The sequence below is a fragment of the Ruegeria sp. YKSF57 genome, assembly GCF_059612585.1.
Window position 1 is genome coordinate 108152 of record NZ_JBXWQW010000001.1, and the last position, 54305, is coordinate 162456.

The 54305-nt window shown below is 61.0% G+C and carries 60 protein-coding genes (2 of these 60 running past the window's edge); 29 read left to right on the forward strand and 31 right to left on the reverse strand.

Annotation, left to right across the window (positions count from 1 at the left end; all coding sequences use genetic code 11):
* Positions 1 to 39, reverse strand: the beginning of a protein-coding gene (gene ygfZ, locus AC2FLX_RS00610; protein ID WP_480749595.1) for a CAF17-like 4Fe-4S cluster assembly/insertion protein YgfZ. The gene continues 699 nt to the left of window position 1, outside the view; 39 of the gene's 738 nt are visible here — the first part of the coding sequence; it begins with the start codon at positions 37 to 39; its stop codon lies off the left edge, out of view.
* Between the two features lie 72 nt (positions 40 to 111).
* On the opposite strand from ygfZ, the gene AC2FLX_RS00615 reads away from it, so the two are divergent.
* Positions 112 to 789: a TIGR04283 family arsenosugar biosynthesis glycosyltransferase gene (locus AC2FLX_RS00615; RefSeq protein ID WP_480749596.1), complete on the forward strand. Its 678-nt coding sequence runs from the start codon at positions 112 to 114 to the stop codon at positions 787 to 789.
* Here the strand turns inward: AC2FLX_RS00615 and AC2FLX_RS00620 are convergent.
* The 6 genes from AC2FLX_RS00620 to parE form a co-directional block, all read right to left on the reverse strand.
* Positions 731 to 1552, reverse strand: a complete 822-nt coding sequence (locus AC2FLX_RS00620; protein WP_496748248.1) for a hypothetical protein — start codon at positions 1550 to 1552, stop codon at positions 731 to 733. The two genes, AC2FLX_RS00615 and AC2FLX_RS00620, sit on opposite strands and share 59 nt — an antisense overlap.
* A 197-nt stretch (positions 1553 to 1749) precedes the next feature.
* Positions 1750 to 2394 carry an alpha/beta hydrolase gene (locus tag AC2FLX_RS00625; protein WP_496748249.1) on the reverse strand — a complete coding sequence of 215 codons (645 nt, stop codon included), beginning with the start codon at positions 2392 to 2394 and terminating at the stop codon, positions 1750 to 1752.
* A complete protein-coding gene (locus AC2FLX_RS00630; protein WP_496748250.1) occupies positions 2391 to 2693 on the reverse strand; it encodes a hypothetical protein in 303 nt (100 codons plus the stop codon). The genes AC2FLX_RS00625 and AC2FLX_RS00630 overlap by 4 nt, the downstream gene beginning before the upstream one ends.
* A gap of 324 nt (positions 2694 to 3017) precedes the next feature.
* A complete protein-coding gene (locus AC2FLX_RS00635; protein ID WP_480749600.1) occupies positions 3018 to 3491 on the reverse strand; it encodes a hypothetical protein in 474 nt (157 codons plus the stop codon).
* 243 nt (positions 3492 to 3734) lie between these two features.
* A complete protein-coding gene (locus AC2FLX_RS00640) occupies positions 3735 to 4337 on the reverse strand; it encodes a hypothetical protein (protein WP_496809555.1) in 603 nt (200 codons plus the stop codon).
* 16 nt (positions 4338 to 4353) lie between these two features.
* The gene (parE, locus tag AC2FLX_RS00645) at positions 4354 to 6312 is read right to left on the reverse strand and encodes a DNA topoisomerase IV subunit B (protein ID WP_496748252.1); all 1959 of its coding nucleotides are present in this window, start codon (positions 6310 to 6312) and stop codon (positions 4354 to 4356) included.
* 239 nt (positions 6313 to 6551) lie between these two features.
* Here parE and AC2FLX_RS00650 point away from each other — a divergent pair, with 239 nt between their 5' ends.
* The 4 genes from AC2FLX_RS00650 (at position 6552) to AC2FLX_RS00665 (ending at position 11723) form a co-directional block, all read left to right on the forward strand.
* On the forward strand, positions 6552 to 8351 hold the full coding sequence (locus AC2FLX_RS00650) for an amidohydrolase (RefSeq protein ID WP_496809554.1): 1800 nt from the start codon (positions 6552 to 6554) through the stop codon (positions 8349 to 8351).
* Positions 8352 to 8734: 383 nt separating this feature from the next.
* Positions 8735 to 10258, forward strand: coding sequence for an amidohydrolase family protein (locus AC2FLX_RS00655; RefSeq protein ID WP_496809553.1), 1524 nt, complete (start codon positions 8735 to 8737; stop codon positions 10256 to 10258).
* A 95-nt stretch (positions 10259 to 10353) separates the two neighbouring features.
* Positions 10354 to 10860: a hypothetical protein gene (locus tag AC2FLX_RS00660; RefSeq protein WP_496809552.1), complete on the forward strand. Its 507-nt coding sequence runs from the start codon at positions 10354 to 10356 to the stop codon at positions 10858 to 10860.
* Positions 10861 to 11114: 254 nt separating this feature from the next.
* Positions 11115 to 11723 (forward strand): carboxymuconolactone decarboxylase family protein, encoded by a 609-nt coding sequence (locus tag AC2FLX_RS00665; RefSeq protein WP_496809551.1) that lies wholly within the window; start codon positions 11115 to 11117, stop codon positions 11721 to 11723.
* Between the two features lie 102 nt (positions 11724 to 11825).
* Here AC2FLX_RS00665 and AC2FLX_RS00670 read toward each other — a convergent pair whose 3' ends face one another.
* On the reverse strand, positions 11826 to 12728 hold the full coding sequence (locus AC2FLX_RS00670; RefSeq protein ID WP_496875363.1) for an alpha/beta fold hydrolase: 903 nt from the start codon (positions 12726 to 12728) through the stop codon (positions 11826 to 11828).
* Between the two features lie 123 nt (positions 12729 to 12851).
* Here AC2FLX_RS00670 and ppk2 point away from each other — a divergent pair, with 123 nt between their 5' ends.
* Positions 12852 to 13778 (forward strand): polyphosphate kinase 2, encoded by a 927-nt coding sequence (ppk2, locus tag AC2FLX_RS00675; RefSeq protein ID WP_480749607.1) that lies wholly within the window; start codon positions 12852 to 12854, stop codon positions 13776 to 13778.
* Positions 13779 to 13799: 21 nt separating this feature from the next.
* Here the strand turns inward: ppk2 and AC2FLX_RS00680 are convergent, their stop codons facing one another.
* Positions 13800 to 14438, reverse strand: coding sequence for a TIGR02453 family protein (locus AC2FLX_RS00680; RefSeq protein WP_496809550.1), 639 nt, complete (start codon positions 14436 to 14438; stop codon positions 13800 to 13802).
* A gap of 116 nt (positions 14439 to 14554) precedes the next feature.
* Here AC2FLX_RS00680 and AC2FLX_RS00685 point away from each other — a divergent pair, with 116 nt between their 5' ends.
* Positions 14555 to 15937 (forward strand): MATE family efflux transporter, encoded by a 1383-nt coding sequence (locus tag AC2FLX_RS00685; protein WP_480749609.1) that lies wholly within the window; start codon positions 14555 to 14557, stop codon positions 15935 to 15937.
* Here AC2FLX_RS00685 and AC2FLX_RS00690 read toward each other — a convergent pair.
* The 3 genes from AC2FLX_RS00690 to AC2FLX_RS00700 form a co-directional block, all read right to left on the reverse strand.
* On the reverse strand, positions 15904 to 17274 hold the full coding sequence (locus AC2FLX_RS00690) for a dipeptidase (protein ID WP_480749610.1): 1371 nt from the start codon (positions 17272 to 17274) through the stop codon (positions 15904 to 15906). The genes AC2FLX_RS00685 and AC2FLX_RS00690 overlap by 34 nt on opposite strands.
* A gap of 70 nt (positions 17275 to 17344) precedes the next feature.
* Positions 17345 to 17740: a hypothetical protein gene (locus AC2FLX_RS00695; RefSeq protein WP_480749612.1), complete on the reverse strand. Its 396-nt coding sequence runs from the start codon at positions 17738 to 17740 to the stop codon at positions 17345 to 17347.
* Between the two features lie 16 nt (positions 17741 to 17756).
* A complete protein-coding gene (locus tag AC2FLX_RS00700) occupies positions 17757 to 18959 on the reverse strand; it encodes a pyridoxal phosphate-dependent aminotransferase (protein WP_496748340.1) in 1203 nt (400 codons plus the stop codon).
* 90 nt (positions 18960 to 19049) lie between these two features.
* Here AC2FLX_RS00700 and AC2FLX_RS00705 point away from each other — a divergent pair, with 90 nt between their 5' ends.
* The 3 genes from AC2FLX_RS00705 to AC2FLX_RS00715 all read left to right on the forward strand — a co-directional run bounded on the left by AC2FLX_RS00705 (position 19050) and on the right by AC2FLX_RS00715 (position 20270).
* Positions 19050 to 19442 carry a helix-turn-helix domain-containing protein gene (locus AC2FLX_RS00705; RefSeq protein ID WP_480749614.1) on the forward strand — a complete coding sequence of 131 codons (393 nt, stop codon included), beginning with the start codon at positions 19050 to 19052 and terminating at the stop codon, positions 19440 to 19442.
* Positions 19439 to 19696 carry a succinate dehydrogenase assembly factor 2 gene (locus AC2FLX_RS00710; protein ID WP_480749615.1) on the forward strand — a complete coding sequence of 86 codons (258 nt, stop codon included), beginning with the start codon at positions 19439 to 19441 and terminating at the stop codon, positions 19694 to 19696. The genes AC2FLX_RS00705 and AC2FLX_RS00710 overlap by 4 nt, the downstream gene beginning before the upstream one ends.
* A 76-nt stretch (positions 19697 to 19772) precedes the next feature.
* The gene (locus AC2FLX_RS00715; RefSeq protein WP_480749616.1) at positions 19773 to 20270 is read left to right on the forward strand and encodes a MarR family winged helix-turn-helix transcriptional regulator; all 498 of its coding nucleotides are present in this window, start codon (positions 19773 to 19775) and stop codon (positions 20268 to 20270) included.
* Here the strand turns inward: AC2FLX_RS00715 and AC2FLX_RS00720 are convergent.
* Genes AC2FLX_RS00720 through AC2FLX_RS00730 form a run of 3 tightly spaced genes read right to left on the reverse strand, consistent with a single transcriptional unit; the run spans position 20264 to position 22112 of the window.
* Positions 20264 to 20986, reverse strand: coding sequence for a DUF1194 domain-containing protein (locus AC2FLX_RS00720; RefSeq protein ID WP_496809549.1), 723 nt, complete (start codon positions 20984 to 20986; stop codon positions 20264 to 20266). The two genes, AC2FLX_RS00715 and AC2FLX_RS00720, sit on opposite strands and share 7 nt — an antisense overlap.
* Positions 20983 to 21687 carry a DUF1194 domain-containing protein gene (locus AC2FLX_RS00725; protein WP_496809548.1) on the reverse strand — a complete coding sequence of 235 codons (705 nt, stop codon included), beginning with the start codon at positions 21685 to 21687 and terminating at the stop codon, positions 20983 to 20985. The genes AC2FLX_RS00720 and AC2FLX_RS00725 overlap by 4 nt, the downstream gene beginning before the upstream one ends.
* Entirely contained in the window at positions 21684 to 22112 is a 429-nt protein-coding gene (locus tag AC2FLX_RS00730) for a VOC family protein (RefSeq protein WP_496748343.1), read from the reverse strand. Before AC2FLX_RS00730 ends, AC2FLX_RS00725 begins: the two co-directional genes overlap by 4 nt.
* A gap of 195 nt (positions 22113 to 22307) precedes the next feature.
* Here AC2FLX_RS00730 and thyX point away from each other — a divergent pair, with 195 nt between their 5' ends.
* On the forward strand, positions 22308 to 23234 hold the full coding sequence (gene thyX, locus AC2FLX_RS00735) for an FAD-dependent thymidylate synthase (RefSeq protein ID WP_480749620.1): 927 nt from the start codon (positions 22308 to 22310) through the stop codon (positions 23232 to 23234).
* 115 nt (positions 23235 to 23349) lie between these two features.
* On the opposite strand, the gene AC2FLX_RS00740 is transcribed toward thyX, so the two are convergent.
* Entirely contained in the window at positions 23350 to 23556 is a 207-nt protein-coding gene (locus tag AC2FLX_RS00740) for a cold-shock protein (RefSeq protein ID WP_480749621.1), read from the reverse strand.
* Positions 23557 to 23768: 212 nt separating this feature from the next.
* Between AC2FLX_RS00740 and AC2FLX_RS00745 the strand changes: the two genes are divergently transcribed.
* Both AC2FLX_RS00745 and AC2FLX_RS00750 read left to right on the forward strand, forming a co-directional pair.
* Complete coding sequence (locus AC2FLX_RS00745; RefSeq protein WP_480749622.1) at positions 23769 to 24086, forward strand: ArsC/Spx/MgsR family protein; 318 nt, start codon at positions 23769 to 23771, stop codon at positions 24084 to 24086.
* A gap of 41 nt (positions 24087 to 24127) precedes the next feature.
* Positions 24128 to 24496, forward strand: coding sequence for a hypothetical protein (locus AC2FLX_RS00750; RefSeq protein ID WP_496809547.1), 369 nt, complete (start codon positions 24128 to 24130; stop codon positions 24494 to 24496).
* Between the two features lie 3 nt (positions 24497 to 24499).
* Here the strand turns inward: AC2FLX_RS00750 and AC2FLX_RS00755 are convergent, their stop codons facing one another.
* The 5 genes from AC2FLX_RS00755 to thrS all read right to left on the reverse strand — a co-directional run bounded on the left by AC2FLX_RS00755 (position 24500) and on the right by thrS (position 29177).
* Complete coding sequence (locus AC2FLX_RS00755) at positions 24500 to 25024, reverse strand: DoxX family protein (RefSeq protein ID WP_496875364.1); 525 nt, start codon at positions 25022 to 25024, stop codon at positions 24500 to 24502.
* Positions 25021 to 25779: an HvfC/BufC family peptide modification chaperone gene (locus tag AC2FLX_RS00760; protein WP_480749625.1), complete on the reverse strand. Its 759-nt coding sequence runs from the start codon at positions 25777 to 25779 to the stop codon at positions 25021 to 25023. Before AC2FLX_RS00760 ends, AC2FLX_RS00755 begins: the two co-directional genes overlap by 4 nt.
* Positions 25776 to 26633 (reverse strand): MNIO family bufferin maturase, encoded by an 858-nt coding sequence (gene bufB, locus AC2FLX_RS00765; protein WP_480749626.1) that lies wholly within the window; start codon positions 26631 to 26633, stop codon positions 25776 to 25778. Before bufB ends, AC2FLX_RS00760 begins: the two co-directional genes overlap by 4 nt.
* 71 nt (positions 26634 to 26704) lie before the next feature.
* Entirely contained in the window at positions 26705 to 27007 is a 303-nt protein-coding gene (locus tag AC2FLX_RS00770; protein WP_480599634.1) for a BufA1 family periplasmic bufferin-type metallophore, read from the reverse strand.
* Between the two features lie 211 nt (positions 27008 to 27218).
* Complete coding sequence (gene thrS / locus AC2FLX_RS00775; protein WP_496809546.1) at positions 27219 to 29177, reverse strand: threonine--tRNA ligase; 1959 nt, start codon at positions 29175 to 29177, stop codon at positions 27219 to 27221.
* A 215-nt stretch (positions 29178 to 29392) separates the two neighbouring features.
* Between thrS and AC2FLX_RS00780 the strand changes: the two genes are divergently transcribed.
* From AC2FLX_RS00780 to AC2FLX_RS00805, 6 genes are all read left to right on the forward strand, one after another.
* Positions 29393 to 30142, forward strand: a complete 750-nt coding sequence (locus AC2FLX_RS00780; RefSeq protein ID WP_496809545.1) for an alpha/beta hydrolase — start codon at positions 29393 to 29395, stop codon at positions 30140 to 30142.
* Positions 30142 to 31134: an alpha/beta hydrolase gene (locus AC2FLX_RS00785; protein WP_496809544.1), complete on the forward strand. Its 993-nt coding sequence runs from the start codon at positions 30142 to 30144 to the stop codon at positions 31132 to 31134. Before AC2FLX_RS00780 ends, AC2FLX_RS00785 begins: the two co-directional genes overlap by 1 nt.
* Positions 31134 to 31517 (forward strand): VOC family protein, encoded by a 384-nt coding sequence (locus tag AC2FLX_RS00790; protein ID WP_496809543.1) that lies wholly within the window; start codon positions 31134 to 31136, stop codon positions 31515 to 31517. Before AC2FLX_RS00785 ends, AC2FLX_RS00790 begins: the two co-directional genes overlap by 1 nt.
* On the forward strand, positions 31517 to 32422 hold the full coding sequence (locus AC2FLX_RS00795) for a hypothetical protein (RefSeq protein WP_480749631.1): 906 nt from the start codon (positions 31517 to 31519) through the stop codon (positions 32420 to 32422). The genes AC2FLX_RS00790 and AC2FLX_RS00795 overlap by 1 nt, the downstream gene beginning before the upstream one ends.
* A gap of 17 nt (positions 32423 to 32439) precedes the next feature.
* Positions 32440 to 33054: a hypothetical protein gene (locus tag AC2FLX_RS00800; protein WP_496809583.1), complete on the forward strand. Its 615-nt coding sequence runs from the start codon at positions 32440 to 32442 to the stop codon at positions 33052 to 33054.
* An 83-nt stretch (positions 33055 to 33137) separates the two neighbouring features.
* Positions 33138 to 33845 carry an alpha/beta fold hydrolase gene (locus tag AC2FLX_RS00805; protein ID WP_480749632.1) on the forward strand — a complete coding sequence of 236 codons (708 nt, stop codon included), beginning with the start codon at positions 33138 to 33140 and terminating at the stop codon, positions 33843 to 33845.
* On the opposite strand, the gene AC2FLX_RS00810 is transcribed toward AC2FLX_RS00805, so the two are convergent.
* Both AC2FLX_RS00810 and phaZ read right to left on the reverse strand, forming a co-directional pair.
* The gene (locus AC2FLX_RS00810; protein WP_496809542.1) at positions 33836 to 34420 is read right to left on the reverse strand and encodes a DUF6151 family protein; all 585 of its coding nucleotides are present in this window, start codon (positions 34418 to 34420) and stop codon (positions 33836 to 33838) included. The two genes, AC2FLX_RS00805 and AC2FLX_RS00810, sit on opposite strands and share 10 nt — an antisense overlap.
* Positions 34421 to 34423: 3 nt before the next feature.
* Positions 34424 to 35701: a polyhydroxyalkanoate depolymerase gene (phaZ, locus tag AC2FLX_RS00815; protein WP_480749634.1), complete on the reverse strand. Its 1278-nt coding sequence runs from the start codon at positions 35699 to 35701 to the stop codon at positions 34424 to 34426.
* A 111-nt stretch (positions 35702 to 35812) separates the two neighbouring features.
* On the opposite strand from phaZ, the gene AC2FLX_RS00820 reads away from it, so the two are divergent.
* The 4 genes from AC2FLX_RS00820 to phaR all read left to right on the forward strand — a co-directional run bounded on the left by AC2FLX_RS00820 (position 35813) and on the right by phaR (position 40094).
* On the forward strand, positions 35813 to 37615 hold the full coding sequence (locus AC2FLX_RS00820; protein ID WP_480749635.1) for a PHA/PHB synthase family protein: 1803 nt from the start codon (positions 35813 to 35815) through the stop codon (positions 37613 to 37615).
* Positions 37616 to 37746: 131 nt separating this feature from the next.
* Positions 37747 to 38193: a phasin family protein gene (locus AC2FLX_RS00825; protein WP_480749636.1), complete on the forward strand. Its 447-nt coding sequence runs from the start codon at positions 37747 to 37749 to the stop codon at positions 38191 to 38193.
* A gap of 329 nt (positions 38194 to 38522) precedes the next feature.
* A complete protein-coding gene (locus tag AC2FLX_RS00830) occupies positions 38523 to 39320 on the forward strand; it encodes an FkbM family methyltransferase (protein WP_496807067.1) in 798 nt (265 codons plus the stop codon).
* Between the two features lie 216 nt (positions 39321 to 39536).
* On the forward strand, positions 39537 to 40094 hold the full coding sequence (gene phaR, locus AC2FLX_RS00835) for a polyhydroxyalkanoate synthesis repressor PhaR (protein ID WP_480749638.1): 558 nt from the start codon (positions 39537 to 39539) through the stop codon (positions 40092 to 40094).
* Between the two features lie 4 nt (positions 40095 to 40098).
* Here the strand turns inward: phaR and AC2FLX_RS00840 are convergent, their stop codons facing one another.
* The 8 genes from AC2FLX_RS00840 to AC2FLX_RS00875 all read right to left on the reverse strand — a co-directional run bounded on the left by AC2FLX_RS00840 (position 40099) and on the right by AC2FLX_RS00875 (position 49046).
* On the reverse strand, positions 40099 to 41823 hold the full coding sequence (locus AC2FLX_RS00840) for an adenylate/guanylate cyclase domain-containing protein (protein WP_496809541.1): 1725 nt from the start codon (positions 41821 to 41823) through the stop codon (positions 40099 to 40101).
* An 87-nt stretch (positions 41824 to 41910) separates the two neighbouring features.
* Positions 41911 to 43125, reverse strand: coding sequence for a DegT/DnrJ/EryC1/StrS family aminotransferase (locus AC2FLX_RS00845; RefSeq protein ID WP_480749640.1), 1215 nt, complete (start codon positions 43123 to 43125; stop codon positions 41911 to 41913).
* A gap of 110 nt (positions 43126 to 43235) precedes the next feature.
* A complete protein-coding gene (locus AC2FLX_RS00850; protein WP_496809540.1) occupies positions 43236 to 44540 on the reverse strand; it encodes an NAD(P)/FAD-dependent oxidoreductase in 1305 nt (434 codons plus the stop codon).
* Positions 44541 to 44598: 58 nt separating this feature from the next.
* On the reverse strand, positions 44599 to 45957 hold the full coding sequence (locus tag AC2FLX_RS00855; protein WP_496745920.1) for a glutamine synthetase family protein: 1359 nt from the start codon (positions 45955 to 45957) through the stop codon (positions 44599 to 44601).
* A complete protein-coding gene (locus AC2FLX_RS00860; RefSeq protein WP_496809539.1) occupies positions 45957 to 46637 on the reverse strand; it encodes a type 1 glutamine amidotransferase in 681 nt (226 codons plus the stop codon). Before AC2FLX_RS00860 ends, AC2FLX_RS00855 begins: the two co-directional genes overlap by 1 nt.
* A gap of 59 nt (positions 46638 to 46696) precedes the next feature.
* Positions 46697 to 48016, reverse strand: a complete 1320-nt coding sequence (locus AC2FLX_RS00865; protein ID WP_480749644.1) for a glutamine synthetase family protein — start codon at positions 48014 to 48016, stop codon at positions 46697 to 46699.
* 116 nt (positions 48017 to 48132) lie between these two features.
* Positions 48133 to 48348 carry a GDCCVxC domain-containing (seleno)protein gene (locus AC2FLX_RS00870; protein WP_496809538.1) on the reverse strand — a complete coding sequence of 72 codons (216 nt, stop codon included), beginning with the start codon at positions 48346 to 48348 and terminating at the stop codon, positions 48133 to 48135.
* Between the two features lie 194 nt (positions 48349 to 48542).
* Positions 48543 to 49046, reverse strand: coding sequence for a hypothetical protein (locus tag AC2FLX_RS00875; RefSeq protein ID WP_496745925.1), 504 nt, complete (start codon positions 49044 to 49046; stop codon positions 48543 to 48545).
* Positions 49047 to 49257: 211 nt separating this feature from the next.
* Between AC2FLX_RS00875 and AC2FLX_RS00880 the strand changes: the two genes are divergently transcribed.
* From AC2FLX_RS00880 to AC2FLX_RS00905, 6 genes are all read left to right on the forward strand, one after another.
* Positions 49258 to 49809 carry a YeeE/YedE thiosulfate transporter family protein gene (locus AC2FLX_RS00880; RefSeq protein WP_496809537.1) on the forward strand — a complete coding sequence of 184 codons (552 nt, stop codon included), beginning with the start codon at positions 49258 to 49260 and terminating at the stop codon, positions 49807 to 49809.
* Positions 49810 to 49811: 2 nt separating this feature from the next.
* Positions 49812 to 50402, forward strand: a complete 591-nt coding sequence (locus tag AC2FLX_RS00885; protein ID WP_496745927.1) for a DUF6691 family protein — start codon at positions 49812 to 49814, stop codon at positions 50400 to 50402.
* 139 nt (positions 50403 to 50541) lie between these two features.
* A complete protein-coding gene (locus tag AC2FLX_RS00890; protein ID WP_496809536.1) occupies positions 50542 to 51510 on the forward strand; it encodes an XdhC family protein in 969 nt (322 codons plus the stop codon).
* The gene (locus tag AC2FLX_RS00895; RefSeq protein ID WP_496807071.1) at positions 51507 to 52508 is read left to right on the forward strand and encodes a molybdopterin-binding protein; all 1002 of its coding nucleotides are present in this window, start codon (positions 51507 to 51509) and stop codon (positions 52506 to 52508) included. Before AC2FLX_RS00890 ends, AC2FLX_RS00895 begins: the two co-directional genes overlap by 4 nt.
* 155 nt (positions 52509 to 52663) lie before the next feature.
* The gene (locus AC2FLX_RS00900; RefSeq protein WP_496745933.1) at positions 52664 to 53149 is read left to right on the forward strand and encodes a (2Fe-2S)-binding protein; all 486 of its coding nucleotides are present in this window, start codon (positions 52664 to 52666) and stop codon (positions 53147 to 53149) included.
* Between the two features lie 81 nt (positions 53150 to 53230).
* On the forward strand, positions 53231 to 54305 hold the start of the coding sequence (locus tag AC2FLX_RS00905; protein WP_480749652.1) for a xanthine dehydrogenase family protein molybdopterin-binding subunit. Its footprint extends 1289 nt past the window's final position; 1075 of the gene's 2364 nt are visible here — the first part of the coding sequence; the start codon lies at positions 53231 to 53233; its stop codon lies beyond the right edge, outside the window.

The following is a 54305-nucleotide window of genomic DNA, read 5'->3' on the forward strand; positions in this document are numbered from 1 at the left end:
ATCTTTTCCGGTGAGGCGCAGGATTCGGCGGGTGGGCATGGTGCAAGTCCTCGTCAATCGTCTGGGCCGTTGATATAGGAGAACCCGTGACCATGACCAGAGGTGACGGACGTGCCAGCCCCGATCAGCATCGTGATCCCGACTCTGAACGCGGCGGCCAGCCTGCCGGATACGTTGGCGGCGTTGTTCGAAGGGTTGCAGGCCGGGTTGATCCGCGAACTGATCGTCAGCGACGGAGGCTCGGAAGATGCCACGCTGCAGATCGCCGAAGCGGCCGGAGCGGTGATCGTAACCGGGCCGCCGTCGCGCGGTGGCCAGCTGCGGCGCGGGTGTGACATGGCGCAGGGGGACCGGCTGTTGGTGCTGCATGCCGATACGGTTCTGGAACCGGGGTGGAGCGAGGCCGTGGCCGCACATATGCACATGTCGCGGGCGCCTGCGACATTCTTTTTATCATTTCATGCCAAAGGGTTACGCCCGAATTGGGTGGCCGGATGGGCCAACCTGCGCAGCCGCGTTTTCGGGTTGCCCTATGGTGATCAGGGCCTGCTGGTGACGCGCGTGGACTACACCAAGGCGGGCGGGTTTCCCGACCAGCCGCTGATGGAGGATGTGGCGATGATCCGGGCCTTGCCGCGTGTCAGAATGCTGCCGGTGCGGGCGACGACCAGTGCGGAAAAGTACCAGCGGGCCGGATGGTTCCGGCGGGGCGCGCGCAACCTGTGGACGTTCACGCGCTATTGTCTGGGGGCGGATCCTGAACGGCTGGCGCGGGAGTATCGGCGCTGAGACTGCGGCGCAGTTCGACCAGCGATTTGCCAAGTCGAAACGGTGCGGCGAAGCTGACGAGGCAGAGCGCGACGATCTGCAGGATCAGGATATGGGCGTTGTCCTGCAGGTATTGCCATTCGTCCCGCAGCTTGCCGACCTGTTCGATCAGGTCGTCATAACTTTGTGCCAGTATCGTGTAATCCCCTGCAATTGCAGGGACTTTTCGGCGCAGATTGTCAATCGCCGTCTGGGTCGGTTCGTCCAGTGTGGTGAAGACGAGAAACTGATCGATGTTGAACGCATCGGCCTGCGCCACCATGTCGTGCATCTCGTCCATCTCATCCTTGGCCTTGCCGCCAAAGAGGAAATGCAGACCCTGCAGGGGGGCGACCTCGTTGGTGACTTCGATGAACAGGGGCAGTTCGGCATTGCTGGCGGTGGAGGCCGAGAGGAACTCGACCTTGTCGCATAATGTAGCAATATCAACATCATAGGCCGGATCGCAAAAGCGCAGCCGGAACCGGGCGGCGTCGCGGTCAAAGGCTTGCGTGGCGGCAAAGGCCACGTCGATCTGACGGTCCAGGCGCGAGCTGTCGGTGGTATAAAGCCCTGCCAGAACAGCAACCAGGGCACCGATGCCGCCCAGAACGACCCAGACCAGATCGGCCAGTTTCCACGCCCTGTGACCGGCGGGTTTGCGAAAGAAGAACGCGGTGCCGACCGATCCGATCAGAAAGAACAGGATCAGCAGGGGCAACTGGTTGTCGGTTATGAACATAATGCGGCGGAGTTTACGACCTGCGCGGGTTTTCGCAACGGTCCTCACGAAGATGTAGGAGCGGCGCGAATTGAGCGAATTGTACAGGTTTTCAGGGGGGTGTTGTGCGAAATGTACAGGTTATTTCGGTGATCTCCGGGCGGACCCAAGCCCGGCCCGGAGGGGGTGCCAGCAGACGGGCACCGGCATTCGGCGCTTGATCAGGGCAGGCGGTTGAAACACCGTTCCGCCCGTTGGGCCGGGCTTTCCGGGCTGGCAGGAACGGGAACATCGCTCAGTCTGAAGCGGTTGATTTCTTCGGGCGACATCCAGTGGACATTGTCGGGTCCCGCCACTGTCAGAGTGTACCAGTAGAACGATTCAGGAATGCCGATCTTGCGATAGAAGTTCAGATAGAGCTGATGTTCGGGGGCGTCGCGTGGCAGGTCCGCGCCGGTGTCGACAGCCAGGCCAAAAAAACCCGCAGCCCAGGAGTGCACCCCGACACAGGCGCCGGATTCGATCACCCGGTGTCGGCCCATCAGCGCCATGTCGGTGCCGCCCGAGGCGACCAGACCATTCGCCGGTACCACCGTCTTGAAGCCCTCGGACCGGACGTAGCTGGTGAGCTGATTCAGCGAGTTCTCGTCATCGGCCGACCCGGGAACAAAAAGCAGCGATATGGTATCTGCCTGCGGGCTGCCCGCGCGGGCCTGACGCAGGCTGTCAACGGTGGTGTCGTCAATGACCCCGGTCATGACAAGCTGATGGTCGCGGGCGGTGAATTCGGTTTGCGGATATCCGCAACCGGCAAGAAGCAGGCTGGCCGCGGCCAGCGCCGGTTTGATGTATCTCAGGTTGATCATGCACAGCCTTTCTCGGCCTGAACCCGTCGGAGGATATCCAGACGCTCTTCGATCTCGTCGACCGTTATGGCGTCGATATCGCTGTCGAGAAGAATATCGTCGTCGCCTGTCAGGATCGCGGCGGTTGTGCTGATCGCCAGATCCGTTTCTGCGCCGCGCAGCTGGGATTGCAGAACCGCGCGTTCCTGCCCGAGCGATATACAGTCTCGTGCCCGGTAGTCGGCGGCGATTTCTTCGGGGGTGGTGCAGGCTGCGAGACCGGCAAGGGCCAGCCCGATCAAAATGTGTTTGTTTTTCATTGTCCTGAGTGTCGTTGATGAAAATGTATCATGCCCGGATGGGCCAACCCGTCATTATCCCTGCAGGGCGGGATGTCACGCGCGATTGGGGTCAAAATCCATCTCGTCGGATAACGTTTTCGGGAGGCTGCGCCGTCAGCCGGACGGGGAATGGCGGATCGCGGCGGCGGGTTTCAACGCGTGAGTATAGTTGGATTGCGGCGCGCGGGCAGGAGGGGTGTTTGCATCCATTTTCGGATCGTGAGGTGATTGAGGGGATGGGGCATCCATCCTATAGCTTGCTTCGGTTTCTCTGGTGACACGGTTTCCGAATTGGCAGCGCCCTTAGCCGTCAATTTTCGGAAGTCTTCTTGTTTTCTGTAACCTCGGCAATGCTTGTTCTCTTGGAACAAGTTCAAAGCGAACTTTCAGAGCCCCGGTATTCTCGACAAAGTAAATCTGATTGGGTTGTATGTTTACGCTAATTTTAATGTCAGGCTCCAATCCCAGCAGTACCGGCAGCAGCTCTCCTATTCTTGCTTTTTTGACACCAACAATTTGAGTTTTCCCCGGGTCGGCAACGTGGATGTAATGCGTGTTTCGTCGCAACTTGGTGACCAATTCTCCGTCAATATAAATTCCATATATGCTTTTTCCATAAGTCTTTGGTTTATATATGTAAACAAGGCCTTTGCCGCTTGGGGGATGGGAAATGGAGGTGAATTCTTCACTTTCTGCCGCTGAGGCGAGAAACAAAGCCATAGTGGCGAATACCAATGCTATTATTGGAGCAGGCGCGAATCTGCGGTCGGTTGCCATTTTTCCCCCTTTGCAGTGCTCTGATCCCCAACCAAAAAATCTGCTGAGTTTTGGAAACATCCGAATTTGATCACGACGACGGGAATGTGACGTCTTCGGAAAAAATGTGGCACTGGTGATGCAGTATCCGACCGCACCTTGGGGATTGTCAACGTTGTGGGGGGTAGGATGGGTGCCTACACCCATCTTTCGATAGCGAGGTGATTGAGGTGATGGGCGTGAGTACTCATCCTACTCTTGCCGTTAGAGCATTTTTCGAAATATCCGATATTCCTCTTCACTTTTTAGATAGATCTTCAAGAAAAAGTCTTTTTCGAGCGCGAAATTCGAAAGGCCAATATCTTTCCTCATTTCCCTCTGTAGTTTCTCTATGATCATCATATTTTCTTTCGGATTGGGGTGTTTCCCGATTGATCCCATCGCCTTAATCACTCCGGGTGATGCCCAAAGGATGGCCTGCGTACGTATCTTTACTAATTCGAGTGCTAAGTTCTTTTGAATTTTTTGTTCATCATCGTTCTCTGAAGTTGATAAATCAGGATTATTCGAAATCATTAGTTTTTCGATCAATTCGAGAAATTGGAGGTAGATTTTAATCTTTCGTTCGCGGTGAGCTGCTTCAATTTCTCTTTTCCGAGCAATATTTTGCGAGTAAAGAGTTACTACGAGGCCTAGAAACGCAGTGAATAGTGTTACTGATAGTGGGACATATATCGTAGGTTCAAGCGTCTTCGCACCCTGAAAGACCGCCTGCGCAATTACAACTAATTGATAAATAATATACCCGGCTAGCGCCAATATGGCAAAAATCAATACTGCAACAATAATCTGTCCCAGAGTTTTCATTTTTGATTAAATACCCTCAAACATCCAATTCCTCCACGAACCGGGCGTTCTCCTGGATGTACTGGAACCGCAGTTCGGGTTTTTTGCCCATCAGGCGTTCGACCAGGTCGCCGGTTTCGCCGGGTTCGTCCTCGTCGATGGTGACCCGGATCAGTTTGCGCGATTTCGGGTCCATCGTGGTCTCTTTGAGGTCCTTGGCGTCCATCTCGCCCAGACCCTTGAAGCGGCTGACGTCGATCTTGCCCCTGCCGCCCAGACCTTTTTCCAGCCATGCGTCGCGTTCGGGTTCGTCCAGGCAATAGACCCGGTGGGCGCCTTGCGTCAGGCGGTAGAGCGGCGGGCAGGCGAGGTAGAGGTGGCCCGCGTCGATCATCGGGCGCATCTGGGTGAAGAAGAAGGTCATCAGGAGCGCGGCGATATGCGCGCCGTCGACATCGGCGTCGGTCATGATGATGATCTTGTCATAACGCAGGTCGTCGATGTTGAACTTGCTGCCAAGCCCGACGCCCAGCGCCTGTGTCAGGTCGCTGATTTCGGCATTGGTGCCCAGTTTCGAGGAGGCCGCGCCCAACACGTTGAGGATCTTGCCGCGCAGGGGTAGCAGGGCCTGGGTTTTGCGGTCGCGGGCCATCTTGGCCGAGCCGCCCGCCGAATCGCCCTCGACGATGAACAGCTCGGTGCCGTCGCGGCTGGTGGCGGAGCAATCGACCAGCTTGCCGGGCAGGCGCAGTTTCTTGGTGGCCGACTTGCGGGCGGTTTCCTTTTCCTGACGGCGGCGCAGGCGTTCCTCGGCGCGCAGGATCAGGAAGTCGAGGATGGCGCCGGCGGATTTGGTGTCGGCGGCGAGCCAGTTGTCGAAATGGTCGCGGACCGAGTTTTCGACCAGCCGCTGTGCCTCGACCGTGGCGAGGCGGTCCTTGGTCTGGCCGACGAATTCGGGTTCGCGGATGAAACACGAGACCAGCGCGCAGCCGCCGGTGGTCAGGTCATCGCGGGTGATCTGGCCCGCTTTCTTGTTGTTGATCAGCTCGCCATAGGCCTTGATGCCCTTGACGATCGCGGCCCAGAAGCCGGATTCGTGGGTGCCGCCCTCGGGGGTGGGGACGGTGTTGCAGTAGGACTGAATGAAGCCGTCGCGCGAGGGCGTCCAGTTGATCGCCCATTCGACCTTGCCGGGGGTGCCGAATTTCTCGTTGAAATCGACGGTGCCGGCAAAGGGCTGATCGGCATAGGTGGAGGAACCGTTCATCGTCTCCTTGAGGTAATCGCTGAGGCCGCCGGGGAAGTGGAACGTGGCTTCGAGCGGGGTTTCGCCGTCGTCGATGGCGGATTTCCAGCGAATTTCGACGCCCGAGAAGAGATAGGCCTTGGAGCGGATCGACTTGAACAGGCGGGCCGGTTTGAAGCGGTGGTGGCCAAAGATTTCCTCGTCGGCATGGAAGGTGACGGTGGTGCCGCGCCGGTTGGGGGCGGCGCCGATCTTTTCCACCGGGCCGAGCGGCAGGCCGCGCGAGAATCGCTGTTCGTAAAGTTGCTTGTCGCGGGCCACCTGCACGACCATGGAATCGGAGAGCGCGTTGACCACGGATGCGCCGACGCCATGCAGGCCGCCCGAGGTCTGGTAGGCCTTGCCCGAGAACTTGCCGCCCGCGTGCAGGGTGCACAGGATCACTTCGAGCGCGGATTTGCCGGGGAACTTGGGGTGCGGGTCGATGGGGATGCCGCGGCCGTTGTCGCGCACGGTGAGCGCGAAATCGGCGTGCAGTTCGACCTCGATCCGGTTGGCGTGGCCGGCCACGGCCTCGTCCATCGAGTTGTCGAGGATCTCGGCCAGCATGTGATGCAGCGCGCGCTCGTCGGTGCCGCCGATATACATGCCGGGGCGTTTGCGGACGGGTTCCAGACCTTCGAGCACCTCGATGGAGGAGGCGTCGTAAGTGGTGGAGGCGGGTGCGCTCAACAGATCTTCGGGCATGGGGCTGCTCTTGTTATCAGGTTTGGCCCATTATGGCAGGTGATGTGGTCGGTTGGAAGAGGGGCGCGAGGTGTTGTGGGCAATTGGCCCGATTTGCGCGGTGCGACCTGTGCCGGTCCGGCTGCTGGCAATCGGAATTTGCCAAATGAATTGCGCACCCTAGAGTAGTTTCAAAGTGATACAAGGATTTGACATCCGGCTGCAGTCATGTGGCCGAAACCGGAAAGGGAATTGGTGGAATGAATTTTCAACTGATTGCAGCGGCCTGCATCGCGGTTTGTGCGGCGGGCAAGGGTATCGCGCAGCAGAATGCGGACACGATTTATACCGGCGGGCCGATCCTGACCATCAACGACGCGCAACCGGTGGCCGAAGCCGTGGCGGTAAAGGACGGCCGCATTCTGGCCGTCGGCGATCTGGCGGATCTTCTGGCGCTTCAGGGCGATCAGACCGCTGTCTTTGACCTGGAGGGGCGCACGATGCTGCCCGGCTTTGTCGACAGTCACGGGCATGCGGTGATGGGGGGGCTGCAGGCGCTGTCGGCCAACCTGTTGCCGCCGCCAGATGGGCCGAATGCGGATATCGCGTCGATACAGAAATCACTGTCCGATTGGCTGGCGGAGAACCGGGACATCGTCGACCGGGTCAACCTGATTGTCGGGTTCGGTTACGACGAAAGCCAGCTTGTCGAAAAACGCCCGCCCACGCGATACGAGCTGGACGAGGTATCAACCGAGCATCCGATCATCATCGTGCATCAGTCGGGTCATTTTGGCGTTGCCAATTCGAAGGCGCTGGAGGTGGCCGGAATAGGCGTGGGTGCAACGCCGCCGCCCGGCGGCGTGATCCGGTTTGACGAGAATGGCGAACCCAACGGCGTGCTGGAGGAAAACGCGTTCTTTGGCGTTCTCATGCCCTTGATCGGCGGTCTTGGCGCCGAGGGCATGCAGGAATTCGCCCGGGCCGGGGCGAAATTGTGGGCGAGCTTTGGCTATACGACCGGGCAGGAAGGACGTTCGACGCCGGAGGTGGTGGAAACGTTGAAGCTGGTGGCGGCGGCGGGGGAAATTCCCATCGATGTCGTAGCCTATCCGGATGTTCTGGTGGACCGGGATTATATCGCGGCCAACGCGTCGAAAACTTACGTCGATGGCGTTCGCGTCGGGGGCGCCAAACTGACCATCGACGGTTCGCCACAGGGGTTCACGGCGCTGCGCGACAGGCCATATCATGATCCGGTCGGGGACTATCCGCCGGGATATGCCGGTTATGCCGCCGCAACCATGGAGCAGACCCTGGACGCCGTTCACTGGGCTTATGAGAACGGCATCCAGATCTTGACGCACTCAAACGGTGAAGGGGCGTCTGACATGCTTCTTGCCGCCATCGCGGCGGCGCAGGAAGAATTCGGCGTCATCGAAACGCGCCCGGTGCTTGTTCACGGCCAGTTCCTGCGGGAAGATCAGGTCGACACCATCAAGGCGCTTGGGGTGTTCCCGTCACTGTTTCCCATGCACACGTTCTATTGGGGGGACTGGCACCGGGATCACACGGTCGGGCCGGTCAATGCGGACAATATCTCGCCCACGGGCTGGGTGGTTGATCGGGGGATGATGTTCGGCTCGCACCATGATGCGCCGGTGGCGTTCCCCGACAGCATGCGCATCCTTTCGGCCACGGTCACGCGGCGGACCCGGTCGGGAGACATTCTGGGGCCGCACCAGCGCGTCGACGTTCCGACGGCGCTGAAGGCGATGACGATCTGGCCCGCCTGGCAGCATTTCGAGGAAGACGACAAGGGTTCGATCGAGATTGGCAAACTGGCGGATTTCGTCCTGCTGTCGGACAATCCCCTGTCGGTCGAACCGGAGGCGTTGGCGGCAATCGATGTGCTGGCGACCATCAAGGAGGACAGGGTTGTCTATCAGGCCGAAGACGGGGTCAGGAAGGGGGATTTGAACAGCGGAGCCCTGTTCGGGGATCCGCATGCGTCGCATGGTTTTCTTGAAGCGATGCAGCGCGCGTTTGGGGCCCTTTGAGTGTGTCCGAGCAATCGGGGTCAAGAAATACGGCGGGGGGCGAGGGGCCGGCCCCTCGCGCTCTCCGGGGTATTGGAGACCAGAAAGAAGCGGCTGAGGGTGGCGGAAACGGATGAGTTTGCATGCGTTGGAAGGTCGGCAGCAATGCGGTCGCGGACATGGTGCGGTTGCCGTCGCCGCGTCCGGCCTATCGGGGTCGGGGTATCGTTCGCGAACTGAGCGGAACATGGAATTGGATTGGCGTGGATCCGCACGGGTCTGCGAAGAGGCGGCGCAGAAATCATGTCGCGTTGAAGATTTGGCCGGGACTTGGGAGAGTGGCAAGGCAACATGACCGAACTTTGGGCGAGATTGTCTGAGGTCTTCATAAACAGGAGAACAAAATGCTGCGTATGGCGATCATGGCTGTTGTCGTTGGGATGGTGTCCGGCGCTGCCACGGGGCAGGAGAGATACGATCTGGTGATAACGGGTGCCCGAGTGGTCGATCCCGAGACAATGCTGGATCAGGTGCGCAATATCGGCATCAGGGGCAATGAAATCGCCATCGTCACGCCCGACCTGATCACCGGGACCGACCGGATCGATGCTGGCGGTCTGATTGCCGCGCCCGGTTTCATCGACTTTCACGCGCATGGGCAGGACCCGTACAGTGAAAAGGTTTCGATTTTTGACGGCCGCACGACGCAGATGGATCTTGAGGCCGGGGCCCTGCCGGTGTCGGTCTATTACGATGCCAAGTCCGGGGTATCCCTGGCCAATTACGGTGTGTCCGTGGGCCACGCCTCGGCGCGGCTGCTGTTGATGGACGGGGTGGAGTCGCATGGCAGCCCGATGATGACCCACGCCCTTGAAAAGGCCGGAGAGACAGGAAACCGCTGGTCTGTCGACAAGGCCACCGATACGCAGCTTGACGAGATCGACGCGCTTGTGAGGAACGGCATTCATGATGGCGGTCTCGGTATCGGGGTCATGGTTGGCTATTATCCATCGGCGCGCAGCGAAGGCATTTTGCGAATGGCCGACGTGGCTGCGGATGAGGGCAGTTTTTTGACCACCCACCCCCGATATCTGAGCAACATCGCCCCGAGCGGTTTGCTGGGGCAGGAAGAATTCATCGCGTTGTCAATGGCCTATGATGTGCCACTGGTGTTGCATCATGTGCCCACCAATGCGCTGTCCGACACGCCCGCCGCGCTGGCGATGATCGATCGGGCAAATGCGAACGGAGGCGAAATCCTTGCCGAGGCGTTTCCCTATGTCAAAGGGTCGAGTTTCATTGCCGCCGAGATCCTGTCGCCCGGTTGGCAGGAACGGACGGGGATGGATTATTCAGACCTGACATGGGTCGAAACCGGGGAAACGCTGACCGAGGAGACGTTCAACAGGTACCGCGCTGAAAGGCCCGACGGGTTTTTCGTGATGGAGCATATCAAGGAGAAAGACATGCTGGCCGCGGTCCTGCATCCCGACGTGATCATCGGCAGCGACGGCATGCCCCTTGTCGATGCTGACGGGCATTCGCTGCCATTCGATGCACCATTCGGGGCGGGCAATGGTCATCCGCGCAGCGCCGGAACATTCGGCACCTACCTTCGGCTCGCCATTGACGATGGCGGCCTCACCATGCCGCAGATCATCGCCAAGACCTCGTTCCTGCAGGCGGAGTTCCTTGAGCAATTTGCCCCGTCGATGGCCAGACGCGGCCGGATTCAGGCCGGGACCTTTGCCGACATCACCATCTTTGACCCGGATGAGGTCAATGGAATGGCGGGTTATGAAGCCGGCACGAACAGCCTCGCCTCGGTAGGGTTCCGGCATGTGATCGTGAACGGGCAGCCGGTGATCCGCGATGGCGCGTTGGTACCCGGTGTTCATCCCGGACAAGCGATACGGGCTGGTGAATGAGGGCTGCCCGGGGTTCAGAGCGACTTTGGAGGCGACTGCGACAACGGTCGGCCATGCATGTGCTGATAAGTTCGTTCGGATAACGGGAGGAGCAGGTGCCGTCACAGCGAAGAATTGACGTCAACGACAAGATGCAGACGGGGTACAGCTATGTGCTGGAGGCCCCGATGGGCGCGGATTTCGCGCCGGGGTTCGAGCCGTATTATTCACCCAGGCAGATGCTGGAAATGGGCGTGTTCGAAGGCAAATACTGTACCGATTGCGGCGATGAGTTTCCGCCCGACTGGTTCGAGAACGCGAAGTTCAGCGACATACCGGACCCCAAGGTCAATTATTTCGGGGTGAAAAGTCGCCAGCCCCTGAGCCATTGGCGGGACAAGGGCTGGATCGTGGGGCCGGACCCGCGCGGGTGGTTTCAATGGTATTGCCGTTACTATCTGGGTCGGCGTCTGCCTGAGGTGGATGCGGTTCAGATCAAGCGGTGGCGGGCGTTTGCGCGGCACCGGGGCCAGATCCTTGCCAATTGCTATCCCGGCGATTTGTTCTGCCGTCCGCGCCAGCGTCAGGCGCTGTTGCAGTGGGCTCATGATCCGATGATCTGAAGGGGAAAGCCCCGGCACTTATCAGCATGTTTATCGAAATAGTGGCCGTTTCCAAATGGTGGGCGATGCCGCCGGCGGCTTTCTGGCAGGTTGGAGCTTCCCGATGCGTTATGCAATTGTTGCGCCCGCGCTATACGTGATTGCCGGGACAGGCAGGATATGTTGCTTTTGCAGCCAAATTTTAGGTCTCGAAGCGTATGCGGATCCTCTCTAGGCTGTGGGAGATTTGACGAGCAAGAGGGAAGTGAAACCAGATGAGTTGGATCAGGACGGTGCCGTTCGAGCAGGCCACGGGCAAGTTGCGCAAGCTGTATGAGCGGGTGACGGGGCCGGGGAACAACGTGGACAACATCATGATGGCGCATTCACTGAGGCCGCATTCGATGGAAGGGCATATGGTGCTGTACAAGAACGTACTGCATCACACCGGCAACCGGGTGCCCAAGTGGTTTCTGGAAACGCTGGGGGTCTGGGTCAGTTCGCTCAACGGCTGCGGCTATTGCGTGGAGCATCATTTCCAGGGATTGCAGCGCCTGTTGGGGGATGCGACGCGGGGCGATGCGATCCGGGCGGCAATCGAGGTGCGGCGGCTGGAAGAGGCGCCTTTGGATGCGGCGCAGGTTGCGGCGATGGGATATGCGCGCAAGCTGACCGAGACACCCGAAGCGATGATCGAGGCGGACGTGGCGGCGCTGCGGCGGGCCGGGTGGGAGGATGGCGAGATCCTGGAGATCAATCAGGTCTGTGCCTATTTTTCTTACGCGAACCGGACGGTGCTGGGGCTGGGCTGTTCGACCGAGGGCGACATTCTGGGGCTGTCGCCGAACAACTCGGATGATCCCGACGATTGGGGACACCGGTAGAGGGCGGGAGCGAGAGGCGCTGCCCCACCGCCATTGACGCTTGAACCAATGGCGCACCAATGGTGGCTCGCCGGGGTATTTGAGACCGGAAAGAAGCAGGGGTCAGTTTCGGGCGGTCCAGTCGAGGATGGCGCGGGCGACCGCCTGGGGATTTTGGTGGTGCAGCCAGTGGTCCGCGCCGGGAATGTCGACGCGGGTGAGACCGGGGGCGAAATCTTCGAGCCCGTGGGTGGCTTCGGGCAGCAGCGCCTTGTCGTCGGGACCCCAGATCAGCAGGTGCGGGCAGTTGACACGCAGCCGTTCGGTGGGCAGATCCGGCAGGTCGGTCAGTGGCTGGCCGGGATCGGCGACGCGCAGGGGCGAGGCGCGGTACCAGTTCAGCATGGCGTTCAGCCGACCCGGGCGCGCCCATTCGGTGCGGCAGGCGGCCATCCGGTCATCTGTCAGCCAATCGAGCCCCATGCCGTGACGGAAGAACTGTTCGAGTTTGGCGTAATTGTCGGCGGCGAGCCAATCGGCGGCATCGGGCGCGCGCAGTCGGTTGATATATTGCGAGGCCTCTGATTGCGCGCCGCCCGAGGCCATGGCGCGCTGGAACGGTACCGGGTGGACGCCGTTGGCGACGATCAGCCGCGAAACGAGGTCGGGGCGGAACATGGCCAGCCCATAGGCTACTGAGGCACCCCAATCGTGGCCGAGAACGGTGAGGGGCTGGCCCACCAGGCCGATCAGGGCGGCCATGTCGGAAACCAGTTTCGAGAGGGCATAGTTCTCGACCCCGTCGGGCGTCCAGCTTTGGCCATAGCCGCGCTGGTCGGGGGCGATGCAGAAGAAGCGGTGCGCGAGATGGGGAGCGAGATCGGACCACGCGCCGCCATATTCGGGAAACCCGTGCAGCATCAGCAGCCGGGGCAGCGCTGGGTCGCCCCATTTGCGCAGAAAGAAGGGATGGCCGTTCAGGGTGACGGTTTCGCTTTGCATCGCGGTTCCTTTCGCGGGCAGCATGCATCCGATGCGTTGTGGGGTCCAGTTTTGGATAAAGATGCATGTGTTTGACACCGATCAACGCGGGTTTTTGGCGTTTGTGCTAGTCTTTCATAAGTCAGAGGAGACAAGGAGAACGAGCGGATGGTGACAGCGCCCCGGCCCGAAGAAAATGCAGTGCGCCCGAATGGCGCGGACCCCGACGCGATCAAGGCGGAACCCAGCGCGGAGCGGGTGCGGCAGGCGTTCGAGAGCGGCAAGTACCCGTATTCGAAGAAGATGATCCGGCGCGAATACGAGGCCGAAAAGGCCAAGCTGCAGGCCGAATTGCTAAAGGTCCAGCATTGGGCTCAGGAGACCGGCGAGCGGTTCGTGTTGCTGTTCGAGGGCCGGGATGCGGCGGGCAAGGGCGGCACCATCAAGCGTTTCATGGAGCACCTGAACCCGCGCCAGGCCCGCGTGGTGGCGCTGAACAAGCCCACCTGGGAGGAGAAGGGGCAGTGGTATTACCAGCGCTATGTGCAGGAGATGCCGACGGTTGGCGAAATGGTGTTCTATGACCGGTCCTGGTACAACCGCGCGGGCGTCGAGCGGGTCATGGGATTCTGCACGCCCAACGAATACCTGGAATTCATGCGGCAGACGCCCGAGCTGGAGCGGATGCTGGTGCGCTCGGGCATCCGGTTCTACAAATACTGGTTCTCGGTCACCCGCGACGAGCAGATGCGCCGGTTCAAGTCGCGCGAGACCGACCCTTTGAAACAGTGGAAGCTGTCGCCCATCGACAAGGCGAGCCTCGACAAGTGGGACGACTACACCGAGGCGAAGGAGGCGATGTTCTTTTATACCGACACGGCGGACGCGCCCTGGACCATCGTCAAGTCGAACGACAAGAAACGCGCGCGCCTGAACTGCATGCGGCATTTCCTGTCGACGCTGGATTATCCGGGCAAGGATCACGCGCTGGTGGGAGTACCCGATCCGCTGATCGTGGGGCAGGCGCATCACGTGATCCACAAGTCCGATCACATTCTGGGCTCCGCGATACACCCGGAGGCGCGCGTGAAGTGATCTGATCCGGAAGGGCGGGGTTCAGAACGCCCCTTGCAGCGCAATCAGCAGGGGGCGGAGCTCTGAATAGGTGTCCTGCAGCGCGTCCAGCGGGCGGTTGTACGCCGCGGGCGGCAGGTCGTTCCAGACGGTCAGGGATTTGCGACGCAGCACGTCCGCGTTGGGATGGCCCTGATCGAAAGGGGCGGGGACGCGTCTGAGTTCGGGCTCGCTGATGCGGTAGCCCCTGGCCCGGTAGCCTTCCAGAAGTCGTGACATCTCATCCCCCATGGGGCCGCTCATCTGCTCGCGCCAGGTGGCGAGCGCCGGTTTGTCGAATGTCATGACGCCGCCGCCGATGCTGACATATTCAGGCGAGATGCCAAAGAAGACGCCCGGCGCGGGCGAGGTTCCCGGCAGGGTCCACAGCATGTGCAGGTGGGTGTGATAGGGGGTCTTGTCCTTGGAGAAGCGGATATCGCGTTGCGGGCGGAACAGCTTGCTGTGCGTGCCCGGCCCGATGGTTTGCGCGAAATGATCCAGCAGCAGGGTTGCGGGCGATTTCAGATCGGCCTCGAACCAGAGTTTGTTGTCGTTGAACCAGTCGCGGGAGTTGTTGCGCGCCAGTTCGCCAAGAAAGGCGCGGGCCTTGGGAATCAGGTCTGCGAAAGGGTCGGGCATGGGGCGGTTCCTCCATCCTGCACAGTTTAGCAGGTGGGACGGATCAGGGGTATGGCGTTCGTCGGCTCTTGTAAGTGGCGACCGCCGGTCATAAGCCTGACCGGATGAGCACGACCATGACATTTGGGGCGCATGCCCGCGCTATTGCCGTTCTGGGGCTGCCGCTGATCGGCGGGCATCTGGCGCAGTTCGCCATCGGGTTGACCGATACCGTCATGCTGGGCTGGTACAGTGTCGAGGCGCTGGCGGCGGTGACGCTGGCCGGAAGCTACTTTTTTGTCCTGTTCCTGATGGGGGCCGGATTCGGCTGGGCGGTGATGCCGATGGTTGCGGCGGCAGCGGCGGAAGAGGACGAAACCAGCATCCGGCGTGCGACTCGCATGGGGTTGTGGCTGTCGATCTTGTTCACCGTGCTGGCGATGCCGCTGTTGTGGTGGTCCTATCCGATCCTGCTGGCGCTGGGTCAGGAAGAGGGCGTGGCGGCGCTGGCGGCGGAGTATCTGCGGGTGGCGGGCTGGGGCCTGATGCCGATGCTTCTGGTCATGGCGCTGAAATCCTATCTGGCGGCGCTGGAGCGAACCCAGATCGTGCTGTGGATCGCGGTGGGCGCGGCGGTGGTGAATGCGTTCACCAACTATGCGCTGATTTTCGGCAACTGGGGCGCGCCGGAGCTGGGCATCATCGGGGCGGCGGTCGCGTCGGTCACGACCCAGCTTGTGTCGCTGGTTGCGGTGATCGTCTATGCCGTGCACGAGTTGCCCGAACATCGCCTGTTCCAGCGGTTCTGGCGGCCCGACTGGGAGATGTTCGCGCGGGTTTTTCGGCTGGGTGTGCCGATCGGGCTGACCAACCTGAGCGAGGTCAGCCTGTTTGCGGCCTCGGCCATGATGATGGGCTGGCTGGGCGCGGTGCCGCTGGCGGCGCATGGAATCGCCATTCAGCTGGCTTCGGCCACCTTCATGGTGCATCTGGGGCTGAGCAATGCGGCGACGATCCGGGCAGGCAATGCCTTTGGCCGCCGGGATCGCAAGCGTATGGCGCGCGGGGCGGTAGTGGTGATCGTCATGTCGCTGGCCGTATCGCTGATCGCGATCGTCCTGTTCCTGACCTGCGCCAAGCCCCTGATTTCGCTGTTTCTGGAAACGGACGACCCGTTGCGGCCCGAGATCCTGGCCATCGGTGTCGGGCTGCTGGCGATGGCGGCGCTGTTCCAACTGGTCGACGGGGCGCAGGTGATGGCGCTGGGGCTGTTGCGCGGGGCGCAGGACACGGCGGTGCCGATGGTGATGGCAGCGCTGAGCTATTGGGTGATCGGCATTCCGGCATCATACCTGCTGGGCTTTGTCTATGGCTATGAGGGGATCGGTGTCTGGGCCGGGCTGGTGGTGGGGCTGGCCTTTGCAGGCGTGATGCTGATGACCCGGTTCTGGGGCCGGGTGATCCGCAAGGTGGGTCCGCGACCGGATCAGCCGCCAAGTCGTTCCAGCAACCGGCAATAGGCGGTCTGGCCACGGCGGAAATTGGCGAGGCGGAAGAACTCGTTCGGGGCGTGCAGCTTCTCGTCGCCGATGGAAAAGCCGAACATGACCCCGTGCACCCCCAATTCGCGCAGGAACAACGTCATGATCGGGATCGAGCCGCCGACCCGGGTGATGAACGGTTTGTCGCCATAGACCTCTTCGAGGACCTGTCCGGCCACCTGCGTTGCGTTATGGCCGCGCGGCACGAGAAAAGGATCGGCGTCGCCTGCCAGATGTTCGATGCGCGTGGTGACGCCCGGAGGCGTGTGGCGGGCGACATGGGCGCGGATCAGTTCGGCGATCTGTTCCGGTGTCTGATTGGCGACCAGTCGGCAGGTGATCTTGGCACTGGCGCGGGCGGGCAGGACGGTTTTGCTGCCATCGCCCTGATAGCCGCCGGTCAGGCCGTTGAGTTCAAGCGTGGGTCTGGCCCAAAGCCGCTCGCGAACGGAGTATCCGGTTTCCCCGAACGGCGCGGGCGCGCCGGTTTCGGCGAGGTATTCGGCTTCGTCAAAAGGCACGCGGGCGATCTGGGCGCGGTCTTCGGCCGTCAGATCCACGACGTCGTCGTAGAAGCCGTCGATGGTGATACGGCCGGTTTCGGCGTCCTTCATCGACGCAAGGATCTGGCTGAGCGCCATCAGCGGGTTGTTGACGCCGCCGCCATGCAGGCCGGAATGCAGATCGGCGGAGGGGCCGTCGACGATCACCTCGACCCCCACCAGCCCCTTGAGGCCCATGACAAGCTGTGCCTCGTCCGCCGTCCATTGCAGCCCGTCGGCGGAAAAGATCATGTCGCAGGACAGGCGGCGCGCCTCGGCCCTGATGAAGTCGGGCATGTCGGGCGAGCCGATCTCCTCCTGCCCTTCAAAGAGGAATTTCACGTTGACCGGCAGGCGTTTTTGGGTGGCCAGCAATGCTTCGATGGCGAGGATGGGGATGAACATGCCGCCCTTGTCGTCCGAGGCGCCGCGACCAAAGACACAGCCCTGCCGGATCTGGGGGTCAAACGGCGGGCTGTCCCACAGTTCGAACGGGTCGGCGGGCTGGACGTCGAAATGCCCATAGATCAACACCGTGGGCCGGTCGGCCCCGGCATGCATCCAGTCGCCATAGACCGCCGGGTGGCCGGTGGTTGGCAGGACCGCGACATGTTCGATCCCTGCTTTGCCCAGCCTGTCCGCGACCCAATTGGCGGCGCGTTCCACATCCGGCATATGCGCGGGCATTGCCGAGACGGAGGGGATGCGCACGAAGTCCAGAAGTTCCTGTTCGAACCGGTTTTGATGCGTGTCGAGATAATCCTGCCAGTGCATTTTCGCGACTCCCGTTTTCCTGCGCGGAAGAGTGGCGGCATTGCAGGCGCGAGGCAATCGAAACCGGGCGTCAGTCTTTGCTGAGACGGTCGGCCTTTTTGCGCACCAGAACCGTGCGCAGGTCGTGCATCGCCAGCAGCAGGGCGTCGGTGACCTGATCGAGCTGTTCGGGCGTTGCCTTGGATTGCGCCCAATGTGTCGTGAGGTTCAAGTAATCCACGGCTCGGTGGATGTCGTCGATGTCGCGCTGGGCGAGCAGCGCCTTGCGCTCGGCCATCCAGCGTTCGATTTCGGCCATGTCCTCGGGCGTCAGGGTGCGCTGGCCGTGTGGCTTGATCTCGCCATTGCGGATATTGACGACGGCGATCTGGTCCATCTCGATCCGCTGGTGGCGGTTGTTGGTGTCCAGACGAAAGACGAAGGCGCCGTTTTCGCGGACACGGAAGTAGTATTCGGGCAGGTCCATCGCCGTTGCCTTTCGGTCAGGTCAGGGATGCGCAAAAGCGCTGGATGCGGGTGCAGGCTTCGGTCAGGGCGGTGTCCGAGGTGGCGTAGCTGACGCGGAAATTCGGCGACAGGCCAAAGGCCGCGCCGAAGACGACAGCGACGTCGGCCTCTTCCAGCAGGGCGGTGGCGAAGGCCTCGTCACTGTCAATGCGGGTGCCCTTGGGCGTGGTCTTGCCGATCAGACCGGCGATGGAGGGGTAGACATAGAATGCGCCTTCGGGTGTGGGGCAGGTGATGCCGTCGATTTCGCCGAGCATCGAGACCACCAGATCGCGGCGGCGTTTGAAGGTCTGGTTATTGGGGGCGAGAAATTCCTGGGTGCCGTTCAACGCCTCGACCGCCGCCCACTGGCTGACCGAGCAGGGGTTCGAGGTGGACTGCGACTGGACCTTGCGCATGGCGGCGATCAGTTCGTCCGGGCCGGCGGCATAGCCGATGCGCCAGCCGGTCATGGCATAGGCCTTGGAAACCCCGTTGCAGGTGAGCGTGCGGCCGTATAGCCCCGGTTCGACCTGTACCGGAGTGCAGAATTCGAACCCGTCATAGGCGAGGTGTTCGTACATGTCGTCGCTCATCACCCAGACATGCGGGTGGCGCATCAGCACATCCGTGAGTGCCTTGAGTTCGTCATGGGAATAGCCCGCGCCGGTCGGGTTCGAGGGCGAGTTGAAGATGAACCACTTGGTGCGCGGCGTGATCGCTGCCTCAAGCTGTTCGGCGGTCAGCTTGAAGCGGTTTTCCAGCGTGGTCCTGACCACCACCGGCGTGCCGCCCGCCAGCAGCACCATATCGGGATAGCTGACCCAGTAGGGCGCGGGGATGATCACCTCGTCGCCGTCGTTCAGAGTTGCCATGAGGGCGTTGTAAAGCGTCTGTTTGCCGCCGGTTCCGACCGAGACCTGCGCGGGCGTGTAATCGAGCCCGTGGTCGCGTTTCATCTTGGCGCAGACCGCCTGTTTCAGCTCGATGATCCCGTCGGGGGCGGTGTATTTGGTCTTGCCTGCGGCAATAGCGGCGACGGCGGCGTCCTTGATGTTCTGCGGTGTGTCGAAGTCCGGCTCTCCCGCGCTGAGGCCGATCACGTCGCGTCCGGCGGCCTTGAGTTCGGCCGCCTTGGCCGTCATCGCGATGGTGGGCGAGGGTTTGACGCGAGACAATGTCGCAGACAGGAAACTCATGGGCGGCCTCGGTTTGTATCTTGTGCGCGACTGTCATAGGGTGCGCCCGAATTGGGATCAAGCGATATGGAAACGGCAAAGGAGCATGCAATGAGCGATGACAACAACTGGTTCGGACCGGATGCAGCTACCTTTGGGGACCGCGTTGCAGGCGCGCGTGAAGCCGCGGGCATGACGCAAACGCAGCTGGCGCGTCGGCTGGGGGTCAAGAAGGCGACGATCATGGGGTGGGAGGACGATGTGTCAGAACCCCGTGCCAACAAGCTGTCAATGCTGGCGGGCATGTTGAATGTGTCGATCAAGTGGCTTTTGACCGGTGAAGGCGAGGGCGCGGATGTGCCGGGCGAACCGGTCGATGCCTCGTCTGATCTGGCGGAAGTTCTGGCGGATCTGCGCGCGTTGCGCGGCTCGATGCGGGAAAACGCCGAGCGCGCCGCGCGCCTGGAAAAACGCCTGCGTCAGTTGGCGGGGTCCGTTGAATGACCGAAACGCGCGAGAACCGCATCAGGCGGATGAAAATGCGCTCGATGCGGCGCGGGATCAAGGAGATGGACCTGATCCTGTCGGCCTATGCGGATCGCAACCTGCCCGGGATGGACGGTGTGGCGCTGGATCTGTACGACGCGCTGTTGCATGAGAACGATCAGGACCTGTATCAATGGGTCACGGGGCAGGTGCCCGCGCCCGAGAAATATGGCGCATTGATCGGCGATATCGCGCAAACCTTTCAAAAATAGCGAAATTTTACCTTAACCGATTCTTCGGCTTTGCCGGTGCATCCTGTTTGCGCAGTTTGGCGAGTCGGAGAACGGGATGAGTATCGAAAGAAAGTTTACGGTATCGGAACACAAAAGCTTCATGGGCATCTATCTGGAGGCGCTGGCGCTGGTCGAGCGGCTTCACCGGTTGCTTCTGGACGTGATCAAGGACGAATTCGAGCGGGTCGGGATTCTGGAGATCAACGCGGTACAGGCGCTGCTTCTGTTCAATATCGGCGATCACGAGGTGACGGCGGGCGAATTGAAAAGCCGCGGCTACTATCAGGGCAGCAATGTCAGCTATAACCTGAAGAAGCTGGTCGAAATGGGATACATGCACCACCAGCGGTGCGAGATCGACCGGCGCTCGGTCCGGGTCAGGCTGACACAGAAGGGGCGCAACATCCGTGATATCGTGTCGGAGCTTTTTGCAAGGCATGCCGAGGGGTTGCAATCCAAAGGCGTTCTGGGGGCGGATGGTGTGGAAAACATCACCTCGTCCCTGCGCCGGGTCGAGCGGTACTGGACGGATCAGATCCGGTACATTTATTGATCATCGGGCCGGAGCGACGACAGGGTCAGACCTTGGAGTTCGCGCATGAGCTTGCGGGCCATGGTGGCCTCGAAATCCTCGAACCCCAGGGCGGATTCGACAAAGGCATCCGGGCCCAGAATGACCCAGGCCTCGTAATAGGCGATCAGTTCACCGACCTGCAACAGCCGCTTGTCGTCGATACCGGGGTCGTCGGCGCCGATGACCAGACCATTGATGGTCAGATTAGCATCGGCAAGGCCGTCTTTCACCTCGCGCGGGTGGGGGCCGATATTGTGTTTGCCATCGCCGGACAGATCCAGCGTTCGTTTCCAGCATGTTTCCTGCTGTGCCAGCAGGTCGGCGCCGAACAGCATGGCCGCGCCGACCGCCGTGCCGCTGGGGGCGGGTGCGCGGCGGGTTGCGGCAAGGGTTGCAGTGATGCGCGCCAGATCATCGGCGCTGATGATATCGGTCCAGCTCAGCAGCAGGCGTTGATGGCCGGCTTCGCTCCATTCATAGATGGCCAGGCGCACCGGGGCCGACGGGTGTGACAGCAGGGCTTGCGTCACGCGGGGATGCTGCAACGCCCGGGCCAGCCCGTCGAGTTGCAGCCGGTATTCGCGGCTGTCGACCGAACCGGACACGTCGAGGCCGAGCGCCAGCGCCTGCCGGCATTGCGCGGTGGCCTGCGAGGTCAGCAACATGAAAAGGCAGGCGGCGGCGCGCAGGATCACTCGGCAACCCCTAAGTTTGCCTGGCTGACGATCAGGCCGGACACTTCGCGCTCGAGCTTGCGCCGCATGGCCCTTTCGAAATCGTCGAACCCGTTGGCGATTTCCAGAAAGGCGGAAGGCCCCTTGAGCACGTTTTCACGATAGAAGGGGATCAGTTCGGTTGCCGCCTCGTAAGCGCCGCTCATGATGACGAGGCCGTTGACCACGACATTCTGGAACGGGAAATGCCGATAGGCTTCGGTCGGGCCGTAGCCGTCATTGTTGATCCCGTCGCCTGACACGTCGATGGTCTGGCGCTGGCATTTCGGCGCCCGCTGCAACAGGACCGCGCCGAAGCTGAGGGCATGACCCATCGCGGTCGGGAAGATGCCCCCGGTCCTTTCCGACGCGGCAAGTATGGACGAGGCGGCATAAAGGTCTTCGGCGCCTCGGATGATCCGCCAGTCCAGCAATACGCGCTGGTTGAACCGCCCGTTCCATTCAAAGACGGCAAGCGCTACCGGCAGCGGGGCAGAGAGAAACGCATGTTCGACCTCGGGCGCGAGCAGGGCGGCGGCCAGCCCGTTGCGTTGCAGGGCATATTCGGCCTCGTCAACCGAGGAGGACACGTCAATCGCCAGCACCAGCGCAAGGCGACAATCCTGCGCCCTGAGAGGGCTTGCCAGCAAGGCAACCCCCAGTATCGCCAGCCAGCGGATCACCAGTGTCCCGTGTTTTCCATGCTGGCCCACGGCTCGGCCGGGTCAAGAGCCGTACCGTTCTGCAGCAGTTCGACCGAGATATTGTCCGGCGAGCGGACAAAGGCCATGCGCCCGTCGCGGGGCGGGCGGTTGATGGTCACGCCGTTATCCTGCAGGTGCTGGCAGGCGGCATAGATGTCATCGACGCCATAGGCCAGATGCCCGAAATGGCGGCTGTCGCTGGGCAGGGCGTCGTCGCCATCCCAGTTGTAGGTCAGCTCGATCGGGGCGTCTTCCTGGCCCGGCGGCGCCATGAAGACCAGCGTGAAACGCCCGTTCTCGTTTTCATATCTCCGGGTCTCCTTCAGGCCGAGCAATTCGTAGAAGGCCATGGATTTTTCCAGATCCTTCACGCGCACCATGGTGTGTAGATAGGTCAGCGCCATCGCGGTCATCCTTTGTCAGAAAGTCATCGCGTCCAAGCTTAGCGCGTCACGCCCGTTAGTCGAGGGTTCGGGCGCGGGAAACTCAAAAAGATCGCGCGGTAAATTTCCCGGGCGATTGTACCTTATGTCGCCTTTCCGGGGGGTGGGGTATCGATATATAGTGGTGGACGACTCATTTCACGAAAGGACGTGTCGATGCCGCTTTCCCCAGATCAACTGTCCGAGATCGAGGCGCAGCGCGCGCAGACGCAGCCGACCCGCCGGGTGGTCGCGCCGGGAATGGAAGAGCGGTTGTATTCCGCGCATCCGGTTCTTGATCACGGTTTTGTCCGGGTTATCGACTATATGGGCGATGATGCCGCGATCTGTCAGGCCGCACGGGTGTCGTACGGCAAGGGCACCAAGTCGGTGCAGAATGACGAAGGGCTGATCCGGTACCTGATGCGGCACTGGCACTCGACGCCGTTCGAGATGTGCGAGATCAAGTTGCATGTCAAACTGCCCGTCTTTGTTGCGCGGCAGTGGATCCGCCACCGCACCGCCAACGTGAACGAGTATTCAGCGCGCTATTCGATTCTGGACCGCGAGTTCTATATCCCCGCGCCCGAGCATGTTGCGGCGCAGTCCGAGGTTAACAACCAGGGCCGGGGCGACACGTTGCAGGGCGAAGAGGCGGCGCGTGTGCTGGAGATTCTCAAGGCCGACAGCGCCCGCTGCTATGACAATTACGAGGCGATGATCGGGCAGGACGGCCAGCAGGGGCTGGCGCGCGAACTGGCGCGGATGAACCTGCCTGCCAACGTCTATACCCAGTGGTACTGGAAGGTGGACCTGCACAACCTGTTCCATTTCCTGCGTTTGCGGGCGGATGCTCATGCGCAGTATGAAATCCGGGTCTATGCCGAAACCATGTGCCAGATCGTGGCCGACTGGGTGCCGTTCGCTTATAGGGCGTTCGAGGATTACCGTCTGGGCGCGGTCAACCTGTCGGCGCAGATGGTCGACAGCCTGCGCCGGATGCTGAAGGGCGAGGACGTCACGCAGGAAAACTCGGGCCTGTCGGCCCGCGAATGGCGCGAGTTCGAGGCCGTCATCCGGGGCGACCAGGTCAACCCGACCTGACCAGAGGCAGGGCGTTGCCTGTCCGGAGGATCGAGGTGTTTTTGGGGAATGGTCAACGGCCGTCAATTCAGCCGTTGTCCTTTTCTGTTCGCGCCGCGCGATGCGCGGAAGGTCGTTACAACGCTTTCAAATCAGAAGCCATCTGACGGCCGTCGCGTCCGTCCTGAAGCTCGTACGAAACTTTCTGATTGTCAGCGAGCCCTGTCAGGCCCGATCGTTCTACGGCCGAGATATGAACAAACACATCTTTGCCCCCTTCATCGGGCGCAATAAATCCATAGCCTTTGGTTGTATTAAACCACTTCACGGTGCCAGTTGGCATTTCCCGTGTCTCCTTCTCCTTGGTCGTTGCCCCGGAATTTGGGGCGAGTTCGGTCCACCCACCGTCAACTTACCGGAATGCAAAGACAAACCGGCAAAAAAGGCGGGTTTCACCTTTCTCACAATTGCATCTCATTGTAAAAAATCAAGAACAACACTCCGGTCAAAACCGGATTGTCTATTTTTTCAGCAAACCCGGTTTTTGGGGGAAAAATGCGGCTATATGGCCTCAAAACCTGTGACACGTGCCGTAAGGCATTGAAATCAATTCCGGAAATGGAATTTATTGACGTGCGCTCCGGCGGCGTGCCAGCGGAAGTCATGGCGCGGGCGTTGGCGGAGTTCGGCGATGTTTTGCTCAACACCCGGTCGACGACCTGGCGCGGGCTGGACGAAAACGAACGCGCGAAACCGCCTGCAGAATTGCTGGCGGCGCATCCGACGCTGATGAAACGGCCGCTGATCGAGAGTGACGGCGCGTTATATCTGGGCTGGACGGATAAAACCCGCGCCGCCCTTGGCGTTTCCTGAGCGGCTGATTATCTGCGGGTCCAGGCAACCGGAGGAAAGATATGCGAAACGCCGCCATGGTGCTGGGTGTCGTCGCCGGACTGATCGGCATGATTGTCGGGTTTTTCGGCTATGGCTATGTCACGCTGATCGAGCAGTTCGGCGAGATCGAGGGCGTGGCCGAGCAGGTGCAGAACGTCACCCTGATCCAGACCGTTTCGATCCTGTCGCCGATGCTGGCCACCGCGGGCGGGGCCATGGCGCGGGCGCGGGCGTTATGGGGTGGGGTGTTGTTGTTGCTGTCGGCGGGCGGGATGTATCACGCCTTTGGCTTCAACGCCTTCACGATGTTTCCCATCGCTTTTGCCGGTCTGGCCGGGGTGCTTGGGCTCGCCGCTGGAAAGCCGGACGAACCCAAGGCGCATTTCTAGACGTCAGGAGAGGCGCAGCACACGGTCAAGCGAGAGCGGACCGGCGCCCTTGATCACAAGAACCAGCAACAGGAAAGTCCACATCACGCGCTGGTCGATCAGCGTCACCGTGTTGTCGAACAGGCTGCCGAGCTTGACGCCGTGGCCGGTGACGTCGACGATGGTCTGCACCCAGATAAAGCCGATCATGCCGATGGCCGACAGGCGGGTCAGCAGGCCGAGTACGACCAGTGCAGGCAGGACGAATTCGGCAACCGTACCGGCAAAGATGACGAGACGCTGAAAGATGTTCATCTGGGTGACGTCATAAAGAACCGCCTCGGCGGCTTTGGGGAAGATCTGGCCGAAGGCGCCCGCCGAGGGCGAAAAGATCGATCCGTCGATCTTGAGCATGGCCGAATTCCAGTAATAGAACAGCAGGACTGCGGCGAAAACGATCCGCGCCAGTGTCGGTGTCAGCATGTCCGACGCGCGGTCGAGCTTGCCAGAGACACTGTTGTGAAGGGTAATCAGTGCAGCAGTCATCATGTCAGCCTTTCGGTAGTCAAAGAAGCGATGGCGTTGCCCTGCAGGAGCAGGGTCAATGTGGCGCCCAGATCAAAGTCATCTGCCTTTGACAGGGCGTATTCATGGGCCTGGCCGATGGAGTGTCCGGCCATAAGCATCTCGATCCAGTCCGCGCCACCTGGCGGCAGCAAGTGAGGGGCCGGGTCGAACTCGGTGCGGGTGATCAGGATGTCCTGCGCGCCGGGTTGCGGTTTCGGGGCGCCGTCTTGGGTGTTGAAGCGCCAGATATCGTGCACCGGCCAGGGAGAGCGGAGCAGGACCATCGACGGGGCGAAGGTCAGCCGTGCGGACAGCAGTTTCTCGGTGTCGATGGCAAGCGCCTCGGGCGGGATGGGTGTGCTGTCGGCGGCGTGGTAGGAGCGGCGCAACGCCAGTTCCAGCCGCGCCACATCGGGGAGGTAGCCCAGATGCGACAGTTGCTCCATCCCTGCAAGGAAATCCGGGAAGGCCTTGCCATAATGCATCATCAGCGGCGAGCTGGGGGGATGTCTGCGCAGGAAGATACCCGCCAGCCCATCCATGTTCTGTGCGCCCAGAAGCTTGGCGATGACGGGAAAGGCCTGGTGCATCGCCTCGGTCAGAGACACGGCCACGTTGTTGCGATAAACGCTGAACCGGCGGCCCGCAGGCTGGTTGTGCGCATCGCTGAGGCCCTCGGGAACCGGTTGGGCGGCATCAAGGATCGCGTCGTGGAAAGTGGTTTGCGAGACACTCATGCCGGTATCCGTTCGAGCGCGGCTTGTGCGCGTTCGGCCTCGGCCCGCAGAACCGGCCAGTCGGGTACGTCGGTGTCCCATTCGATCAGGACGGGTTTGGGCCCGGACCGATCCAGCACATAGTCCAGCAGCGCCCAGACCGGGTCGACCACCTCGCGCCCGTGGCTGTCGATCAGCAGGGGTCTGCCGTGGTCGTCGTGATCCTCGTCATGGCCGCCGAGGTGGATTTCGCCCACCTGTTCAAGCGGGTAGGCTTCAATGTAACCCTGCGGCGAGAAGTCGAGATTGGTGGCCGAGACAAAGACGTTGTTGACGTCCAGCAACAGGCCACAACCGGTGCGCCGGCTGATCTCGCGCAGGAAATCCGGTTCGGTCCAGGTGCTTTCATCAAAGGCCAGATAACTGGAAGGGTTTTCCAGCAGCATCTTGCGCCCGACCGTCTCTTGCAGCTGATCGATATGTTCGCAGACCCGCGCCAGCGTCGCATCTGTATAGGGCAAGGGCAGTAGATCGTTTAGGAAATGGCTGTCATGGGTGGACCAGGCCAGATGCTCGGAAAAGCTGGCAGGGTTGAGCCAGCCGACGAGGTGTTTCAGGCGGGCCAGGTGATCTGGGTCCAGGGGGCCTTCACCGCCGATGGAAAGGCCGACACCATGGACCGAAATCGGGAATTGTTCGGACAGGTGACGCAGTTGCGCCAAAGGGCGGCCACCGTCGCCCATGTAGTTCTCGGCATGAATTTCCAGCCACGCCACGGGGGCGGCCGCATCAAGGATCTGGGCAAAATGCTGGGGCTTGTACCCGACGCCCGGCGCCGCCGGCAGGCGGTTCGATCTGAGCGCATCATCCAACATCAGCCCGTCTCCTGTCTGATTGGAAAAGGGCGAGCATTGTCCATACCCGCCCTTTGGTGTTCGGCGTAGATTTATGCCGGCAGGTCGCGGTCCAGCGCTTCGAGCGAGCCTTTGCGGGCGCTGCCGTCGGCCTGTGCGGGCAGGTCGATGCCTTCGCAGGTGCCGGCGTCGACCAGAGTCCAGGCGTTGCCCTGATAGTCAACGGTCGAAGTTCCGGCGCAGGTGGTGCCGGGGCCCGCGGCGCAGTCGTTCTGACCCGCCAGAGAAACGCCATAGCACTTTTCCTTGGCTTGCGCGCTTGCGGTGGTGGCTGCACCGGAGATTGCGGCGGCAACGGCGCTTGCGATGACCAGGGTTTTTGCGGTGTTCGACATCTCGATTTTCCTCTTGATGACTTGGTTGGTTTGTTCGTGACACTGACAAAGGTAGGGGCTGGGTGCGCACAGTTAAATTCACGACCCCGTGTCTCACAGCCCCGTCAGCGAGTGTAACGCCGGCTTTAAGTCTAGTACATTGTTTTTTAAGGGTAATATGAATTATTTTGCCCTTCCGGCCCGAAAAAAAAGACCGGAAGGGCGGGGAATGTTACAGAAGATCGGGGGGCGTTGCGGCCCGCGACAGGTCTTTTGTTACATCTTCAAGTGACTGAACACTTGTCTGTTTTTCGCCAAGGCGGCGGACCGAGACCGTGCGCTCTTCGACTTCGCGGTGTCCGACGGCCAGAATGACCGGGACCTTGCCGACCGAATGTTCGCGAACCTTGTAGTTGATCTTTTCGTTGCGGATGTCGGCCTCGGCGCGCACGCCAGCCTTTTGCAGCCCGGCCACGACCTCGTTCACGTAATCATCGGCCTCGGAGGTGATCGAGGCGACGACGACCTGGCGCGGGGCCAGCCAGAAGGGCAGCTTGCCGGCGTGTTCCTCGATCAGGATGCCGATGAAACGCTCGAACGAGCCCAGCGTCGCGCGGTGCAGCATGACGGGGCGATGCTTGGCGCCATCGGCGCCGATATAGGTTGCATCCAGCCGTTCGGGCAACACGAAATCCACCTGGAATGTGCCGCATTGCCAGTCGCGCCCGATGGCATCCGTCAGCACGAATTCCAGCTTGGGGCCATAAAACGCGCCTTCGCCGGGGTTCAGTTCGGGTTCGATTCCGGCAGCGCGGGTGGCGGACAGAAGCGCCGCCTCGGCCTTGTCCCAGACCTCGTCCGATCCGGCGCGGGTTTCGGGGCGGTCGGAGAATTTCACCGAGAAATCTTCGAACCCCAGATCCTTGTAGATCACGCTGAGGAAGCGAATGAACTCGGCGGTTTCCGCCTCGATCTGCTCTTCGGTCGAGAAGATATGGGCGTCATCCTGCGTGAATCCGCGCACCCGCATGATGCCGTGCAGCGCGCCTGAAGGTTCGTAGCGGTTGCACGAGCCGAACTCGGCCATGCGCAGCGGCAGGTCGCGATAGGATTTCAGGCCCTGCTTGAAGATCTCGACATGGCAGGGGCAGTTCATCGGCTTGAGGGCATTCACGGCCTTTTCGCGGGCGTGTTCCTCGTCGACTTCGACGATGAACATGTTTTCCTGATACTTGTCCCAGTGGCCCGAGCGTTCCCACAGCTTGCGGTCGACGACCTGCGGCGTGTTCACCTCGACATAGCCGCCGCGGCGCTGCTGGCGGCGCATGTAGTCCTGCAACTGGGTGTAGATGGTCCAGCCGTTGGGGTGCCAGAAGATCTGGCCCGGCGCCTCTTCCTGCATGTGAAACAGGTCCATCTCGCGGCCCAGTTTGCGATGGTCGCGCTTTGCGGCCTCTTCCAGCATGTGCAGATGCGCCTTGAGCTTTTCCTTGCCGGTGAAGGCCACGCCATAGATGCGCTGCAGCATGGCGCGGCTGGAGTCGCCCCGCCAATAGGCGCCCGCAATGGACATCAGCTTGAAGGCGTCGCCCGGCAACTGACCGGTATGCTGCAGGTGCGGACCACGGCAGAGATCCTGCCAATGGCCGTGCCAGTACATGCGCAGCGGCTCGGTGCCGGGAATGGCCTCGATCAGCTCGACCTTGTAGGGTTCGTTATTGGCCTTGTAGAACTCGATCGCACGCTCACGGTCCCAGATCTCGGTGGTGACCGGGTCGCGCTTGTTGATGATTTCCTTCATCTTTTTTTCGATCAGGCCGAGGTCTTCGGGAGTGAAGGGCTCAGCCCGGTCGAAATCGTAATACCAGCCGTTCTCGATCACGGGGCCAATGGTGACCTTGGTTGCGGGCCAGATTTCCTGCACCGCACGCGCCATGACATGGGCGAGGTCGTGGCGGATCAGCTCGTTGGCCTGCGCCTCGTCCTTGAGGGTGTGGATGGCGATGTCGGCGTCGGTCTCGATGGGCCATTGCAGGTCCCAGTGCCGGCCGTTCACCGTGGCCGAGATGGCCTTTTTCGCGAGCGAAGTCGAAATGTCGGAGGCGACCTGCGCGGGCGTGACGCCTGCGTCATAGGATCTTGCATTGCCATCGGGAAAGGTTAGGGAGACTGACTGTGAGTCCAGGGCCATATCGGCTCTCCTCGTCGGTTTGGCGCCCACTGAACGCCCGGTTGCGGGTTATTTGCGTTCGGGTCGTTTGGCAGGTGCCGGTGCCTGTGTCAAGGGCGGGAGCGAGGGGCGCTGCCCCTCGCGCTCCCCGGGGTATTTTGGACCAGAAAGAAGGCAGGGGCGATTGCGCTTGCGGGACCTGCGTGCATGATGCGGGCGATGAAGGAGACTGTTTGATGACGGCAACGAATTTTCTGGAGACGGAGCAGGGACGGCGGCTGGCCTATCACAAGACTGAGGGCGCGGGGCCGGTGATCGTTTTCCTGGGGGGCCTCAAGTCGGATATGGAGGGCACCAAGGCAGTGCATCTGGAGGCCTGGGCGAAGGCGCGCGGGCAGGCCTATCTGCGGTTCGACTATTCCGGTCACGGGGAAAGCTCGGGTCACTTCGAGGAAGGCTGTATCGGCGATTGGCACGAGGATACGGTGGCGGCGGTTTCGGCGCTGACCGATGGGCCGCTGATCGTGGTCGGCTCGTCCATGGGAGGGTGGCAGGCATTGTTGCTGGCGCGGGCATGCCCCGGTCGGATTGCCGGGATGGTCACCATCGCGGCGGCGCCGGATTTCACCGAGGATGGCTGGTGGGCGTCGTTTACCAACGATCAGAAAGCGGCCCTGGCTGCGTCGGGTCGGGTGGAGTTGCCGTCGGATTACATGGAGCCTTACGTGGTCACCCGGCGAATGATCGAGGATGGGCGCAACCGGCTGGTGCTGCGCACGCGGCTGGATCTGCCTTTTCCGGTACGGTGCCTGCAGGGTACGGCGGACACGGCGGTGTCGACGGATACGGCAGTCCGCCTGCTGGACCATGCGACCTGCGGGGACATGCGCCTGCTGCTGGTCAAGGATGCCGATCACCGGTTTTCGGACGGCCCATGCCTGGGTCTGATCGAGGCGGCGGTGCTGGATGTGATGGGAGCGGAGTGATGCGGGCGTTCGGGAAGTTTCTGGGACGCCTTTTGCTGGTTCTGTTGGCCGCTGCGGGGGTGCTGTGGTGGTTCGGGCCGTATGAAGAGGTCGATCTGTCCCCCCGGTTTGATCCGCGCAAGTTCGGCGAGGGGGTGCAGGTCTATTTCGAGAGTGTCGAGGCACAGTTTGACGACATCACTCCGGGCGTTGAAAAGCGGGTGATCTGGCAACCGGGCGCGGAAGAGCAGCGTACGCCCTATTCGGTTCTGTACATTCACGGGTTTTCGGCCACTTCCGAGGAAATCCGCCCGGTGCCCGATCGGGTGGCAGAGTCGTTGGGGGCGAACCTGGTTTATACGCGTCTGCAAGGGCATGGGCGCGGCGGCGACGCCATGGCCGAAGGCACCGCATCGGGGTGGTTGCGCGACACCGCCGAGGCGCTGGCCGCGGCGCGGGCGGTGGGGGAGAAGGTGGTGGTGATCTCAACCTCGACCGGGGGCGCGCTGGTGGCGGCTGCGGCGGTGGATGCGGAGATGAGCGAGGGCATTGCCGCGCTGGTTTTCGTATCGCCGAATTTCGGGGTGAATGACCGCGCGGCCTGGGTGCCGACCCTGCCGGGCGCGCGCCTGTGGCTGCCGCTGGTGATGGGAGGGGAGCGGGGCGCGCCGGACCCTGATCCCGACATCAACACCTTTTGGGCCACGCATTATTCCTGGGAGGCGGTGGTGCCGATGTCGGCGCTGGTCAGGGCGGTCGTGGCGCTGGATTTCTCGGGGGTAACGATCCCGGCCTTGTTCTTGTATTCGCCCGACGATCAGGTGGTGCGGCCCGACATGACGCATCAGATCGCAGGGCGCTGGGGCGGGGCGGTGACCGAGCATCTGGTGACGATGGGGGACGGGGATGACCCGTCATCGCATGTGATTGCCGGTGATCTGGTTTCACCCGGCCAGACCGAGGCGGCGGTCAGCGGCATTCTGGACTGGCTGACGCAGCAGGGGATCGAGTGATGGAGCGGCGGGTCGGCCTGACCACGATCGAGGTGGAGGATCCGGAAACCGCCGACAAATTTAATGAGCAATTGGGCTGGCATCGGTCCGACGTTCCGGATGGTGTCATAGTCTTAGATCTGATCGGACAGAGGCTGGGGTTCTATCCTTTGTCCACGCTGGCTGATGGGATCGGCGTTGATAAAGCCGAACTGGGACAGGGGGCGATGACGCTCAGCAAAGCCTTTGGGACGGGCGCGGACATTCTGAAATTCGCCTCGGATGTGTTCTGGGCCGGACATCATGACTTTTTGCACATCCCCGACGGCACGATATGGGAGGTTGCGTTCAACCCGTTCTTGGCGCTTGGGCCGAAGCGTGAGTTCCGATGGAAAGAGTTTTGATGAGCGATATCATATGGATGAAGAAGGTCTGTGACTATGTGACCGCGCGCGTGCCACGGGACGAGCGCGGCCTGAATGATCACGCCATGACGGCTTGGCAGTTCGGTTGCATGTTGATTTGTGCTCTTGGGCAAGCGGATGAGCAACCTTGGGGCGCATCCTTGCGGGAAACGCCGAGACCCCCTGCTGTCTTGCCGCCGGTGGAGGATATTGCGGTTGCAGTGTTGGCTGCGGCAGATCAGCGAAAAGAGGTCACTTGGCTTCGTTGGGATGGCACACCTTTGCCGCCCAAACCAATGAGAGCGGGGAGAATCGTCTGGACAAGAGTTGGAGAGACCTGCCCATGGCCGCCAGCGCCGCCGACTGTGCAGGCGGCGCATGGGTTGGGTCCGGCGCGTTTGTCGGCGGAGGCGCAGGAAATTTTGGACTTGCTGGGGTTGATCCGTGATGGCCGCTGGACAGATGCAGCGCGACCAGTGTTGTGGAGAAGGCAACCGCGTGCGTGGGATATGGATGTGCCTGCTGATCCGGAGTTCCAGGCAGGTGTCGAGCGGTGTCTGGAAACAATGCCAGTGGACGTGCGCGATGCGATACATCGGATTGCGTCCCCGCCGCAGGAAGCGGAGATTGCGGCGGAACTGAACCGTTTTCTTGCTGTTCAGGCCAAGCAGGACGCAAGGGCTCGGGAATATGGTCACACCCCGCCGCCACCGGACAAAGATGCGTTGCGACAGGAGATCATTAGGGGATGGGCGATGCGGAAGGTGCATGAGGCGGAACACTTGTTCCATGCCCGATGGCGGCTGAACACGGGATGGCATCCCGAGGAAAATGTACTGTTGCCGCTTTTTCATGACCCTTTGGTCCACCAGATGCTGGCCAGGGTACGGGAAAGGATCGGCTGATGCGCAAACCCGGCAGCATGTGGAGTCTTGAAACGCTGGGCCGGGTGCGTTTGTCGCGGCATTTTTTCATGCGGGATTTTCTGTATTCGGAAATCGGGAATTTTCACGAGCGGCAGAACATTCCCGACAATCCTGATCTGGCGATCGAGACGGGGCGGGCGTTTTGTGAGGCGCTGATGGACCCGCTGGAGGAAACCTTTGGCCGGGTGGCGGTGCGGTCGGGCTATCGCTCGGCGGCGCTCAACCGGTTCGGCAACGAGAATCGGCTGAACTGCGCGCGCAACGATCATCCGCTGGAATGCCATATCTGGGACCGGGGCGAAGGAGATGACCGCATCGCCGGAGCTTCGGTGGTGATCCCGTGGTTTGCCGACCGTTTTGCGCAGGGACGGGACTGGCGCGATCTGGCATGGTGGATGCATGACCATCTGGATTATTCCGAGATCTGGTTCTTTCCCAAGCTCTGTGCCTTCAATCTGGTGTGGCGGCCCAAACCGCTCAGGCGCATCGACAGCTATATCGCGCCGCGCGGGCGGTTGCTGGCGCCAGGGGCGGAACCGGAGGAGCCACGTGAATCGCGCCGCGCGCGATACGCGGATTTCCCCGAGTTTCGCGGCGTTCGCTATCCGTAACGTTCCGCTTGCCTGATCGCGGCCAAGGTCTCATTCTGGGACCGAATGCGCCAGGTGAAGCGCTGTTTGCAAGGACGGTTCAGATGGTCGAGCCTTTGGTTCTCCTGCCCGGAATGATGTGCGATGCGCGCCTTTTCGAGGAACAGTTGCGGTGTTTCTCGCGCGAGCGGGCGGTGACGGTCGGGGCGATCACGCAAGGGGAAAGGGTTGAGGAGATCGCCTCGGGGTTGCTGGACCAGTTGCCGCGCCGGTTCGCCCTGGCGGGTCTCAGCATGGGTGGGATTGTCGCGATGGAAATCATTCGGCGCGCGCCGGACAGGGTGTCGCGGTTGTGCCTGATGGATACCGATGCCCTGTCGGATACACCGCAGATCGCGGCATCGCGCGAGCCGCTGATGGTTCGGGCCAAGGCCGGGCGGCTGGAAGACGTGATGCACGAGACCTTCCGGGCCGAGTTTCTGGCGCCGGGGCCGCGCAGGATGGATGTGCTGAACCGGTTCTACAGGATGGCGATGGATCTGGGGTCAGAGGTATTCGTGCGCCAGATGCGGGCCTTGCAGCGGCGACCGGACCAGCAGGGCACGTTGTGCAAGATCAAGGTGCCGACGCTGGTTCTGTGCGGAGCGCATGACGGGCTGACGCCGGTCAGGCGCCATACGTTCATGTCGGAACTGATTCCGCATGCGGAACTGGCGATCATCGAAGAGGCGGGCCACTTGCCAACAATGGAGGCGCCGGACAAGGTGACGGGCGCCCTGAAACGCTGGCTGGGCAGGCCGCATCAGGGGTAGAGGGCAGCGCGTTCTTCTTTGCTCAGCACCGTGGGCCGGGCCGAGGGATGTCCGGTGGCGATGTCGAAGAACGGGGTCTTGCGCCATCGGCCTGACAGCCGGGCCGAGAGCGCTCTGCGCAAGACCGCCATAAGGGCGGGGCGCAGGTTTTCGTGCCGCCGAACGCCGTCGTTACCCAGAACATAGCCTTTGGAGATGACAGGCCCCAGACGCTCGGGCTCGCTCAGGCGCTTGACGCATATCCCGGCAAACGGGATTTTGGGCGACTTCATCGTGTTGCCAATGGGGCTGTTGCAGCAGCGCGCGTACCAGCGATACAACCCTTTCGGTCCCAGCTGCATAAGCGCGAGGTGTTCCTTGCCGCTGTCGATCACGACGGTATCCGGGCTGAGCTGGAAAATGTCGACCGGCCCGGGGGCCGGGTCGGGTTGCCCGAAATAAAGTTCCGCCGCGCGACAATCCGGGCAGAAGCAGGCGACGCGGGTGCCGGATGCCACACCCGCAGCGGTGATATGGCCGGTCAGCTCCCCGCAAGTACAGGCGAAAGACAGCGGCGTGCCGCCATGGACCGGCACGGATCAGGCCGCGGAGTTCTTGTTCGCCGCTTTTTTGGCGCTGGCCGGGCGGCGGACGTTTTTCGTCATGAAGTCAATCACCAGCGGGCGAATGTTGTCACGCCAGCTGCGGCCGGCGAAGATGCCGTAATGGCCCGCGCCGGGTTCGACATGGCTGGCCTTTTTGCTGGCGGGTACACCAGTGCTGAGGTCGAGCGCGGCGATGCATTGGCCCGGGGCCGAAATGTCATCATCGGCCCCTTCGACAGACATGATGGCCACGTCGGTGATCTTGCCGAGATCCACCTTGTGCCCATCGACGATGAATTCGTTGCGCGCAATCTCGCGGTTCTTGAACACCCGTTCGACCGTCGACAGGTAGAATTCGGCAGTCATGTCCATCACGGCGAGATATTCGTCATAGAACCGGTTGTGCGCGTCGTGATCCGACGCCTCGTCACGCATCACGCGGTGGATCTGGTCCGAAAAGGCCTTGGAGTGACGCTCGGCGTTCATCGACATGAATGACGCGAGTTGCAGCAGGCCTGGATAAACCATGCGCCCGACGCCCTTGTACTTGAAGCCGACGCGCTGAATCATTGACTGTTCCAGCTGGCCCATGGTCACGCGTCGACCGAAGTCGGTGACTTCGGTCGGGGTTGCGTCTGGGTCCACCGGGCCGCCGATCAGGGTTAGCGTGCTGGGCTGCGCTTTTGGGTCAAGCTCGGCCAGATAGGCAGTGGCGGCCAGCGTCAGCGGCGCGGGCTGACAGACCGCGATGACATGGGTGTCGGCTCCAAGTGCGCGCATGAAATCAACGAGGTAGAGCGTGTAATCTTCGACATCGAACTTGCCCGCGGAAACTGGAATGTCACGCGCATTGTGCCAATCGGTGATGTAGACTTCGCAATTGACCAGAAGGCTTTTCACCGTCGAGCGCAACAGCGTGGCATAGTGGCCTGACATGGGCGCGACCAGCAACACCTTGTGCGGCTGTTCCTCGCGCCCGTTGACCTTGAAGTGGATCAGGTCGCCAAAGGGACGTTCGACGACCGTGTCGATTTCGACAAGGTGATCCTTGCCGTCTTCACAGGTGAAGGTGCGAATGCCCCAATCGGGCTTGGCAACCATGCGCTGAAAGGTGCGTTCCGTGACTTCGCCCCAGGCCGCCATCCAGTTGAAGGCGGGGTTGGGGAACATGCTGAACAGTGGGTAGGAGGCCATGGAATTGGCGGTGGCGCCAAGCCATTGGTTCGTGTTGCGGGCCGTTTCCATCAGGTCGTAGGTCATCATGTAGCGCATGAAACGGGCCTCCAGAGTCCCATTTTGAGAGTTCGGACCAATCGTCGCTTTGCCCCCAGCAACCTACGACGTTATTCTGCATAGCAGCGAGGTTAGGGGGATTTCCTTAAAATGACAACTACAGACGACAAGACGCCGGAACTGAGTGGCGAACATATTGAACAGCTTAAAGAAAACATGGCCAAGGTCGAAGAGCTGTCCAAGCGCCTTGTCGAGATCATGGCCGGGAAAAAACCGCATACCCCGGCGCTGGACGCCCCGAATCAAGAGCTTTTTGCAAAGGCAGCAACGGCTTATTGGGCCGAGGCTTGGCAGAATCCCGCCAAGTTGCTGGAACAACAGATCGAATATTGGGGTAAATCGGTGATGAATTTCGCCGCAGCGCAGCAGGCGATGGCAAAGGGCGCTGGGGTGTCAGAGGACGAGGGCCCGAAAGATCGGCGCTTTTCCAACCCTTTGTGGGACACGAACCCCTATTTCCGGCTGATCCGCCAGCAATACCAGACAAACGCCGAAGCGATTGCGCAGGCGGTCGCGTCGGTGGAGGATATCGACGACAAGGATCGCCGGCGTCTGAATTACTTCTCGAAGCAGATCATCGACATGATGGCGCCAACGAATTTCCTGGCAACCAACCCGGATGCGCTGGAAAAGGCCGTCGAGACCGAAGGGAAATCCCTGATCAAGGGGCTTGAAAACCTGGTCTCGGATCTTGAGGCCAACAATGGCGAGCTTGTTGTGCGGCTGGCGGATGAGAACGCGTTCGAGATCGGCGGCAATATTGCCACGACGCCGGGCGATGTCGTTTATCGCAACCGGATGATGGAACTGATCCAGTACAAGCCGGTCACCGAGACAGTGCACGAAACCCCCATCGTTCTGTTCCCACCCTGGATCAACAAGTTCTATATTCTTGACCTCAAGGCGCAGAACAGCCTGATCAAGTGGATCACCGAGCAGGGCTATACCCTGTTCGTGGTCAGCTGGGTCAACCCCGATTCCTCTTACGCCGACGTCGGGATGGAGGACTATATCCAGGACGGGTTCCTGACCGCCATCGAAGAGGTCAAGAAAATCTGCAATGTCAAGCAGGTCAATGCCGTGGGCTATTGCATCGCCGGCACGACGCTGAGCCTGACGCTGTCGCTGCTCAAGCAGCGCGGCGACAAGTCGGTGAAGTCGGCCACCTTCTTTACCGCGCTGACCGATTTCTCGGATCAGGGCGAGTTCACGCCGTTTCTGCAGGACGATTTCATCGACGGGATCGAGGATCAGGTGGCCAAGGACGGCGTTCTGCGGTCGTGGATCATGGCGCGCACCTTTTCCTATCTGCGCTCGAACGACCTGATCTATTCTCCGGCGATCCGCAGCTACATGATGGGGGAAACACCGCCCGCCTTCGACCTGCTGTACTGGAACGGCGACGGGGCCAACCTGCCGGGCAAGATGGCGATGCAATACCTGCGCGGGCTGTGCCAGCGCAACGAGTTCGTCACCGACGGGTTCGAACTGATGGGGCACAAGCTGCATGTGCGGGATGTGGATGTTCCGCTGATGGCGATCACGTGCGAGACCGACCACATTGCGGCGTGGAAGGATTGCTATCGCGGGGTGCAGCAGATGGGGTCACGGTCAAAGACCTTCGTGGTTTCGGAGTCGGGCCATATCGCGGGCATCGTCAACCCGCCCAGCAAGAAGAAATACGGCCATTACACCAATCCCGACATGAAAGCTGATGCCGACACCTGGATGAAAGAAGCGGATTTCAATGAAGGCTCCTGGTGGCCAATGTGGGAAGCCTGGCTGAAGACGCGGTCGGGCAAGCAGGTTCCCGCGCGCGATACTGGCGATTCGGATCACCCGCGCCTGACCTCCGCCCCGGGAACCTACGTCGCGGTCAAGGCAAGCGACTGATTTCATTTTGAAACTAAATTTTTTCTGCATCGCAGCGAGAAAAAACTTGAAATGCTGCGATGCAGAAAGCATATTCCTCTCAAGCTGATGAACACCGGGGTGGGCCCGGACAGCAAAAGAGGATTAGGACAATGGCAAAGACCCAAGACTTTACCGCGATCATGAAAGACATGATGGGCGCATTCCCGGTTGACACCAAAGCCATGGAAGACGCGTTCAAATCGACCGCAAGCCTGAACGAAAAGCTGTCGGGCGTTGCCCTGGAAGCTGCCGGGAAGTCGGCTGAAATCTCGAACAAGTGGACCAAGGAAACCCTGGCCAAGCTGACCGAGATGTCGAAAGCCAAGGCAGAGCCGGCCGATTACGCAAAAGCCGCAACCGATTTCGCAAGCGCCTCGGCCGAAGTTGCCGCCGAGAACATGGCCGCTTTCGCTGAAATCGCCAAGAAAGTTCAGACCGAAACCGTCGAGCTGCTGATGGCCGCTGGCAAGGACATCACCGAAGATGCAACCGCCGCTGTCAAGAAGGCCACCAACGAGGTGACCGCTGCTGCCAAGAAAGCTTCGGCAGCCAAGTAAGCACGACCGCGAAATTGCACCCTCTCCTCCCAAATCGGTGCAATCGCTGAGGGCAGATCGCAAGATCTGCCCTTTCTTTTTGGGCATGTTGGCAAAGAGTGTTTGTCAGTTTCCAGTCCGAAACGGAGATGACAACATTGAACTGGGGCTGGTCCGGAACCACCGGACAAGAAGGCAATAGGATACTGTTGCCAGTCACCAGGTCTAAGTTGACGAATTTGCGAAAGTACTTGATTTCCAAGTCAAGGCCCTAGATTTTCCGACCGGAAATTCGCTGCGTAGGATTTGCCGTTTTCCGCAGAAAGAAAGCCCTCTGGATCTAGAAAGAAATGAACAGTCCATTGCACAAGACAACTGAAGAAATTCGCAACCACACCCTTCAACTATTTGCGGGTGTGTGTGGGGAACGAGACCGCCGTGGGAACGCAAAATTCTACAGAAAGGGAAGTGCACGAATTCTCGATGACTTTTTCTTTAGTTTTCTCGAGAAAGCGCGCATTCAGAATTTCATGGAATGTGGAGCGCATGAGGCGACGGCCTCACGCAAATTTCTGAATAATGGCGGGGCAAGAGCCATTACTATTGAAGCGAACCCTGATATTTTTGAACGCAAAACGCGAAACGTGAGCGAGCTTGGCGCAGAGGTTCTGAACGTAGGGCTTGCGGAAAAGGCTGGAACACTTGATTTTCATATCCCCGACAAGAATCTGGGGGCTGCATCATTTCGATCAAAGACGGATGGTGAAACAACAATCAAGGTTCAGACGACTACGATAGATGATTTGCGATTGAACCATGGGCTGAAAGGCAGTTTGGCGCTTTGGGTGGATGTTGAAGGATTTGCTTTCGAGGTTCTGAAGGGCGCAGAGAAAACGCTTGGAGATCCAGAAACCTTAATTCTCAAGGTTGAGATGGAACACCGTCCACGTTGGCGGGATCAGAGAACGTATCTTGAAGTTGCCTCTTTGCTCGAGGGGGAGGGCTTCGTCCCTATCGTTGGCGACATCGAATATGTTGACCAGTTCAATATCGTGTATGCCAGAAAAGATGTGGTCGCAGAGCACAGGGAATTGGTGGACTCTGTGCATAGTCGGATGCGTGATCTTGTCGAGCAGGCGCCAACCTGATCAATGGATTAGAATTCGGATCGGTATCGGCCGGTTGTGCTGATTGCCACCGATGGAATGCCAAAGACCGTAGCCTGCCGCACGGAGGCTCCCTCGTTCACAACGTGGGGCTGCGGTTCTGGATCATCCAGTCTCCACCCGGTTTCGTCGGTCTTTCTTTTTCTTCTGCACTCGCATAACCTCTGCTGCATTGCATCATCCTTGGGAGGGAACGGGGTGGCTGAACAGGAAAAACCGCTGCTGATCAAACGCTATGCCAGCCGACGGCTTTATAACACGGAAACCAGCGACTACGTGACGCTGGAAGATATCGCCGGTTTCATCCGGAGCGGGCGCGAGGTTCAGATCGTCGATCTGAAAAGCGGTGATGACCTGACCCGTCAATATCTGCTTCAAATCATTGCCGAACATGAAAGCCGGGGCGAAAACGTTCTGCCGGTGGGGGTGCTCAACGATCTGGTGCGCAGCTACATGCTGCCCGGTGGGGGCATGATGCCGCAATTCCTGCAAAGCTCGTTCGAGATGCTGCGCGAAAGCCAGACCAAGATGATGGAGAACATGAACGCAATGAACCCGATGAGCAAGATTCCCGGGTTCGAGGCGATGCAGGCGCAGCAACAGGCGTTTCTGAAGGCGATGACGGGCGGTTTGTCGGGAAACTGGTCGGCGCCGGGAAAACCCGACGAGGAAGAGAAATCGGAAAAGGGCGAGGATCTGGACGAGATCAAGAAGCAGCTGGCCGAGTTGCAGAACAAGCTGTCAAAGCTGAGCTGATGGTCTATTCGGGAAGGCCCGCGCGGCGCAGGCCTTCCAACCATCTTTCCCAATCTTCTTGGTAGCGAACGGGAACGATCTGGCGCACTTGGGAAATCGTCAGACCTGGCATTTTTTCCAGCAACCGGACGACGGATGCCTTTGCCTCGTCTGTCAGACCCAGCATGCCCAGCGCGGCCGCCTCCTGCCGCATCAGAGAGGCATAGGCGGGCGTGTCCTTCAATCCGGTGCGGGCGTTTTCGACGCAAATCTCGTATTGACCCGAGACATAGGCCGCAATCCCGTATCCTCCGCGCCAGAATGCGCGCAAGGGATCACGGGGCGAAAGAGCGATGGCACGTTCAAAGGCTGCACGCGACTCCTCGAATTGACCGCTCACACCATACAATGCGGCAAAGTTGCCGTAGCCGGTCGCAAGATTGGGGTTCAGCGTGACGGCGCGACCCAGATGGGTTTCGGCGTCTTCAAATTCGCGGGCGAATTGGTTGGCCATCCCGAGCAGCGCATGGGCATGCGCGTTGTTGCTGTCCAAATCGACGGCGATTTCCGCAGCGGACCTGGCGGATTGGATGGCGGCATTGGTGTCCCTGCGCCAGATATGCAGCATGGCGACCAGATCACAAACAGCGATACCCGCATGCGCATCGCCGAGATTGGGATCGGATGCGATGGCCTCGGTCAGCAGCTTGCGGGCAGTGTTGTTGTCGGATTGTGTGAACTTTCCCAGGTGCCAGCGGGCCTGAAGCACCTTGTCCCATGACGAGAGCTTGTCGGGCCGCTTGGCGCGAGCGCGCTGGGTTTCGGCCCCCAGCGTCTCGGGTGCGACCGCGGACACGATGGCCTGCGTGATCTCATCCTGAACCGCAAAGATGTCGTCGATGGCGCGGTCATAGCGATCGGCCCAGATATGCGCGCCGGTGGCGCCGTCGATCAACTGCGCCGTGACCCGCACGCGGTTGCCGGCCTTGCGCACACTGCCTTCGAGAAGGTAACGCACGCCAAGTTCGCGGCAGACCTGATCGACACGGATGGCCTGACCCTTGTAGGTAAAGGTGGTGTTGCGGGCGATGACGAAAAACTCGCGGAAATGCGACAGGGCGGTGATGATGTCTTCGGCAATGCCGTCCGAGAAATATTCCTGCTCGGGATCGGTCGACATGTTATCGAAGGCGAGAACCGCAATGCCGGGATTGTCCGGTACCGCGGCTTGTGGGCTGGGCGCTTTTGGCCGATCCGCAATCCAATGATGCACGCGCACCGGGTGGTCGATGTTTTTCAGGCTTTGCGGTCCGGCGTCCTGGAACGCGGCCTCGATGCGTTGGCCGATTCCCTGCCGGACGATGTCCGATATGCAGATGCCGCCGGGTTCGGCCAAGGTTTCAAGCCGGGCGGCAAGGTTGACGCCGTCGCCATAGATGTCGCCCGCCTCGTTGATGATGTCGCCAAGATTGACGCCGATGCGCAGGCGCAGGTCCTGCGCCGCATCTTCGCGCAACCGGGTCTGAACGGCGATGGCACAGGAAACGGCATCGGCGACACTGGCGAACTCGACCAGTGCGCCGTCTCCCATCAACTTGACGATCCGGCCCGAATGCTGCGTGACCAGAGGGTCGAACACGGTCTGGCGCAGTTTGATGAGCCGGGACAGGGTGCCTTGTTCGTCCCGCGCCATCAGCGCGGAAAAGCCAACCACATCGGCGGCGAGAATGGCGGCCAGTCGGCGCGGCATCAGATTCCTCCGGTTGGCGGGCAGGTTTGCCCACTACCGGGTATTCCAACAGAAAAACGGTAACTTGCCTACAACAAAGGTGGCGTGTCAGGTGCCGTAGACGGGAACGGGGTGCGTCGCCTCTGTCATCGCGGCCAGCAGGATGTCGGCAATTGCGTCCAGTTCGTCACGCGTCAGGCGCACCGGCAGGCGTACGTCGCAGGCCTGCATCAACATGGCGCGGGTCCGGGGCAACTCGACCTGTTCGGGCAGGAACTGCCAGTTCCAGAAGGCGCGGGCGTTGTCCTCGCTCAGGCCGAAAACCTGAACCTTGACACCGCGGGCCTCTGCCGCAGCCGCAAAAGCGCGAATTTCGTCTTCGGTCAGGCCGACAAGATTGAACTGGATCGAATCCGGGGCGCGGCGTTCGGGGGCCAGCGGTGCGGGGACGCGGATATGGGGCGAGGCCTGCAGGCGATCGGCCACATAATCATGGTTGATCAGCCCGTGGAAGACGCGGCGCGCAAGTTCCGGCAGTTGCGGGCGGATCACCGCGGCGCTGAGATTGCTCATGCGCAGATTGTAGAGTGGCAGCTTGTTCTGCCAGCGGGCAAAGGCCTGTTCCAGCTCGGGCGAGTTGTCGCCACGCGGGCCTTTGTGCTTTTTCCAGTTGTGTTCATAGGCGCCCGACATGATGACGGCCTGTGCGATCAGATCGGCATCATCGGTGATCAGGATGCCGCCTTCGCCGGCGTTGATCATCTTGTAGGACTGAAACGAGAAACAGCCGACCTTGCCGATGGTGCCGACATTGCGATCCGCCCAGGTGGTGCCAAGCGAATGCGCCGCATCTTCGATCACCGGGATGCCGCGCGCGTCGCACAGCTCCATGATCCTGTCCATGTCCGAGGTATGGCCGCGCATGTGGCTGATGATGACCGCCTGCACGTTGTCCAGTTTGGCGGTGAAATCATTGATATCAATTCGATAATTACCGCCCACTTCACAGAGCACCGGAATGCAGTCGGCATGCACGACAGAGGACGGCACAGCGGCAAAGGTAAAGCCGGGGATCAGCACGCGAGCGTCGCGCGGCAGACCCAGCGCCTTGAGAGACAGGAACAGAGCGGCAGAGCAGGAAGATACCGCCAGCGCGTATTTCGCGCCCAGAAGTTCGGCAAACTCGGTTTCGAGCAGCGCCACGGGCGCGTCCTGCGGCGCGGTATAGCGGAACAGGTCACCGGATTGCAGCAGCGCGTCGATGGCGTCGCGGGCGGCGGTGGGGATGGGTTCGGCGTCGTGAACGTTGGGCGGCTGTATCATATTTAGCTTTCCTGAATTCTAACTTCTGAAAAAGTAAATTCAGGATACGGCAATGCCAAGGCTGATTTTGCCGTTTCGGCGAAATTTCACTCAACTGTCACGATTATGGCTCAGACGCCGAGACGGTCCCGCAGCGAGAACCAGGTCATGGCCAGAACCAGCAGCGGATTGCGAAGGGCGGGGCCGCCGGGGAAGGGCATGGCGGGCACGCGAGACATGGTGTCGAACCCCTCGGCCTGTCCCTGAATCGCCAACGCCATGAGTTGCCCGGCATGGGTCGCCGTGCCGACGCCGTGGCCGGAATAACCCGAGGCTGACAGGATGTTGGGGGCCAGGCGGGTCAGATAGGGCATGCGGCGCATGGTGATGGCCAGCGTGCCGCCCCAGGCATAGTCGATGCGGATATCGCGCAGATGCGGGAAGATTTCGACCATCGGCTTGCGCACCTTGGCGGCAATGTCGGATGGAAAGCGATAGCCATAACTTTCGCCGCCACCGAACAGAAGCCGGCCATCGCCGCTGAGACGGAAGTAGTTCACCACGAATTTGGTGTCGGCAACGGCCACATCGCGGGTCAGTACTTTCGCGGCATCCTCTCCCAGGGGCTCGGTCGCAGCGATGAAGTTGTTGATCGGCATCACGCGCGAGGCCACTTTCCGGTTCAGCGTACCCAGATAGCCGTTGCAGGCCAAAACCACATGCTCGGCCGTTATCGAGCCGTTGGCCGTGCGCACCCTGGCCGGGCGGGCCTCTTCGATATCCAGCACTTCCGTCTGTTCAAAGATGCGAACGCCCGCCGCCTGCGCCGCGCGGGCAAGCCCCAGCGCGAAATTCAACGGGTGCAGATGCGCCGCCCCCATGTCCAGATAGCCGCCCCGGTAGGCCGGGGACGGGCAGAGACCCTGTGCTGCCTCGGCGTCCAGTGCTTCGATCTGGTCATAGCCGTAGCGAGCGCGCAGGTGTTCGGCATGGCCGAGCAGGTCGCGCCGTTCGGCATCGCTGAACCCAAAAGTGGCAATGCCGGGTTTCAGATCGCAGTCGATATCGTGGCGGGCAATCAGATCCTTGACCAGCGTCTTGGCATCCTCGGCCAAATCCCACAGCCTGGCCGCGTCGTCGCCGCCCATGAGTTTTTCAAGATCTTCCTGATCCATCCGCTGCGCGCTGCCCAGTTGCCCGCCGTTGCGCCCCGAGGCGCCAAAGCCAACGCGATGCGCTTCGAGCAGCACGACATCGAACCCGGCCTCGGCCAGGTGCAGCGCGGCAGAGAGGCCGGTATAGCCACCGCCCACCACGCAGACATCCGCCCGCACATCGCCGCACAGCGGCGGGCAGGGGGCCTGTGCATGCGCCGTTGCCGCGTACCAACTGGGCGGGAACTTTCCGCGCCGGTCATTGCTGTACAGCAGGTTCATCCCGCCCCCTGTCTTTTACTCGTTTCCCATCTGGAAATGCGCGACCGCGCCGCCCGGTTCAGACGTTGAGCAGAAGGTGCTCGCGCTCCCACGGCGAAATCACCTGCAGGAACTCCTCGTATTCCGCCCGCTTCACGATGCCATAGACGCGCGCGAATTCCGGGCCCAGCACCTCGTGCAGCTTTTCGGCCTCGTCGAAGAGATCCAGGGCATTGCCCATGACCTGCGGGATGTCGCCATCGCCCTCATAGGCGTCGCCATAGAATTGGCGGCGCGGGCGTTCCTGTTCGATCAGGCCCAGATACCCGCAGGCCAGCGACAGCGCGATGCCCAGATAAGGGTTGCAATCCATCCCGGCAATGCGGTTTTCGATGCGGCGGCTTTCGGGCCCCGACAGGGGCACGCGGATGCCGGTGGTGCGGTTGTCGCGGCCCCATTCCAGGTTGATGGGGGCGGCGTGATCCTTCACATAGCGCCGGTACGAGTTCACATAGGGCGCCATCACCGCCAGACCGGCCGGCATGTGGTTCTGCAGACCGGCGATGAAGTGATAGAAGGCGTCGGTTTCGCCCCCTTGCGGTCCCGAGAACAGGTTCTGCCCGGTTTCGATATCCACGATCGAATGGTGGATATGCATCGCCGATCCCGGCTCATCCTCGATCGGCTTGGCCATGAAGGTGGCAAAGCAGTCGTGACGCAGCGCGGCTTCGCGGATCAGGCGCTTGAAGTAGAACACCTCGTCGGCCAGTTTCACGGGGTTGCCGTGGCGCAGGTTGATCTCGAGCTGACCGGCGCCGCCTTCCTGGGTGATGCCGTCGATTTCGAACCCCTGTGCCTCGGCGAAGTCATAGATATCGTCGATCACGGGGCCGAATTCGTCGACCGCGGTCATCGAATAGGCCTGTCGCGCCGCCGCCGGGCGGCCGGAGCGGCCCATCATCGGCTCGATTTCCTTGGCGGGGTCGATGTTACGTGCCACCAGATAGAATTCCATCTCGGGCGCGACGATCGGTTTCCAGCCCTTGTCGAGATAAAGCTGCACCACCCGTTTCAGCACGTTGCGCGGGCTGAACGGAATCGGGTCGCCGTCGCGGTCATAGGCGTCGTGGATCACCTGCAGCGTCCAGTCGCCCGTCCAGGGCGCGGCCGTGGCGGTGGACATGTCCGGTTTGAGGATCATGTCGCGTTCGATGAACCCGTCCTCGCCCGCAGCTTCGCCCCAGTCGCCGGTGATGGTCTGGTAGAAGATGCTGTCAGGCAGGTGAAAATAGGTTTGGCGTGCGAATTTCGATGCGGGTACCGCCTTGCCGCGGGCAATGCCGGGCAGGTCCGAGATGATACATTCGACTTCGTCCAGCCGCCGCCCTTCGAGAAAATCGCGGGCGGATTGCGGTAAGTTGTCAGTCCAATCGGCCATCAGGCCCTCTCTTTCCTCAAAAAATCGGCCATGAAGCGTCCGATGGCCTTGCTGTCGTTTGGTCCGTCCTGCCGGTTCGCTGCCTCGTGCAGCAGATCGTCGGGCACCACGCCCTTGCCGCGTGTGCGCATCAGGCCATGCAGGAAGTCGTTGTCATATTCGGGGTGTGGCTGAACCGTCCAGATGGTGTCGCCATAGGCCACCACCGCGTTGCGGCAAAACTGGTTGCTGCCCAGCACGGTTGCCCCTTCGGGAAGTTCCGTCACCTGATCCTGATGCCAGGCGTTCAGGGTGACGGTATCCCCGTTCAGATCATAGTCGGTGCGCCCGACGGCCCAGCCGCCCTTGAATTTTTCAACCTTGCCGCCAAGCGCCTGCGCAATGATCTGATGGCCGAAGCAGACGCCGATCAGTGGCTGCCCCTGTTGCCGGATTTCCCGGATCAGGGTCTCGAGTTTCGGAATCCATGGAAGATCCTCGTAAGCGCCGTGGCGAGAACCGGTGATCACCCAGCCATCGGCATCGCCGGGGCCTTGTGGAAAGACGCCGTCGACGACCGCGTAGGTTACAAACTCGAACCCGTTGCCGCCCAGAAGCGCGCGGAACATGGCGTCATAATCGCCCGTGCTGTCGATGAGCATGTCCGGGGCATGGCCGGTTTGAAGAATGCCGATTTTCATGAGTCACCAAATTTGATCAAATTAAACCTAGCCGATCTGAGCTGACCCGACAAGGGGGGTCAGACGGCCTCCAGATAGCTGAGCCAGTGCGACTCGGCGGGGCGGTCCGCGAAGCGGAGGATTTCCTGACGCTTTGTCATCGCCATGAAGCGGATCAGATCCGCTGACAGGATACGGGCGATCATCGGGTCGGTTTCGAAAGCTGAAACCGCCGCAGACCAATCCGACGCGAGTTGGGGCAGCCCTTCTATCTTGTAGGCGTTGCCCGAGATCGGGGCGGGCGGGGTCAGGGAATCCTCGATGCCGACAAGGGCTGCGCCAAGCACAACGGATAGCATCAGGTAAGGGTTGATGTCGCCACCTGCGACCCGATGCTCGATCCTGCGCGCCACCGGTGCGCCGCCGGGGATACGGATGGCGGCAGTGCGGTTTTCGTAAGCCCAGCAAGCCCCTGTCGGTGCGTGTGCGCCGGGAACCAGTCGGTCATAGGAGTTGCCGTGGGGCGCGAAGATCAGCGAACTGCCCGGCATTGCGGCGAGGCATCCCGCGACTGCGGAAAGCAATTCCGGGGTGCCTTCGGATCCGCCGTTGTCGAAGATGTTTTTGCCCGCCGCGTCAAGAACGGAGAAATGCACATGCATTCCGTTACCTGCGTCATCGGCATAGGGTTTTGCCATGAAGGTGGCGGCAAATCCGTGCTTGCGCGCAAGGCCGCGCACCAACGCCTTGAATAGCCACGTATCATCGGCGCAGCGCATGGCGGCCTGGTGGTTCAGGTTGATCTCGAACTGGCCAATGCCGCTTTCGGAAATGGCGGTTTGCGCGGGAATGCCCATCGCTTCGCAACCGTCGTAAAGCTCGGTAAAGAAGGCGTCGAAGGCATCCATTTCGGCCATCGACAGCACGGATTCGTTGACCAGACGCCGCTTTGTGATCGGGTTGCGCGGCGGTCTTGGGCTTTCCCCCGACGCGTCCAGCAGAGTGAATTCAAGCTCGGTCGCCGCAACCACGGACCATCCCCGCCGGGCATAGCGGTCGAGAACGGCGGCAAGGGCATGGCGCGGATCGCCGGCAAACGGGGTGCCATTGTCGTGAAACAGGCACATCGGGACCAGCGCGGTGGGTGTTTCGAGCCAGGGCATCGGCACCGGGCCGCGATCAGTTGGCAACAAGGTGCCGTCCGCGTCGCCGGATTCGAAGACCAGGGGGCTGTCGTCAATGTCCGATCCCCACAGATCGACGTTGAGCGCCGAATACGGCATCCGCACCGCGCCCTTGTCGAGCTTGCCCGCGTAACCGGGCGGAACGCGCTTGCCACGCATCTGACCGTTCAGATCGCAAGCCGCGACGCGGAAAGTGTGCAGGGTGCTCAGGTCCATGGGTATCTCCATTGCTCTTGGCAAGAGATGTAGCCGAGCAAAAATGACTTGTCACGACATTTGATCAAATTATTTCCAGCTCTGAAACCGACGGGCGGGCGGTTGTTGGAACTGGTTCAGGTTCCGCAACAGCTTTGGCCGTCCTGGATGGGCGGGCAGGGGACGGTGCCATAGGAACAGAATACGCAGCAGTCGCCCGGCTTTGGATTCAACAGGGTCTCGCAGGACGTGCACTCATAGAACCACTGGCAACTGTCTGTCGGCATGACTTCGTCCTGCGCATGGCCGCAAATGGGGCAGGTGAGGGTGCTTTGAAGAACGAGATCGGTCATACGGGCCTCGGAACCAAGAAACGCCGGGCAGGCAGGCGTCGGGACGGAATCTGGTTCCCTCGGTCTGGATTGTCCAATCGCGATTGTGCGAGGGATTGCAGATCGAGTGCCTCCCAGGCGCGCCGTCCGAGTTGCGTTGAGGGGCGCTGCCCCTCAACAAGACATTCAATAAACGCGCTCAATGCGTTCTGTTGCTATTGCAACTGTTTGGCGTTGCATTCCCTTGCCATTTCGATGGCCTTGTAGGTTCCAGTCAGATCGACGGTGAATCCGAACTCTTTTTCAGGGAACACCGCCATGACCTTTTCCTTGGCTACCGCATCGACAAAGCCGGGATCGTCGGTCAGGACATATCCGCCGGAATACCCCTTGGTTATGTTCCCGCGCATGCCGGTGGCTTCCCCGACATAAAGGTTGTCGCCAAGAAGGATGGCAACGCCCTCTTTCTCGCCTTTCTTGATTTTGGTTTCGGCCTTGGTGAACACACCGACATATGCGACTCCGCGGTCGTCGGTCAGGCCCATCTGGACTACGTTCTCGGCCTCGTCGACGGCTTCGATCAGGCAGGATTTCTTTTCGTTGTCGATGAAGACCTTCCATCCCTCGACTTCGCCATATCGCTCAAATGTGTCGGCCAAAGCACTCAAAGGCGCCAATGCGCCAAATGCCAGGGCAATTGTTGTTGTACGAAAACTCAATGATTTTCCTCCATGTTCCGGCGCCCGGTTGTCAGATAACGAAAGCCCTGACCTTGCCGGAGCGCCCCGGGGGCAATGATCGCCACGCCAGCCCGGGTTTTGTCAAACGGAAATCTCGATGCCGAGATATCCGAACTTGATCTATGTCATGCAGTTATTGGAATGTGAATTATATTCTGATAGCAGAATGTGAAATCCGAAAGGAAACGCCATGCCTTTGAACTGGAAAACCGGTGGGTTTTTGCTGGGACTGGTCTTTTTTGCCGCCGTCCTGCTGGTCAAGCCCATTGGTGTTTCGACGCAATTCGTGATCCTTGACGGGATCGTGGCGGATATCGTCAATCCGGAACTCGTCACCCAAACGGACGAGGGGTACACCTCGACCAACGCCTATCTGGCGAAATCGGGTGGCAAATACGCCAAATCGGTTGCCAATCCGCTCAACTATTCCTTTGTCTTCGCGATCGCCATGATGATCGGCGGGTTCCTGTCCGTGCTGGCACGCGGCGGTCTGAGCGCGTCCGAACGCACCATGCCCGCCCTCTGGCGCGCCAATTTCGGGGACAGCCCGGTCAAACGCTATGCCGCCGCGTTCCTGGGCGGTTTCGTCGTTCTGTACGGCGCGCGTCTGGCGGGGGGATGCACATCCGGCCACATGATGTCGGGGATGATGCAGACGGCGCTCAGCGGTTACATCTTTGCCGCCGGAGCCTTTGCCGCCGCCATACCCGTTTCGATCATGATGTTCAGAAAGGAGGTCTGACCATGACTTCGATTCTTCTTGCCCTGCTGATCGGCGCCGCCTTTGGAGTCGTTCTTGATCGGGTGGGGGCCGCGAACCCCTCTTATATCAATGCGATGCTGAACCTGACCAATCTCAACCTTGCCAAGGCGATCCTGCTGGCGATCGGCACCGGCTCGGTCCTGATGTTCGGCGGCCAGATGCTGGGTCTGGTCGATGTGGGGCATATGTCGGTCAAGTCGGCCTATGTCGGCGTGTTTATTGGCGGTCTTTTGCTGGGCGCGGGCTGGGCGTTTTCGGGGTATTGCCCGGGTACCGGCGTTGTTGCCGCAGCATCCGGACGCAAGGATGCGCTGTTTTTCATTGCCGGCGGGTTGCTGGGCGCCGCAGCCTATATGGTGACGTATCCAGCATGGAAAGCCTCGGGTCTGTTAAGCGACATCGCCGGCGGCAAGGTCACGTTGGGCACGGTTCCGGGATCGAAGTTCGATGGGTTGACGGGGCTGCCCGGGGATGTTCTGGGCATCGCGCTTGGCCTGGTTTTCATCCTTGTGGCCTTTATCCTGCCTGAGCGGCTGGTCGGACAGGCGGCCGAGACCCAACCCGCCGAATAAGCGCCTACAGAATACGCGTGGCGACTCGCGCTATCATTCCCGCCACGTGTGTGCGGCCCGGCGTTCCGTGTTCCCGCCGGGCCGCTTTTCATTGCCCGATTCCTCCCTATGTTGGACGCAAGGACCCTGGGAGGAGCAGATGGACCGATTCGACAACAGTCCCGAAACCGCATTGCGCTGGCACCGGAAGGGTACCGGCGCGGCATTGGCGACCGTGGTCGAGACCTGGGGCAGCGCGCCCCGCCGGGTCGGAGCGCAACTGGCCATCGGTGGTGACGGGCGTATCGAGGGATCGGTTTCGGGCGGCTGCGTCGAGGGCGCGGTGATCGTCGAGGCGTTGGAGGCCATCGACGAGGGCGAGGCCCGCCTTCTGGAGTTCGGCGTCAGCGACGAAGACGCCTTTGCCGTCGGCCTGGCCTGTGGGGGCACCATCCGCGTGCTGGTGGAGCCGGTCGGATCGGTTCTGCCCGAGGTGATGCTGGCAGAACTCGTAACCGCGCGGGCCGGGCGTCAGCCGCTGGCCTATGAAGTCAACCTGGCCACCGGCCATCGGGAGTTGAAGCGCGGCGCCTATGCCGAGCGCATGCGCATGGATCGGTCGGGCTTTGAAGAGGACGGCCAGACCTTTGTGGCCGTGCACAACCCGCCCTTGCGCCTGATCGTCGTCGGTGCTGTCCATATCGCGCAGGCGCTGGTGCCGATGGCCCGCATCGCGGGTTATGATCCGGTGATCATCGACCCGCGCGAGGCGTTTGCGTCGGCCAAACGGTTTCCGGGCGAGGCGATCCTCACAGACTGGCCGGACGAGGCGGTTGCAAAGCTCGGGCTGGATGCGCGCACGGCACTGGTGCTGCTGACCCATGATCCCAAACTGGATGATCCCGCGTTGCAGGCGGCTTTGCGGGCGGACGTTTTCTATGTCGGCGCGCTCGGGTCGAGCCGCACCCAAGGCAAGCGGGTGGAGCGGATGAAGGCCGCAGGTTTCAATGACGCGGATATCGCGCGCATTCACGGGCCTGTCGGTCTGGATATCGGTGCCGCGGGGCCGGCGGAAATCGCCGTTTCGGTCCTGGCCGAGATGACGGCCGTGCTGCGGGGCAAGGCGTGAAATTCGGTCCGATCCCCGTCGCGCAAGCCAAAGGCGCGATCCTCGCGCATTCGGTGAAGGCCGGTGAACGCAAGCTGCGCAAGGGCATCACGCTGGGCGCGGATCATCTGGAGGATTTGTCCCGGGCGGGTGTCGTCGAGGTGATCGTGGCGCGGATGGAACCCGGCGATTGCCACGAAAACGAGGCGGCACAAACCCTGGCCGCAGCCCTGGTGCCCGATCCCGAAAAGGCCAACGTTCGTGTGACGGAGCCGTTCACCGGTCGGGTCAACATTCTGGCCGACGGTCCCGGTGTGGTCGTGCTGGATGTTGCGGCCATCGAGAAGTTCAATCAGGTGCATCCGATGATCACCGTCGCCACTGTGCCGCAATATCAGCAGATGGACGCGGGCGGCATGGTGGCGACGATCAAGGTGATTTCCTATGCCGTGCCGGGCATCGATGTCGAACGGGCTGCATCGCTGGCGCAAGGTGCGATCCGGCTGGTTCGGCCAGTGCATGCCTCTGCCGGTCTGGTGGTCACCGACATTCCCGGCGGCCCGCCGAACGACAAGGGCATCGCATCGGTCCGCGCCCGAATCGAGACGCTGGGCATGGAACTGGCGGATATCCGGACCGTGCCGCACACGATGCAGGATCTTGCTGAGGCGCTTGCCGTGGTGCGTGGGGACATCGTCTTGATCCTCACCGGCTCGGCTACTTCGGACCCGCATGATGTTGCGCCGGACGCGGTGCGCGCCGCCGGGGGGCAAGTCGACCGGTTCGGCATGCCAGTCGATCCGGGCAACCTGCTGTTTTTGGGGCTGATTGGCGCGCGCCCGGTGATCGGCCTGCCGGGGTGCGCGCGCTCTCCGGCGTTGAACGGAGCCGACTGGGTGCTGTCGCGCGTGGCTTGCGGAATCCAAACCACTGGTGCGGATATCGCCGCCATGGGCGTGGGTGGTTTGCTCAAGGAAATCCCCACGCGTCCGCAGCCGCGCGCAGGCAAAGCAAAGTGACGCAACGGCACTTTTGGCACCGTTCCAAACTGGCTTAGATGGTGCAGGTCAGGCGCGAAGCTTGCCCGGAAAATTGACAAATATTTTTGTTCTCAAAAGAAATTTGCCGTGTTTAACTCCGAAACAAGGGAGAAAAAATCAAAAGGGAGGATCTCATGACACAGGTCACCATGACCGTGAACGGCAAGTCCGTGAGCGGTGATGTCGAAGGCCGGACGTTGTTGTCCAGCTTTCTGCGCGATCACCTGTCGTTGACCGGAACCCATGTCGGATGTGACACCGCGCAATGCGGCGCCTGCGTGGTTCACGTCAACGGCGAGGCGGTCAAATCCTGCAACATGCTGGCGCTCGAGGCCGACGGGGCCGATGTCGGCACCATCGAGGGGCAGGCCAATGCCGACGGCTCGCTCAACGTGATCCAGCAGGCATTTCAGGATCACCACGGTTTGCAATGCGGCTTTTGCACACCCGGCATGGTGATGAGCGCATCGGCGCTGCTCAAGGACAATCCCAAACCGACCGAGGCGGAAATCCGCAAATACCTCGAAGGCAACCTGTGCCGCTGCACCGGCTACCACAACATCGTCAAGGCGATCATGGCCGCGTCCGGGCAGGACGTCGGTTCCATCGCCGCCGAATGATGCCGCTGCGGGCGTGACGACGACGCCCGTGGGAGAGGAGAGGGTGCGCAACTGCACCCGTTTATGGGAGGAGAACAAGCAATGCCCAAAGACAGTGGCATCGGAGCCAGTTCCAAGCGCCGCGAGGACGTGCGCTTTCTGACCGGAGCGGGCAATTACACCGACGACATCAATGTGCGGGGACAGGCCTATGTCTATTTCCTGCGCTCTGATATCGCACATGGAAAGATCAACAGCATCGACACCACGGACGCCGCGGCGATGCCGGGCGTGGTGCGCGTGTTCACCGGCGCCGATTTCGAAGGTGTGGGGGGCATACCCTGCGGCTGGCAGGTCAGCGACCGGCATGGAAACCCCATGCAGGAACCGCCGCACCCGATCCTGGCACAGGGCAAGGTCCGGCACGTGGGCGATCCCATCGCGGCGGTCGTGGCCGACAGCCTGGAACAGGCCCGCGACGCGGCCGAGGCCATCGTCTTTGACATCGAAGAACTGCCGGCGGTGATAGATATGAAGGCGGCGGCGCAGGACGGCGCCACCAAGGTTCACGACGATCTGACTTCGAACATCTGCTATGACTGGGTGATCGGCGAAACCGACGACGCCAAGGTGAACGAGGCATTTGCCAACGCCGCCCATGTCACCACGCTGGAACTGACCAACAACCGACTGGTCGCCAACCCGATGGAGCCGCGCGTTGCCGTGGCCGAGTACAGCCGGGGAACGGACGAATACACGCTCTACACCACCTCGCAGAACCCGCATGTGATCCGGCTTTTGATGTGCGCTTTTGTGCTGGGTCTGCCCGAGCACAAGGTCCGTGTCGTGGCCCCGGATGTGGGGGGCGGTTTCGGCTCAAAGATCTTCCACTATGCCGAAGAAGCGTTCTGCACTTTTGCGGCCAAGGCCTGCAACCGCCCGGTCAAATGGACCGCCAGCCGGTCCGAGGCCTTCCTGTCGGATGCGCAGGGCCGTGACCACGTCACCAAGATCGAACTGGCGCTGGATGCGGATAACAATTTTGTCGGGTTGCGCACGGATACCTATGCCAATCTCGGCGCGTATCTGTCGACGTTCTCCAGTTCGGTGCCCACCTATCTGCATGGCACGCTGATGGCGGGCAATTACACGACGCCGGTCATTCAGATCAACGTCA

What these genes read in the sequence shown, in the direction of transcription:
- AC2FLX_RS00625 (WP_496748249.1), bottom strand. Translation starts at nt 2,394, where the DNA reads ATGATCAACCTGAGATACATCAAACCGGCGCTGGCCGCGGCCAGCCTG.
- AC2FLX_RS00630 (WP_496748250.1), bottom strand. Translation starts at nt 2,693, where the DNA reads ATGAAAAACAAACACATTTTGATCGGGCTGGCCCTTGCCGGTCTCGCA.
- AC2FLX_RS00635 (WP_480749600.1), bottom strand. Translation starts at nt 3,491, where the DNA reads ATGGCAACCGACCGCAGATTCGCGCCTGCTCCAATAATAGCATTGGTA.
- AC2FLX_RS00640 (WP_496809555.1), bottom strand. Translation starts at nt 4,337, where the DNA reads ATGAAAACTCTGGGACAGATTATTGTTGCAGTATTGATTTTTGCCATA.
- parE (WP_496748252.1), bottom strand. Translation starts at nt 6,312, where the DNA reads ATGCCCGAAGATCTGTTGAGCGCACCCGCCTCCACCACTTACGACGCC.
- AC2FLX_RS00650 (WP_496809554.1), top strand. Translation starts at nt 6,552, where the DNA reads ATGAATTTTCAACTGATTGCAGCGGCCTGCATCGCGGTTTGTGCGGCG.
- AC2FLX_RS00655 (WP_496809553.1), top strand. Translation starts at nt 8,735, where the DNA reads ATGCTGCGTATGGCGATCATGGCTGTTGTCGTTGGGATGGTGTCCGGC.
- AC2FLX_RS00665 (WP_496809551.1), top strand. Translation starts at nt 11,115, where the DNA reads ATGAGTTGGATCAGGACGGTGCCGTTCGAGCAGGCCACGGGCAAGTTG.
- AC2FLX_RS00670 (WP_496875363.1), bottom strand. Translation starts at nt 12,728, where the DNA reads ATGCTGCCCGCGAAAGGAACCGCGATGCAAAGCGAAACCGTCACCCTG.
- ppk2 (WP_480749607.1), top strand. Translation starts at nt 12,852, where the DNA reads ATGGTGACAGCGCCCCGGCCCGAAGAAAATGCAGTGCGCCCGAATGGC.
- AC2FLX_RS00680 (WP_496809550.1), bottom strand. Translation starts at nt 14,438, where the DNA reads ATGCCCGACCCTTTCGCAGACCTGATTCCCAAGGCCCGCGCCTTTCTT.
- AC2FLX_RS00685 (WP_480749609.1), top strand. Translation starts at nt 14,555, where the DNA reads ATGACATTTGGGGCGCATGCCCGCGCTATTGCCGTTCTGGGGCTGCCG.
- AC2FLX_RS00690 (WP_480749610.1), bottom strand. Translation starts at nt 17,274, where the DNA reads ATGCACTGGCAGGATTATCTCGACACGCATCAAAACCGGTTCGAACAG.
- AC2FLX_RS00695 (WP_480749612.1), bottom strand. Translation starts at nt 17,740, where the DNA reads ATGGACCTGCCCGAATACTACTTCCGTGTCCGCGAAAACGGCGCCTTC.
- AC2FLX_RS00700 (WP_496748340.1), bottom strand. Translation starts at nt 18,959, where the DNA reads ATGAGTTTCCTGTCTGCGACATTGTCTCGCGTCAAACCCTCGCCCACC.
- AC2FLX_RS00705 (WP_480749614.1), top strand. Translation starts at nt 19,050, where the DNA reads ATGAGCGATGACAACAACTGGTTCGGACCGGATGCAGCTACCTTTGGG.
- AC2FLX_RS00710 (WP_480749615.1), top strand. Translation starts at nt 19,439, where the DNA reads ATGACCGAAACGCGCGAGAACCGCATCAGGCGGATGAAAATGCGCTCG.
- AC2FLX_RS00715 (WP_480749616.1), top strand. Translation starts at nt 19,773, where the DNA reads ATGAGTATCGAAAGAAAGTTTACGGTATCGGAACACAAAAGCTTCATG.
- AC2FLX_RS00730 (WP_496748343.1), bottom strand. Translation starts at nt 22,112, where the DNA reads ATGGCGCTGACCTATCTACACACCATGGTGCGCGTGAAGGATCTGGAA.
- thyX (WP_480749620.1), top strand. Translation starts at nt 22,308, where the DNA reads ATGCCGCTTTCCCCAGATCAACTGTCCGAGATCGAGGCGCAGCGCGCG.
- AC2FLX_RS00740 (WP_480749621.1), bottom strand. Translation starts at nt 23,556, where the DNA reads ATGCCAACTGGCACCGTGAAGTGGTTTAATACAACCAAAGGCTATGGA.
- AC2FLX_RS00745 (WP_480749622.1), top strand. Translation starts at nt 23,769, where the DNA reads ATGCGGCTATATGGCCTCAAAACCTGTGACACGTGCCGTAAGGCATTG.
- AC2FLX_RS00750 (WP_496809547.1), top strand. Translation starts at nt 24,128, where the DNA reads ATGCGAAACGCCGCCATGGTGCTGGGTGTCGTCGCCGGACTGATCGGC.
- AC2FLX_RS00755 (WP_496875364.1), bottom strand. Translation starts at nt 25,024, where the DNA reads ATGATGACTGCTGCACTGATTACCCTTCACAACAGTGTCTCTGGCAAG.
- AC2FLX_RS00760 (WP_480749625.1), bottom strand. Translation starts at nt 25,779, where the DNA reads ATGAGTGTCTCGCAAACCACTTTCCACGACGCGATCCTTGATGCCGCC.
- bufB (WP_480749626.1), bottom strand. Translation starts at nt 26,633, where the DNA reads ATGTTGGATGATGCGCTCAGATCGAACCGCCTGCCGGCGGCGCCGGGC.
- AC2FLX_RS00770 (WP_480599634.1), bottom strand. Translation starts at nt 27,007, where the DNA reads ATGTCGAACACCGCAAAAACCCTGGTCATCGCAAGCGCCGTTGCCGCC.
- thrS (WP_496809546.1), bottom strand. Translation starts at nt 29,177, where the DNA reads ATGGCCCTGGACTCACAGTCAGTCTCCCTAACCTTTCCCGATGGCAAT.
- AC2FLX_RS00780 (WP_496809545.1), top strand. Translation starts at nt 29,393, where the DNA reads ATGACGGCAACGAATTTTCTGGAGACGGAGCAGGGACGGCGGCTGGCC.
- AC2FLX_RS00785 (WP_496809544.1), top strand. Translation starts at nt 30,142, where the DNA reads ATGCGGGCGTTCGGGAAGTTTCTGGGACGCCTTTTGCTGGTTCTGTTG.
- AC2FLX_RS00790 (WP_496809543.1), top strand. Translation starts at nt 31,134, where the DNA reads ATGGAGCGGCGGGTCGGCCTGACCACGATCGAGGTGGAGGATCCGGAA.
- AC2FLX_RS00795 (WP_480749631.1), top strand. Translation starts at nt 31,517, where the DNA reads ATGAGCGATATCATATGGATGAAGAAGGTCTGTGACTATGTGACCGCG.
- AC2FLX_RS00800 (WP_496809583.1), top strand. Translation starts at nt 32,440, where the DNA reads ATGTGGAGTCTTGAAACGCTGGGCCGGGTGCGTTTGTCGCGGCATTTT.
- AC2FLX_RS00805 (WP_480749632.1), top strand. Translation starts at nt 33,138, where the DNA reads ATGGTCGAGCCTTTGGTTCTCCTGCCCGGAATGATGTGCGATGCGCGC.
- phaZ (WP_480749634.1), bottom strand. Translation starts at nt 35,701, where the DNA reads ATGCGCTACATGATGACCTACGACCTGATGGAAACGGCCCGCAACACG.
- AC2FLX_RS00820 (WP_480749635.1), top strand. Translation starts at nt 35,813, where the DNA reads ATGACAACTACAGACGACAAGACGCCGGAACTGAGTGGCGAACATATT.
- AC2FLX_RS00825 (WP_480749636.1), top strand. Translation starts at nt 37,747, where the DNA reads ATGGCAAAGACCCAAGACTTTACCGCGATCATGAAAGACATGATGGGC.
- AC2FLX_RS00830 (WP_496807067.1), top strand. Translation starts at nt 38,523, where the DNA reads ATGAACAGTCCATTGCACAAGACAACTGAAGAAATTCGCAACCACACC.
- AC2FLX_RS00840 (WP_496809541.1), bottom strand. Translation starts at nt 41,823, where the DNA reads ATGCCGCGCCGACTGGCCGCCATTCTCGCCGCCGATGTGGTTGGCTTT.
- AC2FLX_RS00845 (WP_480749640.1), bottom strand. Translation starts at nt 43,125, where the DNA reads ATGATACAGCCGCCCAACGTTCACGACGCCGAACCCATCCCCACCGCC.
- AC2FLX_RS00850 (WP_496809540.1), bottom strand. Translation starts at nt 44,540, where the DNA reads ATGAACCTGCTGTACAGCAATGACCGGCGCGGAAAGTTCCCGCCCAGT.
- AC2FLX_RS00855 (WP_496745920.1), bottom strand. Translation starts at nt 45,957, where the DNA reads ATGGCCGATTGGACTGACAACTTACCGCAATCCGCCCGCGATTTTCTC.
- AC2FLX_RS00860 (WP_496809539.1), bottom strand. Translation starts at nt 46,637, where the DNA reads ATGAAAATCGGCATTCTTCAAACCGGCCATGCCCCGGACATGCTCATC.
- AC2FLX_RS00865 (WP_480749644.1), bottom strand. Translation starts at nt 48,016, where the DNA reads ATGGACCTGAGCACCCTGCACACTTTCCGCGTCGCGGCTTGCGATCTG.
- AC2FLX_RS00870 (WP_496809538.1), bottom strand. Translation starts at nt 48,348, where the DNA reads ATGACCGATCTCGTTCTTCAAAGCACCCTCACCTGCCCCATTTGCGGC.
- AC2FLX_RS00880 (WP_496809537.1), top strand. Translation starts at nt 49,258, where the DNA reads ATGCCTTTGAACTGGAAAACCGGTGGGTTTTTGCTGGGACTGGTCTTT.
- AC2FLX_RS00885 (WP_496745927.1), top strand. Translation starts at nt 49,812, where the DNA reads ATGACTTCGATTCTTCTTGCCCTGCTGATCGGCGCCGCCTTTGGAGTC.
- AC2FLX_RS00890 (WP_496809536.1), top strand. Translation starts at nt 50,542, where the DNA reads ATGGACCGATTCGACAACAGTCCCGAAACCGCATTGCGCTGGCACCGG.
- AC2FLX_RS00900 (WP_496745933.1), top strand. Translation starts at nt 52,664, where the DNA reads ATGACACAGGTCACCATGACCGTGAACGGCAAGTCCGTGAGCGGTGAT.